Origin of the sequence: Labrys okinawensis, assembly GCF_047345005.1 — a bacterium.
Taxonomy (GTDB): Bacteria; Pseudomonadota; Alphaproteobacteria; order Rhizobiales; family Labraceae; genus Labrys; species Labrys okinawensis.
Genome location: NZ_CP178864.1, coordinates 5,149,734 through 5,207,404 on the forward strand (window position 1 = coordinate 5,149,734; position 57,671 = coordinate 5,207,404).

43 protein-coding genes and 3 pseudogenes (2 of these 46 cut by a window edge) are annotated in these 57,671 nt (G+C 59.1%); 26 read left to right on the forward strand and 20 right to left on the reverse strand.

Annotated features, from left to right (window positions below; all coding sequences use genetic code 11):
* Together ACMDCR_RS24125 and ACMDCR_RS24130 are read right to left on the reverse strand one after the other, a co-directional pair.
* A protein-coding gene (locus ACMDCR_RS24125; RefSeq protein ID WP_413989064.1) for an HAD family hydrolase crosses the window boundary here: on the reverse strand, positions 1 to 280 show its 5' end (the start). Its footprint begins 344 nt before the window's first position; 280 of the gene's 624 nt are visible here — the first part of the coding sequence; the start codon lies at positions 278 to 280; the stop codon falls past the left edge of the window.
* A 440-nt stretch (positions 281 to 720) separates the two neighbouring features.
* A complete protein-coding gene (locus tag ACMDCR_RS24130) occupies positions 721 to 1,608 on the reverse strand; it encodes a toll/interleukin-1 receptor domain-containing protein (protein ID WP_413989065.1) in 888 nt (295 codons plus the stop codon).
* A 315-nt stretch (positions 1,609 to 1,923) separates the two neighbouring features.
* Here ACMDCR_RS24130 and ACMDCR_RS24135 point away from each other — a divergent pair.
* From ACMDCR_RS24135 to ACMDCR_RS24150, 4 genes and pseudogenes are all read left to right on the forward strand, one after another.
* A pseudogene (locus ACMDCR_RS24135) lies at positions 1,924 to 2,340 on the forward strand (hypothetical protein); the annotation flags it as partial.
* Positions 2,341 to 2,447: 107 nt separating this feature from the next.
* Entirely contained in the window at positions 2,448 to 2,720 is a 273-nt protein-coding gene (locus tag ACMDCR_RS24140; RefSeq protein ID WP_413989066.1) for a hypothetical protein, read from the forward strand.
* Positions 2,721 to 2,954: 234 nt separating this feature from the next.
* The gene (locus ACMDCR_RS24145) at positions 2,955 to 3,413 is read left to right on the forward strand and encodes a cupin domain-containing protein (protein WP_413989067.1); all 459 of its coding nucleotides are present in this window, start codon (positions 2,955 to 2,957) and stop codon (positions 3,411 to 3,413) included.
* A 413-nt stretch (positions 3,414 to 3,826) separates the two neighbouring features.
* Positions 3,827 to 5,214, forward strand: a pseudogene (locus ACMDCR_RS24150) (IS5 family transposase).
* Positions 5,215 to 5,630: 416 nt separating this feature from the next.
* On the opposite strand, the pseudogene ACMDCR_RS24155 reads toward ACMDCR_RS24150, so the two are convergent.
* The 3 genes and pseudogenes from ACMDCR_RS24155 to ACMDCR_RS24165 all read right to left on the reverse strand — a co-directional run.
* Positions 5,631 to 5,894, reverse strand: a pseudogene (locus ACMDCR_RS24155) (efflux RND transporter permease subunit); the annotation flags it as partial.
* A 157-nt stretch (positions 5,895 to 6,051) separates the two neighbouring features.
* The gene (locus ACMDCR_RS24160; protein ID WP_413989068.1) at positions 6,052 to 6,684 is read right to left on the reverse strand and encodes a hypothetical protein; all 633 of its coding nucleotides are present in this window, start codon (positions 6,682 to 6,684) and stop codon (positions 6,052 to 6,054) included.
* A gap of 396 nt (positions 6,685 to 7,080) precedes the next feature.
* Entirely contained in the window at positions 7,081 to 8,337 is a 1,257-nt protein-coding gene (locus ACMDCR_RS24165) for a cation:proton antiporter (protein ID WP_413989069.1), read from the reverse strand.
* 24 nt (positions 8,338 to 8,361) lie between these two features.
* Here ACMDCR_RS24165 and ACMDCR_RS24170 point away from each other — a divergent pair, with 24 nt between their 5' ends.
* Positions 8,362 to 10,593, forward strand: a complete 2,232-nt coding sequence (locus ACMDCR_RS24170; RefSeq protein WP_413989070.1) for an ABC transporter substrate-binding protein — start codon at positions 8,362 to 8,364, stop codon at positions 10,591 to 10,593.
* A gap of 297 nt (positions 10,594 to 10,890) precedes the next feature.
* Here the strand turns inward: ACMDCR_RS24170 and ACMDCR_RS24175 are convergent, their stop codons facing one another.
* From ACMDCR_RS24175 to ACMDCR_RS24190, 4 genes are all read right to left on the reverse strand, one after another.
* Positions 10,891 to 11,778 carry an ABC transporter permease gene (locus tag ACMDCR_RS24175; RefSeq protein WP_413989071.1) on the reverse strand — a complete coding sequence of 296 codons (888 nt, stop codon included), beginning with the start codon at positions 11,776 to 11,778 and terminating at the stop codon, positions 10,891 to 10,893.
* A gap of 55 nt (positions 11,779 to 11,833) precedes the next feature.
* A complete protein-coding gene (locus ACMDCR_RS24180; RefSeq protein WP_413989072.1) occupies positions 11,834 to 12,772 on the reverse strand; it encodes an ABC transporter ATP-binding protein in 939 nt (312 codons plus the stop codon).
* On the reverse strand, positions 12,769 to 13,947 hold the full coding sequence (locus ACMDCR_RS24185) for an NEW3 domain-containing protein (RefSeq protein ID WP_413989073.1): 1,179 nt from the start codon (positions 13,945 to 13,947) through the stop codon (positions 12,769 to 12,771). The genes ACMDCR_RS24180 and ACMDCR_RS24185 overlap by 4 nt, the downstream gene beginning before the upstream one ends.
* A 205-nt stretch (positions 13,948 to 14,152) precedes the next feature.
* Positions 14,153 to 16,588 carry a penicillin-binding protein 1A gene (locus ACMDCR_RS24190; RefSeq protein WP_413989074.1) on the reverse strand — a complete coding sequence of 812 codons (2,436 nt, stop codon included), beginning with the start codon at positions 16,586 to 16,588 and terminating at the stop codon, positions 14,153 to 14,155.
* A 1,095-nt stretch (positions 16,589 to 17,683) separates the two neighbouring features.
* Between ACMDCR_RS24190 and ACMDCR_RS24195 the strand changes: the two genes are divergently transcribed.
* From ACMDCR_RS24195 to ACMDCR_RS24215, 5 genes are all read left to right on the forward strand, one after another.
* On the forward strand, positions 17,684 to 18,061 hold the full coding sequence (locus ACMDCR_RS24195) for an SPW repeat protein (protein ID WP_413989075.1): 378 nt from the start codon (positions 17,684 to 17,686) through the stop codon (positions 18,059 to 18,061).
* 1,214 nt (positions 18,062 to 19,275) lie between these two features.
* On the forward strand, positions 19,276 to 20,100 hold the full coding sequence (locus tag ACMDCR_RS24200) for a DUF4336 domain-containing protein (protein ID WP_413989076.1): 825 nt from the start codon (positions 19,276 to 19,278) through the stop codon (positions 20,098 to 20,100).
* A 152-nt stretch (positions 20,101 to 20,252) separates the two neighbouring features.
* Positions 20,253 to 20,918 carry a cytochrome c oxidase assembly protein gene (locus ACMDCR_RS24205; RefSeq protein WP_413989077.1) on the forward strand — a complete coding sequence of 222 codons (666 nt, stop codon included), beginning with the start codon at positions 20,253 to 20,255 and terminating at the stop codon, positions 20,916 to 20,918.
* A 97-nt stretch (positions 20,919 to 21,015) separates the two neighbouring features.
* Entirely contained in the window at positions 21,016 to 21,657 is a 642-nt protein-coding gene (locus tag ACMDCR_RS24210; RefSeq protein ID WP_413989078.1) for a hypothetical protein, read from the forward strand.
* A complete protein-coding gene (locus ACMDCR_RS24215) occupies positions 21,642 to 21,791 on the forward strand; it encodes a hypothetical protein (RefSeq protein ID WP_413989079.1) in 150 nt (49 codons plus the stop codon). Before ACMDCR_RS24210 ends, ACMDCR_RS24215 begins: the two co-directional genes overlap by 16 nt.
* Positions 21,792 to 21,966: 175 nt before the next feature.
* Here ACMDCR_RS24215 and ACMDCR_RS24220 read toward each other — a convergent pair whose 3' ends face one another.
* Together ACMDCR_RS24220 and ACMDCR_RS24225 are read right to left on the reverse strand one after the other, a co-directional pair.
* A complete protein-coding gene (locus ACMDCR_RS24220; protein ID WP_413989080.1) occupies positions 21,967 to 23,085 on the reverse strand; it encodes an alpha/beta hydrolase in 1,119 nt (372 codons plus the stop codon).
* A complete protein-coding gene (locus tag ACMDCR_RS24225) occupies positions 23,066 to 24,445 on the reverse strand; it encodes a chloride channel protein (protein ID WP_413989081.1) in 1,380 nt (459 codons plus the stop codon). Before ACMDCR_RS24225 ends, ACMDCR_RS24220 begins: the two co-directional genes overlap by 20 nt.
* A gap of 126 nt (positions 24,446 to 24,571) precedes the next feature.
* Here ACMDCR_RS24225 and ACMDCR_RS24230 point away from each other — a divergent pair, with 126 nt between their 5' ends.
* From ACMDCR_RS24230 to ACMDCR_RS24245, 4 genes are all read left to right on the forward strand, one after another.
* Complete coding sequence (locus tag ACMDCR_RS24230) at positions 24,572 to 25,033, forward strand: MarR family winged helix-turn-helix transcriptional regulator (protein ID WP_413989082.1); 462 nt, start codon at positions 24,572 to 24,574, stop codon at positions 25,031 to 25,033.
* 88 nt (positions 25,034 to 25,121) lie between these two features.
* Positions 25,122 to 27,677, forward strand: coding sequence for a bifunctional lysylphosphatidylglycerol flippase/synthetase MprF (gene mprF / locus ACMDCR_RS24235; RefSeq protein ID WP_413993706.1), 2,556 nt, complete (start codon positions 25,122 to 25,124; stop codon positions 27,675 to 27,677).
* The gene (locus ACMDCR_RS24240; protein ID WP_413989083.1) at positions 27,674 to 29,032 is read left to right on the forward strand and encodes an AcvB/VirJ family lysyl-phosphatidylglycerol hydrolase; all 1,359 of its coding nucleotides are present in this window, start codon (positions 27,674 to 27,676) and stop codon (positions 29,030 to 29,032) included. The genes mprF and ACMDCR_RS24240 overlap by 4 nt, the downstream gene beginning before the upstream one ends.
* 53 nt (positions 29,033 to 29,085) lie before the next feature.
* Positions 29,086 to 30,273: an FAD-binding domain gene (locus tag ACMDCR_RS24245; RefSeq protein WP_413989084.1), complete on the forward strand. Its 1,188-nt coding sequence runs from the start codon at positions 29,086 to 29,088 to the stop codon at positions 30,271 to 30,273.
* A gap of 192 nt (positions 30,274 to 30,465) precedes the next feature.
* Here ACMDCR_RS24245 and ACMDCR_RS24250 read toward each other — a convergent pair whose 3' ends face one another.
* The gene (locus ACMDCR_RS24250) at positions 30,466 to 30,654 is read right to left on the reverse strand and encodes a chloride channel protein (protein WP_413993707.1); all 189 of its coding nucleotides are present in this window, start codon (positions 30,652 to 30,654) and stop codon (positions 30,466 to 30,468) included.
* 75 nt (positions 30,655 to 30,729) lie between these two features.
* On the opposite strand from ACMDCR_RS24250, the gene ACMDCR_RS24255 reads away from it, so the two are divergent.
* The 3 genes from ACMDCR_RS24255 to ACMDCR_RS24265 all read left to right on the forward strand — a co-directional run bounded on the left by ACMDCR_RS24255 (position 30,730) and on the right by ACMDCR_RS24265 (position 34,189).
* Positions 30,730 to 31,092, forward strand: a complete 363-nt coding sequence (locus ACMDCR_RS24255) for an SPW repeat protein (protein ID WP_413989085.1) — start codon at positions 30,730 to 30,732, stop codon at positions 31,090 to 31,092.
* Between the two features lie 154 nt (positions 31,093 to 31,246).
* The gene (locus tag ACMDCR_RS24260; protein WP_413989086.1) at positions 31,247 to 33,106 is read left to right on the forward strand and encodes a chloride channel protein; all 1,860 of its coding nucleotides are present in this window, start codon (positions 31,247 to 31,249) and stop codon (positions 33,104 to 33,106) included.
* A gap of 822 nt (positions 33,107 to 33,928) precedes the next feature.
* A complete protein-coding gene (locus ACMDCR_RS24265; protein ID WP_413989087.1) occupies positions 33,929 to 34,189 on the forward strand; it encodes a hypothetical protein in 261 nt (86 codons plus the stop codon).
* Positions 34,190 to 34,765: 576 nt separating this feature from the next.
* Here ACMDCR_RS24265 and ACMDCR_RS24270 read toward each other — a convergent pair.
* Complete coding sequence (locus ACMDCR_RS24270) at positions 34,766 to 35,161, reverse strand: hypothetical protein (RefSeq protein ID WP_413989088.1); 396 nt, start codon at positions 35,159 to 35,161, stop codon at positions 34,766 to 34,768.
* 476 nt (positions 35,162 to 35,637) lie between these two features.
* On the reverse strand, positions 35,638 to 35,838 hold the full coding sequence (locus tag ACMDCR_RS24275; RefSeq protein WP_413989089.1) for a hypothetical protein: 201 nt from the start codon (positions 35,836 to 35,838) through the stop codon (positions 35,638 to 35,640).
* Positions 35,839 to 36,555: 717 nt separating this feature from the next.
* On the opposite strand from ACMDCR_RS24275, the gene ACMDCR_RS24280 reads away from it, so the two are divergent.
* From ACMDCR_RS24280 to ACMDCR_RS24305, 6 genes are all read left to right on the forward strand, one after another.
* Positions 36,556 to 37,521, forward strand: a complete 966-nt coding sequence (locus ACMDCR_RS24280; RefSeq protein ID WP_413989090.1) for an RNA polymerase sigma factor — start codon at positions 36,556 to 36,558, stop codon at positions 37,519 to 37,521.
* 116 nt (positions 37,522 to 37,637) lie between these two features.
* Positions 37,638 to 38,132 (forward strand): carboxymuconolactone decarboxylase family protein, encoded by a 495-nt coding sequence (locus ACMDCR_RS24285; protein WP_413989091.1) that lies wholly within the window; start codon positions 37,638 to 37,640, stop codon positions 38,130 to 38,132.
* A 1,351-nt stretch (positions 38,133 to 39,483) separates the two neighbouring features.
* Positions 39,484 to 40,365, forward strand: a complete 882-nt coding sequence (locus ACMDCR_RS24290; protein ID WP_413989092.1) for an NmrA family NAD(P)-binding protein — start codon at positions 39,484 to 39,486, stop codon at positions 40,363 to 40,365.
* A gap of 32 nt (positions 40,366 to 40,397) precedes the next feature.
* Positions 40,398 to 40,772 (forward strand): hypothetical protein, encoded by a 375-nt coding sequence (locus ACMDCR_RS24295; RefSeq protein WP_413989093.1) that lies wholly within the window; start codon positions 40,398 to 40,400, stop codon positions 40,770 to 40,772.
* A 69-nt stretch (positions 40,773 to 40,841) separates the two neighbouring features.
* Positions 40,842 to 41,558 carry an SDR family oxidoreductase gene (locus ACMDCR_RS24300; RefSeq protein ID WP_413989094.1) on the forward strand — a complete coding sequence of 239 codons (717 nt, stop codon included), beginning with the start codon at positions 40,842 to 40,844 and terminating at the stop codon, positions 41,556 to 41,558.
* Positions 41,559 to 41,578: 20 nt separating this feature from the next.
* Positions 41,579 to 42,040, forward strand: a complete 462-nt coding sequence (locus ACMDCR_RS24305; RefSeq protein ID WP_413989095.1) for a MarR family winged helix-turn-helix transcriptional regulator — start codon at positions 41,579 to 41,581, stop codon at positions 42,038 to 42,040.
* A 309-nt stretch (positions 42,041 to 42,349) separates the two neighbouring features.
* Here the strand turns inward: ACMDCR_RS24305 and ACMDCR_RS24310 are convergent, their stop codons facing one another.
* From ACMDCR_RS24310 to ACMDCR_RS24320, 3 genes are all read right to left on the reverse strand, one after another.
* Positions 42,350 to 44,038, reverse strand: a complete 1,689-nt coding sequence (locus ACMDCR_RS24310) for a recombinase family protein (protein WP_413989096.1) — start codon at positions 44,036 to 44,038, stop codon at positions 42,350 to 42,352.
* Entirely contained in the window at positions 44,035 to 44,310 is a 276-nt protein-coding gene (locus ACMDCR_RS24315; protein ID WP_413989097.1) for a hypothetical protein, read from the reverse strand. The genes ACMDCR_RS24310 and ACMDCR_RS24315 overlap by 4 nt, the downstream gene beginning before the upstream one ends.
* A 189-nt stretch (positions 44,311 to 44,499) precedes the next feature.
* Positions 44,500 to 45,276, reverse strand: coding sequence for a methyltransferase (locus ACMDCR_RS24320; protein WP_413989098.1), 777 nt, complete (start codon positions 45,274 to 45,276; stop codon positions 44,500 to 44,502).
* Positions 45,277 to 45,580: 304 nt separating this feature from the next.
* Between ACMDCR_RS24320 and ACMDCR_RS24325 the strand changes: the two genes are divergently transcribed.
* Both ACMDCR_RS24325 and ACMDCR_RS24330 read left to right on the forward strand, forming a co-directional pair.
* The gene (locus ACMDCR_RS24325) at positions 45,581 to 46,849 is read left to right on the forward strand and encodes a hypothetical protein (protein ID WP_413989099.1); all 1,269 of its coding nucleotides are present in this window, start codon (positions 45,581 to 45,583) and stop codon (positions 46,847 to 46,849) included.
* A gap of 727 nt (positions 46,850 to 47,576) precedes the next feature.
* A complete protein-coding gene (locus ACMDCR_RS24330) occupies positions 47,577 to 50,921 on the forward strand; it encodes a tetratricopeptide repeat protein (protein ID WP_413989100.1) in 3,345 nt (1,114 codons plus the stop codon).
* An 820-nt stretch (positions 50,922 to 51,741) separates the two neighbouring features.
* Here ACMDCR_RS24330 and ACMDCR_RS24335 read toward each other — a convergent pair.
* The gene (locus ACMDCR_RS24335; protein ID WP_413989101.1) at positions 51,742 to 51,978 is read right to left on the reverse strand and encodes a helix-turn-helix domain-containing protein; all 237 of its coding nucleotides are present in this window, start codon (positions 51,976 to 51,978) and stop codon (positions 51,742 to 51,744) included.
* Positions 51,979 to 52,245: 267 nt separating this feature from the next.
* On the opposite strand from ACMDCR_RS24335, the gene ACMDCR_RS24340 reads away from it, so the two are divergent.
* Positions 52,246 to 52,767, forward strand: coding sequence for a hypothetical protein (locus tag ACMDCR_RS24340; protein ID WP_413989102.1), 522 nt, complete (start codon positions 52,246 to 52,248; stop codon positions 52,765 to 52,767).
* Positions 52,768 to 52,861: 94 nt separating this feature from the next.
* Here the strand turns inward: ACMDCR_RS24340 and ACMDCR_RS24345 are convergent, their stop codons facing one another.
* Positions 52,862 to 54,058, reverse strand: coding sequence for a restriction endonuclease (locus tag ACMDCR_RS24345; protein WP_413989103.1), 1,197 nt, complete (start codon positions 54,056 to 54,058; stop codon positions 52,862 to 52,864).
* Positions 54,059 to 54,137: 79 nt separating this feature from the next.
* A protein-coding gene (locus tag ACMDCR_RS24350; protein WP_413989104.1) for a hypothetical protein crosses the window boundary here: on the reverse strand, positions 54,138 to 57,671 show its 3' portion. It continues 333 nt past the right edge of the window; 3,534 of the gene's 3,867 nt are visible here — the last part of the coding sequence; the start codon falls outside the window, past its right edge; it ends in the stop codon at positions 54,138 to 54,140.

Genomic DNA, 57,671 nt, shown 5'->3' on the forward strand with positions numbered 1-57,671 from the left:
GTGCAATCGCCTCCAGCAGCGGAGTGATCGAGCCCCGGAGTGTCCCCACCCAATCGCCGAGCGTCAGGCGATAGCCGATGCGCTCACCGAAACCGCGGAGATAGTCGTCCGCTCCCATTGCACCGATGTCAGCACTGTCCTCGTATCCTGAGGCCCAGATCGCCTCTTCAATGGCCTCAGGCTCCCGCCCCGCAATCGCTGCAAGCCCCGCGATGCGTGCGGCTCTGTCATAGTGGCAAAGCACGTCATTCATATCAAATAGGATGAGGGAAATTGACATGTGTGTGGCTAGATCGGGCTCCTTTGGATTCTACTTCGCTTTCGCCATTTGTAGCTACCGGCCCTTCATCTTTTAAATCAAGTCATATCGGTGCCCATCGGTGTTCGGGGCTTACGCGGTCTCTGAGATTTTGCATGGTTTTCGCGTCGGCGGCCGGGAGAGAGGGCAATGCAGGATTGGCAGTGGGTTGGGAGTCGCAGTATAGGCGCCTCCTCGACAAGGGAGCTGTCATAAACTTCGTTATGCGAATCCGGCGTGCCGGTCGTACCGGGAGGTCCGGCGAAAACTGACATTGTCATTTTCCGGCGCTATCGCCTTGGCGGGGCCTCGACATGTCACGTAACCTCATCGGCACGCTTGGGTCTCGGCGCATTTTCGCGTTTCTTATTTTCTACCCTCATTTGCGCCAACAACGTACAGGCAAAGCGCTGAGCGCGAGCTTATCTCTGTTGCAAGGTAAAGGCACCTACCGAGCGGCTGCCACTAAACCATGCCCCAGACATAACACCGTTCGTAACAATAGCTCGATATTCTCCTTTGAAATTAATCGGGCTGCTTCCTTGGTGTTCATAGGCGTTTTCTTTGAAACGGATCGCGATGCTATTGGAACTCTTACTACCATCATAAATCTGCGACCAGATGCTGTCATCAGGCGTCCAATCCTCGTGAATTGTGCCGGCAATCACTGTGATCGTTCCTTCTTCTGGATACGCCATCTTCCCTTCAAAGCGGGCGTCGCCTCTTTCGTGGATTATAAGTTTTATAGGGCGTGCCCCGTCGTAATTCCCGTGCCATTCTCCTATCAAGTTTACGATTTCACGGGTCGGGAGGGAGTGGGCAAGCGGCAGCGTCTCGCTACGAGCAGGCGGTAAAAAGATTGGGGCGCTACCCACACGTGCAGCAAGTTCGTAAGCGAAGGTGCTCAAATCGGAGTCGATCTGACTTTCATTGCCCTGGGATAACGCCCTGTCATCAGTGGGGCGCGACTGCAATTGCGCCAAAGCGTTTTCGAGCCGCCATGCGCACGGGCGAGCAATCAAGGGTAGTAGATCCATCCCGGCAGCGGCGTGCGCAATAATCTGCGGCATCTCCCTGGTCCATATCCATTTCGATGCCAGAAAAGCGGGACTTACAATGAGGACAGCCACCCTTGCCTCAGCCAAAGCTTCGTCGATTTCATTTTCCCATTTCACGCCAGCTTCAAGTCGAGCGTCTGACCATAATTCCACCAGGCCACGTCGCTCCAGCACCGCGACGTGCTGAGAAAATCTTTTCAGCCATTCACGATCTTCACGGCTGTAACTCACAAAGAGCTTCGTACGTTTCACGAACGCCTCCTTGACCGCAATCTTTCGAACAACCGCTATAGCAGCCGAGACCTTCAATTGCCTAAATCAAGCGGGACGACGCCATATATGGGAGTTGAAGAAACGCTCCGAGATATAATGCGACTTATGGTCCCTCCAAAGAGACATTGCTTGGTGAAGCAAACTGCCTGGCGGCGACAATCGCAGTCGCGGTTACACAGCCCGAATTGCAACCGGATTGCGACTGGTTCATCCACTCCGACTTGAGAGCTGAGGCGATTCTGGGCAAAGCTCAAGGTGGTTGTTCAGCATCGTCCAACGAACCGCGGAATGCTCCTGCACTACATACACGAAGAGCGGCCCGTTCCGATTGCGCTCTATAGCCGTGACGGCTGGTGCCGCGACTTTGCCATCAAATCCCTGCATCGTTGCGTTCTCGAATACCGTGTCGCCTATACCAGCGACACCGCTGGCGGCCTGGAACTGGCCGTCACCTCCGGCTTGGCAATCGCGCCGATCTCACGCAGCAACATCCCCATCGACTGCCGTGAGCTGACGGCTGCGGACGGCTGCGGCGACATCGATTCTTCGAACGTCGTCCTCCATCGCAATCCGCTGTCGACCGGAGAGGCAATCGACGGCATGGAGAAGACCATCCGCGCAGCCTTGGCGCCGAGCGACGGTGGACGAAACCCGAACAGTCAGCTTATTGATGCGGAAGATAGCAAGAGTCTTCGGGCCGAGCGAACTTGAGCGCCTTAAACTCCAGTCTTCGGTACCGTACTGCGATGGGGTCCTCTCAACCGCTCATTAAGCGCCGACGCCTTAGTTGGGTTTGAATGCGACCATCGAGGCCTTGTATGCCTGGTTCATTGAATTTTCCCTTTCCCAACCCTCCAAAGAACGCGAGCCGGGAGTATCTGGCTGCCTTTGTGTGTGGTGTCCTGAGAAAATACGAGCCCGTCTTTACTGGCTGGTACAGCGAACATGAAGGCGAGCATCTTCAACTAAGGCTCGAATTTGCCGATCTTGAGCTCGGTCAAAAGGCGCTCGAAGCTTGGATGAAGGGAACATATCTCACCCTCCTTAAGACTTCTGCCGACGCGAAACTTCCGGTTTGTCTTCGGCATTGACCACGACAACAGAGTTAATTCGTTTGTCGTGCCGGCTTCGCTGGTTTCCCTTCGCGGTCTGGCGGACGCGTTTGCCGACGCAGCAACAATGCGCGATCTTGACCTAGCCACCATCAATGGCTGGGGTTCGTGAAGGAGGATCCCGCAGAGCTTGGCGGCGCGAACGACAGCTTATTTGGTCTCAAACTGTTTTGAAACAGCTCGTGCCACCCGAGTTCGTTAGGATTGTTATAGATGCCCAAAATCAATGCCGCAGCTCTGCCTTTCGTCGCGCGCGGCGGTTATCCGCCGCCGTATGATAAGGCCGTCGCCGGTCGCTCGCGGAAGCGTCTTGGCGATGAGGTAGGGCTCACACAATTCGGGGTGAATCTGACGAAGCTTCCGCCCGGCGTTGCTTCATCGGTTCGCCACTGGCATGAAAACCAGGACGAGTTTGTCTTTGTAATCGAAGGCGAACTGACGCTGCTCGAAGACGATAGTGAAACCCTGCTGCGGCCAGGCGATGCGGCCGGCTTCAAGGCCGGCGTCGCCAATGGTCACCAATTGGTCAATCGGACCAGCAGCGACACCATCTATCTCGAAATCGGGGCGCGCACGCCGCGCGAACGTGTACACTTCTCCGACGTTGATCTTGTCGCGACCGCCGATGAGGGCGTTGTCCACTACAGCCGCAGGGATGGAAATCCACTGTGAGGTTCGTCCGAGCCGCGCGATATCGAGACGCGACCACATGGTCGTCTGCGTGACAACGGCGAGCTCATCTGATGACTGAATCTCCAGACTGAGCGCCGCGACGGAACGCTGCGCCTCTACCCTGGACCAAGCGACATGTCGTTTTCCAGTTCCGCGGCCATGAAGTCGGTGAAGGCGCGTGCCGCCATATGGGTAGTTCGCCCCATTGGGAAGTAGGCGTGAACCGGAAGCTCCGCAACCGCCAGTCGTGAAGAACCCGCACGAGCTCGCCGTTCTGCAACTCCCAGTGACAGTCGACAGTGAACTAATCCCAACTCATTGATATTTATTGATGAAATCAAGGTTTGAAGTATAGTGATTTGCAAGATTCTGGCCGTTTCGTGCGGCATTTCTTGCAAATTGCGAGGGGATTGATGCGTCCGATCGAGCGCGAGGACGGCGGGCAGAAGGACATGTTTCGCTCCCGCCTTGATCAGATCGTCAATCTCAACCACGAACTGGCCAAGCTGGGCCGGGCGATCGACTGGCGCTTTCTGGAGAAGAAGCTCGGTTCGGTTTACAAGGATGGTCCGGGCCAACCGCCGCTGCCGACGCGCCTGATGGCGGGGCTGGCGATCCTGAAGGCGACCTACAATCTGTCAGATGAGGTGCTGTGCGAGCGCTGGGCGGAGAACCCTTATTATCAATTGTTCTGCGGGGAGGAGTTCTTCCAGCACACATTGCCCTTCGATCGCACCTCGATCACGCGTTGGCGCCAGCGCATGGGGGAGGAGCATCTGAAGGCCCTGGTCGAGGAGAGCCTGGCCACGGCCATTCGCACCAAGGCAGCCAAGCCGGCCGACTTCAGGGCTGCCATCGTCGACACCACGGTGCAGGAAAAGGCGATCACCTTCCCGACCGACGCCAAGCTCTTGCATCGGGCGCGTGAACGCCTGGTCAGGCTGGCCAAGAGCGAGGGCCTGGAGTTGCGCCAATCCTATGAGCGGGTCGGCAAGCGAGCCCTGATCAGATATCAGCGTTATCACACAAGCAAGCTTGTGTGGACCATGCCAAACAGTTCAAACGCGCCAGTCGGGAACTGCGCCGCCTGCGCACCATACTGGGCCGTGTCCGGCGCGACATCACCCGCAAGATCGCTGGCAAGGACGATCTCCAACAGGCCCTGCAGGCCGCCTTTGCCCATCCGCTTTCCCTAGCCCGGCGCGTGATGGAGCAGCGCCGAGGTGAGCGGGGCCCGAAGATTTACTCCTTGCATGCTCCGGAGGTCGAATGCATCGGCAAGGGCAAGCCTCACAAGCCCTATGAGTTCGGCGTCAAGGTCTCCATCGCGACACCGCTCAAGCGATGCAAGGGTGGCCAGTTTGTCCTCCATGCCAAGGCCATGCCAGGCAATCCCTATGACGGGCATACCCTGGCCACCGTGATCCCCGAGATCGAGAAGAGTGTGGGGGCTCCTCTCGACAAGATCGTCACCGATGCCGGCTATCGCGGGCACAACGCGCCAAGGGACAGCCACTTCAAGGTCTATGTCGCCGGCATGAAGCGCGGCCTTACCAAGGCCATCAAGGGCTTCTTCAAACGAAGAGCCGCCGTCGAGCCCGTCATCGGCCATACGAAGAATGAGCATCGCATGGGCCGAAACTATCTGGCCCACGCTTCGGGCGACGCCAACAACGCTGTCCTTGCCGCAGCAGGATACAACTTCTCCCTCTTGCTCAACTGGCTCAGGATTCTGTGCGCCTGGATATTGGCGTGGTCTACCCCTCGCTTCACGCCTCAAACTCGCTCAGCCTCCGCCTAAACCAAACTTCACGGACGACAGTGACAGGCCCGTGAGGTGGTGGGCGTACCTCTCGGCGGCGGGGGCTATGGTGCCTCAGTCCGATTTTCTGTCGAAGACCCCCCGGACCGACCCAAAACTTCATGGGACAGGTGGCGAGACAGTCGTAGCACAGCGCATTGTGGAGTGGTTGCGGGGGCCTGCAACCACCTCAAATTGCGCTCCTACTCTTGTTATGGAGGGGCTCTAGAAAAGGCCGCAATAGCGTGCGGAAGTGGATTGTTTAGGACCGCCGCGTAGCTGTCGTTCCCGTTAGCCTCCGAAGCCCAGCATCGTTATGCCAACTTATCTGGGACAGCAGGTATTGGCTTCCAGAGTGACCTCTCTTCACTCGGCAACCTTACGCCGCGCTACTAGGTCGATTTCCTCACCGGCTCTTACTGCATTCTCGGGCAGCCCCCGTCCCATACGAGGCCATAAATCGCAGGGATGACGATGAGCGTCAGCAAGGTCGAGGAGATCATGCCGCCGATCATCGGCACGGCGATGTGCTGCATGATCTCCGAGCCAGTTCCGGTGCTCCACAGCATCGGCACTAGGCCGGCAATGATGGCGACAACCGTCGTCATATTCGGCCCCGCGCGCTCGACGGCGCCCAGCATGATCGCCTCGTTGAGATCGGTGCGCGTGATGGCGCGGCCGGCGCCCCATCGATCATCGAGAAAATCCTACGGGGGTCGAATCCCAGCAATGTCGGACCTGGCACGCGCCAAACCCGACATTGCTAAAATGCGTCATTCAAAAGCAGCGCGACGACGATTGAACAAACTGCCGCCGCTCTGTTGGCGGCAGGGTTCCTTACATGGGTGGAACAAGACCATCCTTGCCGACGGCCACCCGCGTTGCGACCAGGCTTCCATCCGCTTGTTTCTGCGCCGCGAGGAAGACATTCGCGCCAGGTTTGATATCCGATTTATCCGCGGCACCGAAGGTCACGATCGGCGTGTTGGCGCCAATCACCACTGACTTCGTCCCACCCTTATAGGCGAGTGTCACGGTACGGCCGTCCACGTTGTCGACGGCGTTGGTGATGTTGGCATTCGTCATCGAGCTCTCGGGCTTGAGATCCCATGCATAGCTGCCCTCGCCGGTGCCGCGCATCGCGTTGGGGAAGACCACCACCTCGAGCGCGCGCAGCGAGGTGCCGGGCTGCGGCACCGCTGCCGTGCCGATGAACGTACCGGGCTTGATGTCGGCCATCGACGCTTTGACGACGCCACCAACAGCCCATTTGTCTGCGAGCTGAACCGTTACATCCTCACCTGCTCGCGACTTGATGGTCAGCGTCGGGCCGTTGAGGCTGACGACCTGACCGCGTACCCGGACAACTTCGGTTGCCTGTGCAGAGCTGGTCTGCTGGCCCAATATCAGGCCAGCAAGCATCGCTGGCACCAAAAAGGCCAGTTTCGGAAAGTGAGAATATCTGATCACGTTCGGTTCCTTCGGAGGCTGAAAGGTATGCGAACAGGCGCCCGCCCGGCGGAAGACTCAAGACACATGACCAGGAGCTGTTCACACGTTCGCGTGACGCAGACCGTCTCCCTCCGATCCAGTTGCCACGGAGAGACCATACGGCCCGCTATCGCTCACATGTTCGCACCCTGGCGCGACATTGATCGGTTCCATACACTTCGTTACGCGAATCTGGAGAGATTGGGCGAACGGGTGATCATCTACCGATGAGGCGGAGCAGCCTCGCCATGGTTTAATCGCTGAGTACCTCAGCCAGAACCCCTCTTCTTCCAATTTCAGACTGAGCTTGCCAAGGCCAACCGCGGGAAACGGATCTTTTCCATGTCAGGTCCATGGTTTCGGAGCGATCCCACTCTACGGTGGCAGGACCCGTCGTGCGAAGCGTTCCAACGTCAGGCCTTGCACCACGATCGAGAAGACAACGATGCCATAGGTAATCGTGAGGATGGCGGCCTTGCTGGGATTTGTGGGTAGGGACAGAGCCATCGCTACGGACAGCCCGCCGCGCAGGCCGCCCCAGGTGAGAATGAGAAGCGAGCCGTAGCGACGGGCGCGCGGCAGGCGCAAGTTCAGTGGCAAAGCCGAGGCGGTCACGCTCAGCCAGCGTATGACAAGCACAGCCGGGATCATAAGCGTGAGGGCCGCGATGGTCCTGATGTCGAGATCGATGGCGGCAATCTCCAGCCCGATCATCACAAACAGCACCGCGTTGAGGATGCCCTCGATGAGATGCCAAAAGGTGGTGAGATGCTGCCGCGTATTCTGGCTCATGGCCTTGTCCACACCGTGCTTGCCAATAAGGATGCCGGCGACCACCACTGCGATCGGGCCCGAAACGCCCAGAAGGCCCGCCGCGCTGTAGGTACCGGAGGCGAGCGCCAGAGAGAAGATCAGCTCGACATTATAATCGTCCACCTGCCGCATCAGCAGGAAGGCAGCGTAACCCAGCGCCAGCCCGAGAAGGCCGCCCCCTACCGCCTCGATCAGGAAGAGGGCGCCCACTCGGCCAGCGCCGAAATCGACAAGTTGCTGGCTCGTCGCGAGTGACAGCATGAGGGTGAACAGCACGACGCCGACCCCATCATTGAACAGGCTCTCTCCTGCGACCGTTGCCTGCAAGTGGCGCGAAATGCCCACGCGCGTCAAAGCATCGAGCACCGACACGGGATCGGTGGGCGAGATCAGGGCGCCGAAGACCAGGCACCAGGCGAGCGGGATGGCGAGGCCGAAAAGCATGGAGACACCAAGCAGCGCGGCGCCGATCAGCCCGGCGGAAAGCACGGTGGCGAGCGTCGCCAACGCGAGAATCGTCCACTTCCGGGCGAACATGTCGGCTGAATTGACCTGGAGCGCCCCAGCGAAAAGCAGGAAGGCCAGGAAACCATTGAGAAGGGTGGCTGGGAAATCGACGGCCTCGACCAGGCTTCGGATCTGCAGCTTGAGCCCGAGCTGCGGCAGGATGGCGTCAATCGCGATGAGGGCAAGTGTGCCAGCTGCCGCGCCCACGAGCAGGCCTACCGTGAGCGGAAGCTTCAGGAGCCGATAGTTGAGATAGGCGAGAGCGGCCGAAAGAGTGAGCAGCAAGGAGAGCAAATCAAAGGGAGACGGCACCGGCGAACTCGAAGAAGTGTTTCAATGGTGAAGGCGCTCACCTCAGAGAGACCCTTGGCGCCGGCGAGCCGCATCTTGGTCGCTTCCCGGAAGATTGGCCAGTACCGCGTCGGCCAAGCTTCAGCAAGATTGAGGTTGACTGGCGTCGGCGCCAGTCGAGCCGCCGATCGAACAGCCTGTCGCGCAGCTACCTGGAAAGTCTGGTACGGCAAGTACAATAGTTATCCGACTATTTCTCGTCCCCACGCCTTTGCCATGCTCCTTCCTCCTTTGCCCTTCATGTTGTCAGCAGGCATGGCGTCGCGATGTCTGGCAGGGCGGAAAGCACTTGTGAAAGATACGACAATCTCTCGCCGAACAGTGCTTGTCGCCGCCGCAGGACTCTTCAGTCCGCGAGCCCAGGCAAAGGAATCCTCCCTGCTCGAACCGCTGGTCGCGGGCGGTGCGTTGCCGCCCATGCCGGAGAGGTTGCCCAAGCAACCCCTGATCGCCGACCTCCCCGCTCGCAAGCGGAGCCTTGGCCAATATGGCGGTGACATCCGCACGCTCGTCGCCGAACCCCGCGATCTGCGCCACATCACTGTATCGGGCTATACTCGTTTGATCGGCTACGATGAAGCCATCAATCTGGTGCCGGACATCCTTTTCGATGTCATCAACCAAGCCGATCATATCTTTACATTCATCCTTCGTGACGGCCATCGCTGGTCTGACGGCCATCCCTTCACGACGGAGGATTTCCGCTTCTATTGGGAGGACGTCGCCCTGAATCCGGAGCTGCGGCCAACCGGAGCACCTGCCTTCATGCTCATCGATGGAAAAGGCCCGCAGGTCGACATCCTCGATGCCGTCCGAATTCGCTACAGTTGGACCAAGCCTAATCCTAGGTTTCTGCCTTCGCTTGCCGAACCCCGACCGACCTGGATCTATTCTCCAGCGCACTACCTGAAAGCATTTCACAAGAAGTATGCGGACCTTGCCAGGCTGAAGGGGATGGCCCATGACCGGCAGATGATTTCGTGGGCTGCTCTGTATAACCTGCTGGACGATCCGTATGAGGCCAGCAATCCTGACATGCCGACGCTTGATCCATGGCGAGTCGTGACCCGAGCGCCTGCCCAGCAGTTCATCTTCGAGCGAAATCCCTATTTCCACCGCGTTGATCCGGAAGGAAAGCAGCTGCCCTATATCGATCGCATCGTCGCCAATGTCTCATCGACCGGCCTTTTTGCCGCAAAGGCCAATGCCGGCGAGGTGGATCTGCTTTTCCGTGGCATCGTCACTGGCGATATCCCGATGTTGAAAGGGGGAGAGTCCTGGCATCGTTATCGGACGCTCGCCTGGCCGATTGCCAAAGGCTCGGCCGTTGCGCTCTACCCCAACCTCACATGCAATGACCCGGTCTGGCGTGCCCTCAATCGAGATGTACGCTTCCGCCGGGCGCTTTCCCTCAGCATTGATCGACACACCCTCAACAACACTCTTTATTTTCGTCGAGGCGTTGAAGGTAACAATACCGTTGTACCGGCCAGTCCTCTCTACTCGGAGGAGAATTGCAAAGCCTGGGCCACCTTTGATCCGAAGCTGGCGAGACAGCTTCTCGACGAAGCGGGACTCGCTCGGCATGAGGGTTCAGGGATTCGTCTCCTATCAGATGGGCGTGCCGCTGAGCTCATCGTCGAAACTGTGGGCGAAAATAGCGATCTCCTCGATGCATTACAGATAGTCAGCGAGTTCTGGACTGACATCGGGATCAAGATGGTGATCAAGGCGCAGGATCACACGGTTCTCAACGAACGCGCTTTTGCCGGCGAAACGATCATGGTCGCGGGAACGGGCTTTGACTTGGCCCTTGCAGCCGCCGTAATGCCGCCGAGCGAGTTAGCCCCCATTCGCCAGGACAACATGGCCTGGCCCAAATGGGGCCAGTTTGCCGAAACGGCAGGTGCTGCGGGGGAAAAAGTTGACATGATCGAAGCCCAGCAACTGCTTGGGCTTTATGGCCGCTGGATGAACGCTACGACGCTGGAGGAAAAAACGCAGATCTGGCGTTCAATGCTCAGCATTCACGCGGAACAGCAATTCACTATCGGCACGGTTCAAGGAGCTTTACAGCCGATCGTGGTGACCAAGACCATCCAAAATATCCCAAAGACCGCTATTTTCTCCTGGGAGCCGACGGCCTTGCTTGGCGTATATCGGATTGACGAATTCTATTATGGACAATTTCTGGCGCAGAAGGGGAATAACGGATAGCCCTTCCTGCCTTTTCTTGAACGAGCAGAAGCCACGCTGGAGAAAAGCTCCTCGTCCATTCACTGCGCGGGTGGATATCTACCCCGTCTTGTTGGTGCACGCCTTAGCCGGGATGTGGCGCTTCATTCCGACCAAGACACGATGACATCTGGGTCCTTTTGTAGATTTTGCCATCTGGGCACAATGGAGGCTCACTCGCATTGGGCCCGCCAGTGAGCACTGAGATGAGCCGGCCGCCAGTCCTCTCCTGCGGCATGCGCTCGAGAGGGCAGGCGACCTGCACTCGAGGTCAGGTTCTCACGCCCTGATCTCTTGGCGTTGGAAAATCACATACGCGATCGTGTAAACCAGGATCATCGCCGCGATCAGGCCGGAGAGCTGCGGCCAGATCAGCAACAGGCTCTGGCCGAAGGGGAGTGGAGCGCCGATCACCGCGCCTTCCAGCTGGCTCACGAAGACCAGGCCGAGCGTTCGCGTGGCGGGGTTCAGCAGCGCCAGCATGGTCTCGCCATAGAGCGTATTCGGCGACAAGCGGGCGATGGCGTGCGCCACTTCGACCTGGTGCACTGCCGTCATCGGGTCATACGGGTTTACCGGTGCGAACAGGCTCGCCAACAAAGGTGCGATCATGCCCCAGAACAGTGTGAGCACAAGCCAGAGGGTCAGGGCTGCCAGCGCCGAAGTCGCCGGCGAGCGGAAGATGGTGGAGAATAGCAGCGCCACTGCCAGCCAGACGCCAGCGTAGGCGAGAGACGTGATCAAGAAGGCGATGCCGCGAAGGATCTCTTCGCCCGAGGGTGGCAGGCCCAGCGTGAGGATGCCCATGCCTGTGATCAGCAGCCACAGCGTCACCAGGCAGATGCCGATCACCGTCAGGCCGCCGAGGAACTTTCCGGCCAGCAGCGCGTCCCGATATATCGGCTGCGAGAGAATGCGGCTCATGGTGCGGCGGTTGTATTCGCCGTTCACAGCATCGAAACCGAGTGCGATGCCCACAAGAGGCAAGAGGAAGCCGAGAAAGGCGACAAAGGACGGCAGCGGTTGCTGGGAGGTCGTCAGCAGGCGCAGGAACAGGAAGGGATCCTGTCCGACGCTCGACTTGATCTGACCGATGGCACCGTAGATGGCACCAGCCGCCGTGAGGATGATGAGGAGAGTGACGAGATGCATCCGCGCGCTCGTCATGTGATCGGCCGCTTCCTTGAGAGCAACAGTGGAAGCGCCAGTAAATGGGGAACCTTCACGCCGCATGGGCCACCTGTTCGAAATAGCGCACATAGACTTCGTCAAGGCTCGAGCGGTCCATGGTGAGGCGCTTGAGCACACCGTCGGCCGCAACGATCCTCCTGGCGATATCACCGCGGACATCCCGGTCGGCATCAATGCGGGTGAGACCGGAGCGCGTCACCGACGTCGCGGTAACCCCCTTGAGATCCCTTACCGCTTCGGCTACGTCGCAGCCATAAGCCTCAACCTCGATGACGAAGGCGCCGCCGAGCACTTGGCTTGCCAAGTCGCCGACATGGCCGACCAAACCGACCTTGCCGCGATGAAAAAGCGCCACACGCGTGCAGATCATCTGGACCATGCCGAGCAGATGGGAGGACAGGACAATCGTCATGCCTTCGCGCGCCAACCGGCCGATCAGCTCCAGCAATTCCTGCGTTGATTGCGGATCCAGACCCGAGGTGGGTTCGTCGAGGATTGCCACATCACAGGCCTTGACCAGCAGATCGGCGATGCCGAGGCGCTGACGCATACCGCGGGAGAAGGTCGCCACCCGCTTATCCGCTACCTCCCCGAGCCGCACGCGATCGAACGCTTCACCAATCCGCTTTCGCGCTTCTGTGGAGGGAATGCCGCCAAGTCGCGCGGTATAAGTGAGGTTCTCCCGGGCCGTCATATTGTCGTAGAAGCCGACGGCATCGGGCAGATAGCCAACATGGCGCTTGACTTTCAATGGCTCGCGCAAGGGATCGAATCCGAGGACGCGGACCTGTCCGGCGCTCGGCTCGGTCAGGCCGAGGAAGAGCAGGATCGTGGTGGTCTTGCCGGCGCCATTGGGTCCGAGCAGACCGAAGACCTCGCCTCGCTCGATGGTGAGATCAAGCGCGTCGACCGCTATCGCCTGGCCGTAGCGCTTCGTGAGGCCCCTGGCCTCGATGACCGGCGTGCTCATCGACGGCCATACCGGGTGACGGCAAAGCCGAGCACGACAACTGCGGCGCCAATGACACCGAGTCCCGCCGCACCCCAAAGCGTCGATGTGGTGACAGTGACGCGGTAATCGGTGCTGTCGGAGGCCCCATCCCCGTTGGCGCTGACATTAACCATGTAGTCGCCGGCAATCGCCTTGTCGCCAGGCGTCATGTGCATAGCCACCTGCAGTTGATCCTTCGGCGCGAGCGCGTCGAGCGACTTCGGATCGAACTCGACTTTCCATCCGCTTGGCGCGCTGGCCGAGAGCGCGACATTCTTAGCCGGCGCACTGCCCGTGTTGTTCAGGGTGAAGTTGACCGTGGTTTCCTTACCCGCGACGGCCTGGCCCGAAAGGCGTCCGTCCGGGCCGGACAGGCCTATGTGGGGTTGGCCAGTGATGTCGAGGGCAAGTTGTGTCTGGCCCTTGGCCTTGGCGCTTGAGGCGCCGACTTGCACTGCATATTGACCGGCAGCGGTGGTCTTGGGCGGCGCGACCGACACTTTCAGGGTCTTGGATTCGCCGGCCTTCAGCGGAAGGCTGGTCAGTTCCTGTGTGCCGTACTGCTCCTTGAAGGTCGCCACGAAACCGGGCGGGGCGGCGGCAACGAGATTGAAAGTTGCGGGATCCGGGCTGTCATTCTTGATCGCAACGTTGAAGTCGAAGCTTGATTGCGGCGTGCCGCGCAAGGCTGGCAGATCCGGCTGCAGCGTCACCTTAGCCGGGTCCTGTGTGGTCAGGGTGATGGAGATCGGCAGGGTGAGCGTCTGTCCATCCGTGGCCTTCCCCTGCACCGAGAAGCTGTAGACACCGGGTTTGGCGTCTTTTGGCGGGGTCAGCTTGAGATTGAGATGCTGGTTCTGGTCGGGCGTCACCATGGCGGCGGAGACTGGCTTGCTGTCGCCGGAAAGTTGCCAATTCCACCCCTTCGGCAACCCATCGACGGAAAAAGCTACCGTGGCCGCAGGGCGGCTGACATTCGAAAGCGTGATGCCGAGTGTTGCGTCATCACCGATATGTTCGGTTAGATCGGGAAAGTCGGTCGCGAGCCACAGGCCGGACGGCTTGGGCGCCGCATCCTGGGCGAAGGCCGGAACGCTTGCAAATGCAAGTGCTCCGGCAAGGATGACAACCGAAGTGAGAAGCTGGGTGCGCATGATTCAGTCCACTCCCTTGTGCAACTTTCGCGGAGGCCTCCCCATCCCCTCAACTCCGGCTTTAAGTTATATACTCTCCAAAATTAGGTAAAAATCGGGCAATCTAGGTTTAAACTCTGACATTAAAAATATATAATGTTCACGAATATTCGATGCATTTAAAAAAGGCAATAGAATACCCTTTGCAACCTGAATTTGCAGCGAACTAATACAATCTTCCGGTGCCAAAGGCTATCCCATGCCCTTCAGTCGCGTAGTTCTTGCTATTGTCAGTATTATCTGGTGGGGAAGTTCCGACCTTGAATGCCTCAAACAGAGCCGCGTCTGAATTTGAGGTTCGCCGTCCACTTCGCTGGTCCACCACAACCAGCTTGATGCCCAACGGGATGCGGAACTGTTGCGACGGGGTGCCTGCGAGGGCGGCTTGCATGAACTGCCCAAAGATGGGGGCAGCCACCCGTCCGCCGGTCGCCGATTTGCCCAATGATCGCGGTGCGTCGTAGCCGAGATAGACACCCGCGACCAGAGAAGGCGAGTAGCCGATGAACCACACATCCTTTGAGTCGTTGGTCGTGCCGGTCTTGCCCGCGATCGGCCGATCCAGAAATTTTAATACCGTCGCCGTACCGCGCTGAACCACGCCTTCCAGCATCGACGTCACCTGATAGGCCGTCGAAGGATCCAGAATTTGCTCACTATTGTCGATCAACGGTGGCTCAGGCTGTCCTGCCCACACCGATGAATTGCAGGTCGGGCATAAGCGCTCGTCGTGCCTGTAGATCGTTTGGCCGTTGCGATCCTTGATATCTTCGACTTCAGTGGGTTTGATGCGAATACCCCCGTTCGCCAGCATCGCGTAGGCCGTTACCATGCGCATCAGCGTCGTCGTGCCAGATCCAAGGGACATAGCGATATAAGGCGGCAAGCTGTCGTATATCCCGAAGCGTTGGGCATAGCGGCTGATCAGCGGCATGCCGATGTCCTGTGCGATCCGCACCGTCATGACATTCCGCGATCGTTCCAATCCAAAGCGCAGTGGTCGCGGCCCGTAGTATTTGTCTCCATCATTGGCAGGGTTCCAGATCGGCTGACCGTCGCCCGGATCGATACTGATCGGGTCGTCCGAGACGATGGTGGAAGGTGTATAGCCATCGTCCAACGCCGCTGCGTAGATAAAGGGCTTGAAAGACGAGCCTGGCTGGCGAAAGGCCTGCGTAGCCCGGTTGAAGCTACTGTATTGGAAGGAAAAGCCGCCATCCATGGCGAGCACTCGTCCGGTGGCCGGATCCATGGCGAGGACTGCGCCAGATATGTCTGGAATCTGGCGAAGATCGAAAGTGCCATCGTCGTCTGTCGAAGGCTCCACGTAGATGATGTCCCCAGTCTTGAGTACGTTGCTGACTTGCGTGACGCGCCGTCCCTTCAGGGGGCCTATGGCCCAGTGAGCCCAGGCAACGCCCTTTAGCTTGACGATCCCCGTATCCACCCTATTGGAATGGTGTGACGCACCCGTTCGGGGCGTTTGCTGAAGTCCAATGAGGGCCCGGTCCGGTCGCACATCCAGGACGATGGCAAGGCGCCAGGGTGCGACGTCATCCGGGCGTTGCTGTGCCGCGAGGCTCTTGTGCCAATCGGGGCCTGGCGTGACATTGTCGAGTGGGCCGCGATAACCTTCCCGCTCGTCCCATTTGACCAATCCATCGACGAGGGCTTGATGCGCCAGAGCCTGCAGATGCCTGTTCAGGGTCGACAGGACAGCCATGCCGCCTTGATAAAGTTGCGTACTGCCATAGCGCTCATTGAGCTGCTGACGGACATCCTCGGCGAAATAGGCAGCGCCGTTGCCATCATCCGGCCAAGAGCGATGGGTTGAAGCGCCCAATGGCGCATCGACAGCCTCTGCGGCCTGGTCGGTGGTAATGAACCCTTCATGCTCCATGCGCCCGATGACCCAGTTGCGCCTGGCGAGAGCCGCATCATGGTTTCGCAGCGGATCGAAATTATTGGGGGCCTTTGGTAGGGCCGCCAAATAGGCCATTTGCGCAATCGACAGATCTCGCACCGGCCGGCCAAAATAGCCGAGAGATGCGGCCGCGACTCCGTAATTTCCGGAGCCCAGGTAGATCTGGTTCAAATAAAGTTCGAGAATCTTGTCCTTCGAATAGGTCTGGTTCAGTCGCAGCGCGAGGATTGCTTCCTCCAGTTTCCGTCGATAGGAAACCTCATTGTTCAGGAAGAAGTTTTTTACGACCTGTTGAGTGATCGTCGATGCACCCATGGGTCTTCGATTATGGCCCCAGTTGCGCAGATTTGTGATCGCTGCCCGCACCACTCCCCAAGGGTCAACGCCGGGATTAGAGTAGAAATCGCCATCCTCCGCCGCTAGGAAGGCGTTGATCAGCGTCTTGGGGATCAGCTGGAAGGGCAAGAACAGTCGGCGCTGTTTTGCGTATTCCGCAAGGATCGATCCATCGGCTGCGTAGACGCGCGTCATGATCGGTGGTTCGTAGTCCGCCAGCTGGCGATAGTCAGGCAAGTCCCTGGTAATGTCGGAAATCTCTATGCCGAGGACTCCTGCCGATGCCAGGATCAGGATGGCGAGGGCGGAGAAGGCAAATCCCAGGAACCGCAGCCAGATCATCGCCCGCTCCAGCAGTAAACTCGGGTGCCATACGCTCGGCCCCCCGCCATCCGTCGACTTTCGGCCCGACGAGGCCGCACATGAGCCTTGGTGCCACTGAAGGCAGTCGGAATTTGTGCGTCGGCGGGCATCACACAGATCTCGACGGGCGAGCGGCCTTTTGAGCCAGAAGCTTGGCGCGATGGCAAAAAGGCAACCTGCTTTTTCAGAACAAAGGTGCCTTGCGACGATATTACAACAACGTTTTCAGCTTTCTGCAGCACTTGGCAATCCCGTCTCGCCGCTCCGGCGCGCCGTGTAATTCGCCGGCTAAATAAGAGGAGAAGAAGAGCGGAGCGACGTGACCATCTCCGCCGCTCCGCCCCATCCTCCCAGACTACGCAGCCCTGTTGCCAAACCTCCGCTCGGGGTCAATGTTTGGATCCGGCGAGCCCCGCAACGGATCTGCCTCTCCCACGAAAGTCTCGCGTCGCTGCCCATACATTATATCGAAGATCGATACACTTTGGCAATGTTCAATTCCTTGAAAAGATCGGGAAGAGCGCGATTCCTGGGAACGGCGCGTGCTGGAGCGAGGAGCAACGACATCGTGATCGAGCCCTGACGTCGCCGCGATTCAATGAAGCAAGAATATCGTATCTCGATATTTATGCGCCCTCACCTGACGACATAGCTGGACCGAGGCGAAATGATTGGCCCGTTCCGGGCTCTTCACCTGTAGGGCCCCAGATCGGGGCCCGGTCGGTGTGCACTTGTCCTTTTCGGCTGGCCCCGGCTGGTTTATTTCGCGGGAACCTGGCGGCGTGGTGCGCTTGGTTCATCGCTTTTTATCGCCTCTCTCAGAGTTGCAGCCCAGGGCGATCCCCGCGAGGAATGGCTGACGGCAGCCCTGGGGCTGGTGCTGCTGGTCCTTCCCTGGCTCCTCGATAGCCTGACACTCCCTATCTCCGCGAGGGCCCAATGTCTGTGCCGGTGGCTTCGCTCACCCGATGGAGCCAACGATCTATAGCGATAATTAACTTTATATTTATATCGAAATTCGATATAAAATTGCTTATGAGCCTAGTTTGGGAGACCCCTGAAATGCAGAATACAATGGCCAATTCGATCGTGCACAGTCAGAAGGTACAGGACTGGATACTGGGCGTGCTCGCGATCGCCCTCTTCTCATCGCCATGGCTGCTCGGCTTCGGCGACCACCACGCCGAGTGGAGCGCTTGGCTAGGTGCTGTCGCCCTCGCCTATCTCGCATCCGCTTCCCTGTTCGATGCTTCCCTCTTGAAGGTGACTCAATGGGAGGAATGGGCAACGGCGGCCGTCGGTCTTTGGCTAATCATTGCGCCGGAACTCCTCCATTTCGGCCAGAACCACCCGGCTCAATGGACGCATTGGCTGGTGGGTGGCATCACCTTGATTGTCTCGCTTTGGGCGGAATGGTCATACCGGCATCCGATGGCTGCGCCCAAGCGATAACGCGCTTGTCGTCGCCAGCAGGGTCACGCGCGCCAGTGTAGCCGCGTTTTGAGCAACGGCACCGAGCAGGGTTCACCCCTCTGCAGCCAACCCCGGACGACGTCTTGGAAGAAGGCACGGACGGGGAATATTCCTTAACAGGCTGCCCGCCGACGGTCGACGACGCAGTCATATCGGCCAGGCCGGCAAGGGAATCCGAACCGAGCCTGGATGCCAGGAGGCGCTTGTCGGTGACGCCCGCGTTGCCGCTGATGGCGATGCCACTGGATTGCGTATCGCGATGCAGAGTGTCCTGCTCCGCGTCATGTACGATTTGAAATTTTACGCTCCAATCGTTCGCATTTCATTTGCCTCGGATCCGAACCCAAGCTGCACAACATAGCGCACTCCTTGTCCCCAATAGGAAGCAATGCGGATTACTGCCGTGCCCGTTGGTGCAAGAAAGTCGACACGCGCCGGGATGGCCGTCCCGTAAGGGATGAGACCATTTTCGAGCCGGCGTCAATTTCGATCCACGTCGACGGCAATGCCACCGCAAAAGCCGTCATTATCCTGTGCAGGTCCGCCCCCTCGGCCGTTATGGAACCTGACCCGGGCGCCCAGCACGGCAAAGGGCTCCCTACGACCCAATGCCGCCGCAGGAAGAGGGTAACGAAACCAACACCGTTTGAACGGTGTCAGCGCGGCCCGCACAGCTGACCCTCGTCTCTACGCGTGGAGCCGGTGTCAGGTCGTCAGCCGGCAGGGCCTGCGGCAAAAAGTTTCCAGAAGTTCACTTGCATAATTATATCGATCTTCGATACATAATTGGAGCGCGGCGATACCGAAGTGTCAAGGGGCCAGGCTTCCTCGCAATGGCGGGCCTTTTGATACCGAGACGGGAAGTGGCGCCTCGCGCTGTGGAGATCGAACCCATGAAGAAGACCGGCATATCCTGCCGCCAAGACCGTGTTCGGTCTCCGCTCGAGATCTTCACCCGTGTCGACCGTTCAACTCCCGCTAATACAATCCGAGCCAATTGAAGAACAGGAGCTGCCAGTGACTGAAACAGCCAGCCGCTTCACTTCGTCCACTTTTAACGAACTCGCCAAGTTACGGAACTCTCGAGCAGGAGCTCCGCCTGGCCTTGGCTTGATACTTTGTTATCGCACTTGCCCCGCGCTGGCGTCCGCGCCGCAACTGGCGGGGAGTTCGGGATTAACGACGAACCGCCGATGACAGCAGAGAACCGTTCCATTTCGACCAACAGGAGGAAAGCGGGGTGGCCCTCACCACTGGTTGATGAGAGGATACTTATGTCTCCTGACTCATATGCACCTTATGTGCCGCTGAACACGCTCAAGCCCGTCGCGGAGAGTATCTGGATCGCTGATGGGCCCGAAATCAGCATGCGGTATCTGGGAATGACGATGCCATTCCCAACCCGGATGACGGTGGTTCGACTGGCTTCTGGCGAAATCTGGATACATTCGCCCATTGAATGGAGCGATGATCTGGCATCGGCCGTTATGGCGCTGGGCCCGGTATCCTATCTCGTCGCACCGAACACCTTGCATTATTGGCATCTGCCGAGCTGGCAGTCCCACTTCCCCGCGGCGCGCAGCTATGGTCCGCCTGGCCTTGTTGCAAAGGCGCGCCGGCCTCTGATGATTGATGAAAGCCTCAGCGAAACGGTGCCAGATGCCTGGAAGGAAACATTTCATCAGTGGCTCATCGCCGGCAGCGTACTCACTGAAGTCGATTTCTTCCATCGGCCGAGCCGCACACTGATCCTCACCGATCTCATTGAGAACTTCGAGACTTGCCGAGTCCACAAGCCGTGGCTGCGTTGGGCAATAAGACTCGGTGGCGCGGCAGATCCCGACGGCAAGGCACCCTTCGACATGCAGGTAAATTTCCTAGGTCGCCGGGCCCTGGTTCGGGCGGCAATCGAGCACATGATCGTCTTGATGCCCAAACGTATCATCATCGCCCATGGTCGGTGCTACGACCACAATGCGATTGCCGAGCTGAGAAGGGCATTCCGATGGGTTCTTTAGCGCGCTGCGACCGGGCGTCGAAGGGCGGGTTTGGTCTGAGGCCCCGCGTGATCGTGACAGTGAATGCAAAAACCGTCGCACTTCATCTTGATCAACCACGTGCCGCCATCGCCAGCAACTGGGCGTGCATTTCCTATGGAATGGGGAACTGAATGGCTTCGAGGACTGCAGGCATCCGCTTTACCGTACTGATGGCCTGTGCCTTCGTCGGCAGCATGCTCGTCACGGTATCCTACGCACCGACACTCTACCGTCTCTTCTGCGGCGCCACCGGCTTCGGCGGAACAACTCGGCGAGCCACCGGGCCTGTGGCCGCGAGTAATGCTGCCGGATCCAACCCCAAGCTCAAGGTGTTATTTGACACCAATATCGCCCCTGGCCTCGATTGGAGCTTCAAGCCGGAGCAGCGCTCAATCGACGTGGATGTGAACTCGCCCACGACCGTCTATTTCGACGCAACAAACAATACAGATCAGGTCAACGTTGCTCGCGCTGTCTATAACGTCACGCCGCCCGCGATCGCGCCCTACTTCTACAAGATCCAGTGTTTTTGTTTCACAGAAGAGCGGCTGGAGGCGAGGCAGACGGCCAGAATGCCCGTGGTGTTCTATATCGACGACAACATGTTGAAGGACGCAAGCGCAAGAGGCGTCCAGGAACTCACGCTTTCCTACACTTTCTACAACCAAAAGAACCTATTGCCCGGCAAGGTCGCGGGAGCGAGAGATCTGAAAGCCGGATCCGTCGCGGAGGTCCAGCAGAAGACGGCCGGCGATACCTTGTTCGAGAATGATGCCCAGCGCCGACAGGAGCCATAGGGCCTTGATTGAAGCGCCGCTTAGGACGCGATCCTAAGCGCGGACAAGCGGCTCATTCATTGTTCAGCGCCTTCATTGGTCTTCCGGGGTTGAAAAAATGGATAAATCTAACGTTGCGGGCGAAGATATCCAGGCCGCCCTGAGCGCTCACCGCCAAGCAGCGGCCTTGGATCTGCTATCGCGCATTCCCGATCGAATACTCGGGCGCATCGCGGTCGTCCGCAATGGTCACAGGCCCCCAGCGGAACTGCTACGCCATCGCTTTCCAGGTGCGGAACTTACCATGGTCGATCTACCCAAGCATGGGCATCTGACTGAAAGTTCTCCACCAAACGGTTCCTTCCCCGAAAGTACCGGTATGAACATACCTCAACCACCGCCCTTCGACCTGATTTTCTCGAACGGCCTTCCCAACGTCTCGCCCGATTTCAGGCAGCTCATTCTAAGCCTCCTCGATTGGGTTGGCTTGGGAGGCTTCTTGGCCATTCAAACGCCGAATAATCTCTATGAGCCCTATCGCATCGTCATGCGCATGATTGCGATTGATGGTCCCTGGGCACCCCAGCTTCTCTCGGTGGCCAAGACCCGTCCTTTCAACGAGACGGCTGAAGGCCTTTACGATCTTCTGGCTTCGGAATGCTCGCTCGTCAAAGTTTGGGAAACGACGATCGTTCATGTCACGACGGTTTCCCGGCGATTGCCGCTTGGATGCAGGAGAGCCTCATGGCCCCGTTCCTAAAGCGCATCGACAAAGAGTCCCGCCACGCATTCATCGAACGATACATCAGCGAGCTCGCGCGGACCTATCCGCTGCAGCCCGACGGCAAGGTGCTGCTGCGTTTTCCACGCTTGTCCCTATTGGTGCAACGATAGCGACCTTGAAACGAAATCAAATACTGCGCAGGGCACTGAATACGACTGGCCCAATGCCGCCTCAAATCGAAAGAACAGGTTCCTGAGAGCCACCCATGATGCTTCTGCGAAGTAAGTCGGCACCAACAGGACAAAGGGCCTGAATCTCAATTCGCTTCTTGCGCAATGCGCCTTTTCATTTGGCTGAGACAGCAGTTCCCACGATCGGTGGCGCCTCGACAGGTCTGCTTGCAACCAGCGAGCCCGCTGGTCGGGTGACAAATGACGCGTCCACAAATTCCAGCATATCTTCGATCCTTGGCTTCCAAAACGACCAGCTGTGATCCCCATCAAAGATGCGGAGCTCAACCTTCAAATGATCAGCTTTCAGCGTATCGTAGAGGGCAATTGAGCCTCGCCATAGATTGTCGCTATCGTGATCTCCTACAGCAAGATAGATCGCTGGCAGGGTCGTACCTGCCGATATCTGTTGGCCTAGAACCGTGAAGACATTCGCTCTGTTGAAGCTTGCGGCTTTGAAAGGGGATCCGAAGGCGCCGGCAAAGTAGGTTCCGGGAGGCGGTAGATCCAAGCCGCTTACAACGGTCGCGGCATCGATACGCTGGAAATATAAAGCGCTTGCGCCCTTCCACCCCCCGTCAAGCATGCTGCTTTCAGGGATGTTTTGCCAAAGCGCACCGGAGAGGCTGGCGACCGCCACATAGCGATCAGGCCTCTTGAATGCCAGGCGGAGGGCACCAAAGCCGCCCATGGAAATGCCGGCGATGGCGCGCGTCTCGCGTCGACAATTTGGCGCAAACCGGCCTTCAATGGCTCTCGGAAGATCCAGGAGGATCGCATCCTCGTAATTTCCGGGACCGCCAACCTTCGCCGAGTTGACGTACCAGCTGTTGCCTGTGTCCGGCATGACCACGAGTATGGGACGGATGCGGCCTGTTTGGACAAGGCGATCCAGTGTCGATTGGATATCACCCAAGGTCGACCAGTCACGGGCGCTGCCATCAACCCCGTGGAGCAGGTAGAGCACCGGCCAACCATCCGTCGGTACCGGGCCATTCGGAACGTAGATCGAGACCTCGAGCGGATGGCCGAGCGCGGGACTCGGAACCGACAATTGCTGCATGGTGCCGGCCTGGGCGTGGAGAAGGAGCGACGAAAGCGACAGGGCAAGCGCAAGGGTAAGGGATAAAAGCCGCGCGCAGCAATAGAGCATCCGAGCGAGCGTTGGCCAAACAGATCCGAGACGCCCATCCACCGAGAGACTTCGCCAGGGGTCAGACTTTGACCACTGCATGACCAATCTCCCTGGGCTCGTCTCGTCGGGGTCGCAATGCAAAAGTTTTGGACAGGCAGTGATAGAGACGCTCCGGACAAATGAAGGCAGAAACGCCATCAGCGATGATTGCCGTTGCCAGAAGGGGCAGGATCATCGCCCGGCTGTCGGTCATTTCGGCGATAATCAGAACCGCCGTCAGCGGCGCCCTGACGACGCCCACGAAATACCCAGTCATACCCAGGATCACGACCGCACCTAGGGGCTCGCTGGGAAACAAGACGGCCAGAAGATTGCCGACGCCGGCGCCGGTCGCCAAAGAGGGAGCAAAGATACCTCCCGGCGTGCCGCTGAACATCGTCACCAGGGTCGCAAGGAACTTTGCGGGTCCGAACCAAAGAGGCTGAGCGTGGGATTCAACGAGCATCTTTGCCCAATCGTACCCTGCCCCCCACGTCGCGCCACCCGTTGCCATGCCAAGGAGCGCGACCACCAGACCGCATCCACCAGCGAACCATACAGGATGGGAGCGCAAATATACAAAGAGGCTCCACGAGGAGCGGCCAAAGCCGACCACCATGAGTGAGAAGAGACCGCCACAAAGACCACCCAAGACCCCTGCCATCAACGAAATGACAAGAGAATGCCCCATTGGCATCGTTTGGTGGATGGCGCCGAAATAGACATAGTCTCCGGCAAGGCCAAGACTGACCAGACCTGAGATCATGACCGCCGCCATCGCCAGCAGGGCAAGGCGTTGCTGATAGGAGGCAGCGAGTTCCTCGATAGCAAAGGCAACGCCGGCGAGCGGCGTGTTAAATGCCGCGGAGACCCCCGCTGCCCCGCCCGCGATAACAACGGCGGAGGAAAGCTCGATCCTCAAGGTTCGATGTGCGAAAGCCATGATCGCGGCGCTGACCTGCACCGTTGGACCTTCGCGTCCCACGGAAGCCCCGACAAGAAGGGCTGCGACGGTACCGGCACATTTAACAAGGGCAGTGTCGAGCGAGATCAGCCTGGCCGAGACCGCGCGCTTGGGATCCACCGCCCCCGCAATGACCTGGGGTATGCCGGATCCTCGCGCCGCTGGCGCGAAACGCAGCGTTAGCGCAACGATCGCTGCGAGCCCAACAGGGGTCACGATCACAGGCAGGTAGGGATATCTTTCGAACATCAGCTCGAAAAGGCGCGAGCCCTGGTCAGCGAGCCATGCAAAGCACAGCGCGACGAGACCCAGGGCGATCGCACCGGCCGTTGTTGCCGTCCGCCTCCGCAGCAGCACCGGCAAACCCTTCGCCTTCGTGCGAAGTACCTTCTTTACAGATCGTCTGCCGTCGTCAGTGCCGGAGGATGAACGGTTTTCGTGCAGCTCGGCCGTCACAGCTTGACCTTCTCAAACACAAGAGCGACGACAGTTGCATCGCCATTGAAAATGCATCGAAGTTCGATATACTCTGCCTCTGAGAATATCTCAAGCGACGATGCAAGCGGCCTTTCGGAGTCGATCATGCTCAAGGAAAAGCACGCTTCCCCAGCCGTCGCGAAAGACGACTTGGGAAAAGAAGCAGACGTGAATTACCAGGCCCTCGCCCAATTCAGATTCGAGATCAGGAAGTATCTGGCATTCTCTGAAGCGGCGGCGGCGGAGGCCGGCGTCACGCCTCACCAATACCAGGCGTTGGTTGCAATCAAGGGCTTCTCGCGCAACGAACCGCTGTCGGTTGGAGATCTCGCTGCCCTGATGTTCATCCGGCATCACACGGCGGTGTCGCTGGTCGATCGCATGGCCAAGCTTGGTCTCCTTACACGTGTTCCCGACCCGAGCGACAAGCGGCGTGTCTTTGTCACCCTGACCAATCTCGGTGAAGAATACCTACGTTCGCTCGCTTCTGTGCATGTGGAGGAGTTGCGTCGCGAAGGGACAACGTTCGCCGCAACACTTCAGGCCGTCATGAGGCAGCCAAAATAAACTTTGGCGATCAGAACATGCGGTACCGGGAGATTCAGGCAGTGTTTTTGCAACAAGCGACGACGACAAGAAGAACCGGTTGTACGGCATGGAAAAGAGATTGGATGTCGGGTGGAAACCTCCCGCCCTGCGGCAGTGGCTATCGCTTGCCACGACGGTATCGATATGGCTCACCGCCCTCCTGATATTTATCAAGCTCGGCGCACAGGTCACGGACTACCACTCCATCACCAAAGCCTTATGCCACCTGCCGCCAGCACTATTGGCTGGCTCCCTGTCCCTGGCCGCCCTGAGCTTTCTTCCCGTTATCGCGCGGGATGTCGCAGCGTCTAGGCTGCGCCAGCTTCGTCCCTCGGTCCATGCTCTCTTGCTGGCCAGCCTATGCGGCGCGGCACTCGATAATGCCGTGGGGCTGGGGAGCCTGACCGGCAAAGTGGTACGCCGCCGCCTGTACAGGTCCGTCGGACTCGAACAGGAGAAAATCGAACGTACACTGTCCCTGATCGGCCAACCTTTTCTGGTTCCGCTCTACACCTTGTTTGGCTCCGCATGCCTTTTCGATCGTGCGAGCCTGGCGCATACCGTGCAACTGGGGGGCGGTTGGTTCGTTGCCATTGGTCTGAGCTTGCTCGCTGCAGGAGGTATCGCAGTTGCGCTGGATTTTAAGCGCGGAGACCAAGCGGCAGGTGTCTATGCAGTCAGGAATGTGCCGGAGATCCTGCGTTTGTGCTTGGCCGCCGGTGCCCTCTGGTCCCTGCTGCCCGGACTGAAGATCGATTTCTTGACCTTTGCTACCATCTTTGCTGCAGCAGGCTCTATCGGCGCTGCCAGCCGCCTCCCCGGTGGCATTGCTGTGTTTGAGGCGGTGGTCCTGCTTGTGCTTTGGCCACAACTCGCCCCCAGCGATTTAATAGCCGCACTCATCGCCTTTCGTGGGATCTATTTCCTGACGCCTCTTCTTATGGCTTCGACGGCTCTCGGCGTTTACGCCCTGGGGGCCCGACTGGACGGGCCAATCAACCCAATGCACTCACCATTGGCCGAGAGCGCAGCCCGACTGACCCCGCGCTTTCTGGGCATTGAGGCTTTTATTGCCGGTTGCCTGCTGGTGGTCTCCGGCGCTACTCCGACATTCGGTGGGCGACTGGCCACTCTTTCCCTGCATGTGCCGCTCTGGATCGTTGAGGGCTCGCATTTTCTCGGAAGCCTGATTGGAGTCCTGTTCCTTTTCATCTCGCATGGCCTCTTCTGCCGACATAGATCAGCATGGTGGGTTGCTTTGGCGTTATCAGCGGCCAGCTTGGTCTTCTCGCTTGGAAAGGGTTTGGCCTATGGCGAGGTGATCTTCGTGGTTCCCTTGGTCGCCACACTGTTCGCGGCGCGCAGCCAGTTTCGCAGCGATTCATCCTTTCAAGCGCAACGTGCCTCAGCGAGTTTGCTGTTCGCGATCGCCGTGGTCATCGCCGCTTCCTTTGCGATCCTGACCTTTGCATTTCATGACATGGATTTTGCCGGGCGCGATTTTTGGTGGCAGTTCGAGTTCGATGCGCAAGCTCCGCGGGCGTTGCGCGCGATGATAGGCGTTTCAGTGGTCGCACTCGTGCTTGCCACCTGGGAACTCTCGCGTGCGCCACGAGGATTCGCACCCCGGCCGGCTCCTGAGACACTCGCCAAAGTGGCCGAAATCATCCGCCGGCATGATCGCAGCGATGCCTCACTCGCCCTGATGGGCGACAAGAGCATCATCTTCTCGGCAACGGGCAATGCTTTTCTGATGTACGGCAAGCGTGGTCGCAGCTGGATTGCGCTTTATGATCCCATTGGCCCTCGGGCGGAGTGGCCCTCGCTGATTGATGCCTTTCAGCGGCTTGCAGCCAGGCATGGCGGGCGCGTGGCCTTCTACCAGGTTCGTCCAACCAATCTGCCGATCTATCTCGAGGCGGGACTTTCGATCATCAAGTTGGGAGAAGAAGCCAGGGTCGATCTCGTCAATTTCACTCTGGAGGGTGGCTCGCGATCCAATCTGCGCTATGCCCTCAAACGAGGTGCGAAAGAGGAATTCACCTTTTCAATCACGGGCGTCGATCAGGAGGCCTGCCTGGTAGCGGAACTGGACGCCGTCTCGAGAGACTGGCTGACCTCCCGCCGAACCACTGAAAAGAGCTTCTCCGTCGCCGCGTTTCACCGCCCCTTTGTGAAGCGTCAGTCCATCGCCCTGGTCCGCCAGCACGGCCGGACCATAGCTTTCGTGACCTTCATGCCGACCTCCAACAAACAGGAGGCGACCGTGGGGTTGATGCGTCACATCGGTGGAGCACCTGGCTACACGATGGAATACCTGTTCACGCAACTGATCCTCGCTCTCAAAGACCGCGGATACCACACGCTGGATCTTGGTATGGCGCCCTTCAGCGGTTTTCGGGCGCTCCCCCTCACCTCCCCCTGGCACCGGATGGGATCCTTGATCTGGCAGCACGCCAATCCTCTCTACAACTTCCAGGGACTGCGCCTGTTCAAGGGCAAGTTCGGACCAAGCTGGGAGCCACGCTACCTGGCTGCTTCGGGGCTGGTCGGCCCCTTCGTTGCCCTGGCCGATGCCGCTGCCTTGATCGGCAAGCACTTCAAGGAAATAGGTGAAGCATGAAAAGTCTCCTTATGGCTGGTATCGCGCTGGTGGGTCTGGCGACGACGACTCCGGCACTTGCTGTTGATGGGGGCCGCCTTGGCGACGTCCGAGTGGCCCAGCCGGATGGTCCAACCAAAGGTTATGTCGTTCTGTTCTCGGACCGCGGCGGGTGGAAGGACCGTGACGAGGCGGCCTTAGACGCGATGGCCAAGCAAGGTTCCGTGGTCGTCGGGGTCGACCTCGATACCTATCTCGCCAACCTGCTTCCAATGCCCAGGCCGGGCGTCCATCCGTGCAGCGAGCTTGTCGGAGACGTTGAGGGACTAAGCCAAAAGCTTCAGCGTAGCCGCATTGGCGACAAGTACCATTTCCCGATCCTCGCGGGAGTCGGTGCGGGCGGTGCACTTGCCCAGCTCATTCTTGCCGGTTCTCCGCCCAATACGATTGCCGGAGCAGCGACGGTGGATCCGGACGTCCTGACACCCAACGGGCTGACATGCTCGGTATCATCGACAGTCATCTCGTCCGGAACCCTTTTTGGAAGTCCTCCTCTCAAATCCAACGGGTTTTGGACAATTGGTCTGACGGCGAGCGCCTCCCCTCTTCAGCGTGCCGCCGTCGAGGTCGACCGCAAGGACGCCTTGCCGATTGATGTCCACCTAGATGCGCCGAGCGATCTCGCTGCTGCCTTGACCCAACTCATCGCTCCCCATCTCGATCGACTGGATTTGCAAGGGCTCGCGGCACTTCCACTTGTCCCCCTCCCGGTTCAGCACCCATCCCGTCTGATGGCGGTCATGCTTTCAGGCGACGGCGGATGGCGCGACATCGACAAAACCATCAGCGAGCAGTTGCAACGCGACGGCATACCGGTCGTCGGTTTCGATAGCTTGCGTTACTTCTGGCATCAGAAGACGCCAGAGCAAACCGCCCATGACCTGGCAACCGCGATCCGCGGCTACCAGGCAAAGTGGCACGCAGAAAAAGTGGCTTTGATCGGTTACTCTTTTGGTGCAAACGTCCTGCCCGCGACTTACAACGCGCTTCCCAACGACGTAAAGACCGACGTCGATCTCGTGTCTCTTCTTGGCCCTGAACCAAAGGCCGACTGGGAGATTAAAATTGCTGGCTGGTTTGGCGCAGGGCCAAGCGATGCAGCCGCTCCGATCGCCCCCGAGCTTATCAAGATCCCTAGCCCCTTGGTGCAGTGCTTCTATGGCGAAGACGAAGGGGATACGAGCTGTCCATCGTTGAGCTCCACCAAAGCCGAGGTCATCAAAACCAGAGGCGGCCACCACTTCAACGGGGAATATCCCGCGATCGCTCAGGATATCGTCAACGGTTTCCAGAAGCGGGCTGGCTCTGCGGGTTAGTCAATTCGATCGAGCGAACGAACCAATTCCTCTCTACGCCAGAACAAAGAGCGATGAAAATTGCAATCAGTGGCTGCGGCGTTGCCGGTCCGACGCTCGCCTATTGGCTGACGAGGGCCGGTCACGATCCGGTGCTCATCGAGGAGGCGCCGCAGTTGCGGACCGGCGGCTATATCATCGATTTCTGGGGCATCGGCTACGATATTGTGGACAAAATGGGCCTCGTCCCTCGGTTGAAGGACTGCGGTTATCAGGTCGGCGAAGTGCGTTTCGTCGACGAGCATGGGCGCAGGTCGTCCGGATTTTCCACGGATGTCTTCCGGCGACTGACGAAAGATCGCTTCACGAGCCTGCGGCGCAGCGATCTTTCCGCCACTCTTTGCTCGACGGTTGAAAACAAGGTCGAGACGATCTTCGGTGACTCGATCGTCGCAATTGAGGACAATGGCGAGGCCGTGCACGTCTCGTTCCAACACGCAGCGTCCCGCAAATTCGACCTCGTGATCGGCGCCGACGGTCTACATTCGCGCGTCCGCCGTTTGGCCTTCGGCCCGCAGGAGCGGTTCGAGGTGCAATTCGGCTATCGTGTTGCCGCCTTCGAGGCAAAAGGTTACAGGCCACGCGACGAACTGATCTATCTGAGCCATTCCCGGCCAGGGCGGCAGATCTCGCGCTTCTCTATGCGCGATGACCGCACGCTGTTCCTGTTCCTTTTTCGGGATGAGCAGCTCAAGGAGCCCGTCCCTCTTACCGATGCCGGGTACAAGACCGCGCTCCGTCAAGTTTTCGCGGATGACAGGTGGGAATGTCCGGATATCCTTGCCGCCATGGAAGGAACCGAAGGCCTTTATTTCGATCGGGTAAGCCAGATCCGAATGCAGGCCTGGGCGAAAGGGCGCTCAGCTCTTGTCGGCGACGCGGCCGCTTGCGTTTCGTTGCTTGCCGGAGAAGGAACCGGGCTTGCGATAGTCGAGGCCTACGTACTTGCTGGGGAACTCCGTCGGGCCGAAGGTGATTACAAAGCGGCCTTTACCGCCTATCAGAAGCGCTTGATGCCGTTTCTGCTGCGAAAGCAGGAGGTCGCGAAGAAATTCGCCTCGATCTTTGCACCCCGCACCAGCATCGGCATCGCATTTCGTAACCTTGTCATGCACCTCATGGCGATCCCTTTCGTCGCCGACGGAGTGGTTGCCCGAGACCTTCGTGATGATATCGAACTTCCAGACTATGATTGGCGCTAAAGCGCCACCGCTTGCGAATTTCGGGTTAGCTCCCCGAACAGCGAGGCACAAGGCGGCGATCGCCGGCTAGTTCGTGCCGCCGAATGCAAGTACCGTCCTGCCACCGCACAGACCGCCCAGAATGCCGGCCAGCCGTGCCGCGAACAAGGAGGTCTTACGTGGCTGCATTACATGCAGAGCACCAAGATAGACCTAATCACCGGCATCGCCGAAGTCGACCAGCCCAGGGATCATCACAGCCACCGTGGTGAGTGAGGCCAGCCGTTGCTGCCAGGACGAGGCGGACTCCTCGATGGCGAAAGCAATCGCGGCTAGCGGCGTATTGGAGGCTGCGGTGACGCCCGATCGCAGATCGCTCTCTTTATCGTTACTTCTGGCAATCTATATCGAAAATCGATATATTAAAGATCTTACGTCTTGGCACGAAGCTGGGCTTTCGAGTTGATGGAGAGACCAATGACAGAGCTATTTTTTCAGGGAAAGAAACCGCAGGACTGGCTCTTGGCGATATCTGCGTTGATCCTGTTTACCTCGCCCTGGACGCTAGGTTTCACCAGCGACGTACGGCCCGCCTGGAATGCATGGATCTCGGCCATCGTGCTCGCTTATCTAGCCTTTGCCTCCCTGTCCGAGTCCAAGCAATGGGAAGAGTGGGTGACGCTTGCGCTGGGTGCTTGGCTCATTGGTGCAGCGTGGGTGCTTGGCTTCTCGGCTGATGTTGTTGCAACGCGAATACATTGGCTCATCGGCGCAATGACTGTCGTGTTCTCCCTATGGGCCGAATGGTCATTCCGGCATCCTCCGCGTCCGATGGCATAGCTGCACTTCAATGTCGATCCAGCGCTGGGATAGTCTTCAAGTAAAGGCCGTCGGTGTGCCTGCGATCACATCGAGGGGATCGAGCGAGACCGACAAGAGCTGGTGACCGCTATCGATTCCCATCCATTCTCCTCGCGCCCCAGGTATGCTCCGGATGGCTAAAGGCAATTCTTCGCGTTTAAATTCTCCTACGATAGCCGGAAGACCGCCGGCGCAGGATGCCGCGCATCGCGGCACGATCGGCGACGAGGAAAGCCATCGGCTTAGCCTGCTCTATCTCTCGTTTCTCGCCCTCAGTCTCGGCATTGTGACTGGTGTCGGTGCGGTGGTCTTCCGCGATTTGATCGGGTTGCTCCACAATCTTTTCTTCAACGGCACATTCTCGATAGCTTACGACGCGAACACGTTCACATCACCCAGCCGTTGGGGTGCGTTCATTATTCTGGCACCGGTGGTCGGCGCGATTATCGTCACGTTTCTGGTCGTCAACTTTGCACCTGAAGCGAAGGGCCATGGCGTGCCCGAGGTCATGGATGCCATCTACTACAGAGAGGGCAAGATCCGGCCGATCGTGGCTTTGGTAAAATCACTGGCTTCCGCGGTGGCGATCGGCAGCGGCTCTTCGGTTGGGCGTGAGGGGCCCATTATTCAGATCGGCTCAGCCCTCGGCTCGACCCTGGGACAAATCATCCACATGCCTGTTGGCCAGCGGATAGCAATGGTCGCCTCTGGCGCGGGTGCTGGAATCGCTGCCACATTCAACACGCCGATTGGCGGCGTGATGTTTGCCATCGAGTTGATGATGCCGGAGGTAAGCGCAAGCACATTTCTGCCGGTCGCCATTGCGACCGGTGCGGCAACGTTTGTCGGCCGCTGGTTTCTCGGACAGCAGCCGGCCTTCCTCGTTCCTCCCATGCAAGCGCTGACGACAGACAGCAGCGCCGTGATATCGCTCATTCTTTATGCCGCACTTGGAGCAATCACCGGCGTGGCAGCGGCTGGGTTCATCCGAAGCCTGCATCTGGCGGAAGATTGGTTTGACAAAATTCCGGGCCGCTACACCCGGCATATCCTCGGAATGCTGTTTCTGGGCGTGCTGATGTATGTCCTCTCCATCACCCTTGGACAGTATTATGTCGACGGCGTTGGCTATGCGACAATCGAGAGCATCTTGGTCGGGCACACCTCGCTGGCCTGGTTGCTGGGGTTCTTGTTCGTCTGCAAGGTCGTCGCGACGTCGATGAGCCTGGGTTCGGGCTCCTCCGGCGGTATCTTCTCGCCGTCGCTATTCATGGGCGCCACCCTGGGAGGTGGCTTTGCCTCGCTTCTGCAAGGCATCGGCATTCCGATTCCGGTCAGTATCCCTGCATTCGCCATGGTGGGCATGGGCGCGATGGTCGGCGGTGGCACGGGTGCCGTCATGACTGCCGTCACCATGACCTTCGAAATGACTCGCGAATACGACATCGTCATGCCGATGATTCTAGCGGTTGCGGCGAGCGTTGGGGTTCGCCGGCTGCTCTCACGCGAAAACATCTATACGCTCAAACTGGTTCGCCGCGGGCGCGCCATCCCCAAGGCGCTGCACGCCAACATGTTTCTCGTCCGCCATGCCCGCGAAGTGATGGACACCGATATTATGGTGTTGCCGGCGGAGCACAGTTTCGACAGCTTCCTGCGAGAGCACGAAGCCGAGGGGCGGCTTCGTCATGTCGTGGTGGTTCGAGGCAGCCAGATATTTGGCGTCATTCGCGTCAACACCGGACTTCGGCGCGGGCTCGAGGGCACCAGTACCGGCGTCACGCTGGGTGACATCGCCAGCCGCGATTTTACGATCGTCGGCGAGGACTTGGTCGCATCCGACGTCATCGAACGGATATGGCGGAAGAATGCATTCATGGCTGTTGTCGTTCGCGGCCATGGTATCCCCCGTGGCGACGACGTCGTTGGCATCATCACGAAGGAACATGTGGCGAATTCCGTGGCCGAAGGGCTCAAGATCTATCCGCGATAACCGGCGGCTGGAATGAGATGACGATCAGTGTGGACATCGCGCGAGTTAGCGTCCTGCCGCTGGACCTCGCGTTGCGCTGCCGCAAGGAACTCGGCAGTCCCCCAAGGTGTTCACCCAAGCCTAAGTCAACCCCAGGGAGGGAGTTTCTCACGTTCCGCCGCACTCTGCCTGCAGCTCTAGTCATCGCTTGCCCCGCGTGTCTGGCCGCAGCAGAGGACACCACGAAGGCCCCAGCCGATACAGCGTTTATGAGGTCAATGCACAGCATGCAGCCGGGCATGAAGGCCGCTACTTCCACTGGCGATGTGGATAAAGACTTCGTGGCGATGATGATCCCTTATCATCGTGGCGTGGTCGACATGGCATAGGTTGAGCTACGATACGGCAGGCAAGCGACTTCGAAAGCTCGCCAGAGATATCGTCAGGGCTCGGGAACGGGAAATAGCCTTCATGAAGGAATGGCAGGATCAGCAAGGAAACTGAAGGCGCAGCCGATTGTCGTCATATTTGTGGCTCGACGTCATGACGTGGCCTCCGTCGTCCGAACACGATTGAGGACATAGGGTGCTGGTCGGCATCCAGACCCCATGCCGATTTACAGCAGGCAACATTGCTAATTGTTCTTGTTCCGACCCCAACGACGGCAATGCTGACATCCAAGTGTTGAGCGTCATTGGCGAGATAGCGCGGATCATTTGGGAGGTCGATAGGAAGACGTGGGGGCTGCCGGACGTCGCAGTTGCAACGTTTCAGGGTAGAATGGCACATTCAAGCAATGCTTATGGCCACTCTCGCGACGGCTCACCTTGAGAGCGACTTCCTATGTCCAGGATTACATACTACGCCGCTATCCCGTTCATCCGTACGCCCAATGGCGAGTTGCTGGGGTTGGCGGCCGAGAAAGCACCGTCGCGGGCGCATGCGGAATTGCGGGCGTTTAATCGAGTCGGTGCGTTAGGAGGTGTCGATACCATAATCGGTGCTATCGCCTTCTCGATATCAGGCAATCCTGGGACCGGTCGTTTCGTGATCCTGACGCGCTATGGCGAGACACCAGAGGATATTGAGGACCACACTCTGTAGAGGCAGTAGGTCAACTCGACCCGCGACCGAAATCCTCGGTCGTTCTATGCTGGCACTCACCGGGATCAGTAGCTAGGGGGGGCCCCGGTGGGGCTGGGGGACTTCAGTAACTCGGGCCTCCTTGCTCCAATTGCAGAAGACGTCGGCGACTTTTAGAGGCCCTGGTGACTTTCTCAAATATCTACAAGTATCGCGTCTATATGGGGGCGGCTCAAGAGCAGTTCGAAGTCATGGGCCAAGTGAGCCGACTTAAGGCAAATATTACCAAATTCAGCGGAAAGATAGCCTGACTTTTCCAATATTCCGTTTCTAGATCAAGGCGGCAAAGGCAGGCATCCACGGCGATGCCAACAGATATCGCTGCGGTTGAATTCTAAGAGAAAACAGCACTTCATCCAACGAATTCGATGCAAAATGAGAAATTTGTACTTGCAGCGACCCCTGTATTAAAGTGAGTACCACTGAATACGAGCATGCGCTCGCGCGCGCAATTTGGAGGCCGCGCGGAGGGGCTCTGCCCGTAGGCCAGTGAGGCCGCGCCAAACGACAATAAGGTCGGCGCGATAGCTGCCGGCCCTAAAGGCCGTCGTGATAGAAATTTCGATTGGATGGCCGGAGCGGATCGTATCCCGGCGGGGGATACTGATCATAAGGCGAAGGCGCCGCTTCGAGCGGACCGGGCATTTCCTGGAACCATTCGCAGACACCACGCCTGATTGGCATATACCCTGGCGGGCAGACCTCAACGCCCGGTTTAGGTGCACCACTGCGCAGTTGACCTGACGATGACAAACCGTTGTCCGGCATTGAGTAGAAGGCAGCCCAAGCGAGAGCGGTCAGAAAAATGATTGCCTGCATTGAAACCTCGATCGTTTCTCCGCTGCCAATCCGCGTCGAGAGGTTATGGCTTGGCTCCCGAACATGGAACCTCAAAAATCTGTCGAAGGTTCCGGAAACGGCGATTGTCCCCATTGATTGGGCCCACTCCGCCGTCGCCGGTGGTTGGGGCGGAATGGGGCCCACGCATCTTACCGGGATGCACGATGGCTCCTGGCCAAGCAGCGTTGCCCGCGCCGTCTCAACAGAGCGTTGAGGCGCGGCCTAGTCAGCCTATATCCGTGCCTGAGGCCGTGCCTTGTCCGTCGGCTGGATTCTGCGGCCTACAAATTGCTCATGAACTTCGTTATGCGAATTCCCTCTGCCCGGCTGGCCCCGTGGAACGTTGCCGTACACGGAAACACGTCGAATTGAGCCGCGCGGTGATCCGCCGGATCATTGTGCTCAGCTGCTAAAAAAGGTGGGCGCCAAAGCGGCCCAGTTCATGACTAACACACGACTGGCAGCGGCTCCGATCGTGCTTAGGCGGCGTGGCGTGCCTCGAGTTCCTTTGTAAGGCGCGCCGGTGACCTCCTAGGTCGGGTTCTGGTGGCTGCCCTTGATGCTTCCAGTCAGTAAGCGAGCGGGTCTGGCTCGGCATACTCGCGATCGAGGAGGCCGCCGGTTGCCTTGAACCAGCAGATGGAGTCGTGAGCGGAAACGACCGCCAGCTTTGCCTGCTCGGAGGCGCCTGGGTCGGCCAACGCCGCCCACTTGGCGCTATCGGCCGCTTGCTCCAATTCGATTACAGCCTCGCGTTCGCCGGGGGCCATATCGCCTTCCATCGCAGGCCGTGTCTTCACAAATTTTCGCCGAAACTCGGCTACGACCGCTGCGAGGACCGGAGATGCAGTCCTATCGGCCGCCAGCGCCGCTTCAGCCGCAGTCAGTCGGCTGTCAAGTTGAGAGCAGACCTGTCTCACAATGCTCGTCATGATACCCTCGCCGTCGAACCTTTGTTTCGTTTCGCGCTCCGGGCGGAGCCATTGAACCGGTCAAAATATTTTATCATGAATAAGTGTGGGGTGGCAGAAATCGAAATCAGTCGGTGACGCCGGCGTGTGGCTGCTGAAGCACGGATCTTGCCGATCGCCGCGCCATGCTCGAGAACCTCGCCTGCGACGGTACGCATAGGCTGAGCGAGGAGATCGGTGTCTCAGGAAAAGTCGGCTTTACCGGGCCTGTGAGCTGGGCCTCGAGTGTATCATCGCCAGCGGATTGACTACCCCTATCGCTCGGGGCGCAACAAGGACTGGCTCAAAAACAAGTTCGTGCAGCCCGAGATCTTCATGCCCCACCCTCAATGATGGTAACTCTGGGTTGAAAAACAGTAACAGAGGGGAGTCAATATTCGTACAGCTGGCAGGGGCGGTGGCAGCAGTTATCATTTTTTAGTCAGGCACCGCGAAGCAGGTCTTCAAACAGCTGCCTGGTCGTATTTCTCGGACGTCCCAGGCACTGGGCATGATCGGGACACTCGGGGTGGCGCCATGGATCACGGTGATCCAGCTCCAACAAAAGAGGCCAAAGAAGCGGAGATCGTCTTCGCGGCGATAAACGGCTGCACCACCAGCCTTTCTCTGTTATTTGAACGATATCGCCCACGGCTTTACGCGGCCGCCGTCGCGTTACTCGGGTACACCAGTGACGCAGAAGATGTCGTGCACGATACTTTTCTCATTGTGCTGAGGCGACTTCACCAACTGAGAGAGCCTGCGGCAATCGGGGGCTGGTTGCATGCAATTTTGAAGAACCAATGCCTGATGCATCGCCGACGCGCTTGGCCCCAGGCACGCCTTGACGAAGCCGCCCGCTTTTTGGGGCAAATGTCGGAAGCGGAGAGCATAGAGAGCACAATACAGAATCAAGAATTGCGAGATTGGGTCTGGACGGCCTTGCAGGACTTGCCAGAGCTGCAGCGCGCTACCGTGATCTTGCGCTACTTCAGCTGCTGTAACTCCTACGATGAAATGTCTGCGATCCTTGGCGTGCCGATAGGGACTATTCGAAGCAGACTGTTCGAGGCCAAGACCCGGCTTTCGAAAGTCCTCTTGGCTTTGGCAGACAAGCACGACGATGAGCACGAGATTTGCCTATCCAATCGGCAGGCATTCTACCAGGAGGCCTTCAAGGAGCTCTATCGCGGGCGTCGGGACGATTTTCTTGCGCATTACGCAGACGATTTGCAGCTCATATGGTCGACCGGAACGCGGTCAGTCGGTCGCGCGCATTTGGAGGTCGAAGTGGATGACGACTTGCACACCGGCGTGCGTATCGCTCCTCTCCGGATCATGGCCAGCGGCAATCTGACGGTCATCGAAGGTGCGTTTATCAATCCGCCAGAAACACCCGATCATTGTCCGCCTGGCTGCGTCCTTGTCATGCGAGAAGGCGCGTTCCAGGTATCGCGCCTGCACATTCACCTCGCTCCACGCCAGATGCGCTTTGAGGATTAGATTCCCCGTAAACTCGCATCGAAAATGTCGATGAGGTGAACTTTTCCAAAGGCGGCAGCATCTCCTCAGTTCCAGGAATGGCCAATGCCAGTTCCACGAGGAGGAGGAGTTTAAAAATGACCGCAGTTGTCCCAAAGGCCACAAATTCGCCAATCTCTCTTACAGCTATGGCAGCCGCCGCCGTGCTATTCGTTGTGGCGCCATGGGCCTCGGCACGAGCCGACGACATGTCTGGTTCGCTTGCTCAGACCCATAAGGAAATTGAACAGGTTTTCGGCAAGGTGCCTGAGTTCATAAAGGCATTTCCGGAGGCCGCTCTACCGGGCGCTTGGAATGAGGCAAAAGCCCTGGAATTCAGCGACGACACAGCCCTGTCCGCAAAGACGAAGGCGCTCATCGGGCTTGCGGTAGCGGCTCAGATACCTTGTCAGTATTGCATCTGGTCGGACACCCAAAGCGCCAAAAAGGCCGGTGCGAGCGACCAGGAAATTAAGGAGGCTGTTGCGGTGTCGGCATTGGAACGGCACTGGAGCACGGTGTTCAACGGCATGCAGGTTGACTTGGCACAGTTCAAAAAAGATCTCGGTGGCGACACTGCAGCCAAGCCTTAGGCGCTCGGTGTCCTGCAAAATTTACAAGGCGGCCCTGCCGTGCGGGGCCGCCATCCAGACAGATCCTCCAATGGAGGCAACCCCATGACACTTCCAGCAACGGTCCTTGGCGCCACAGGAAGCGGCCAGCAAAACGCACATCTCAGCGTACGGTCAGTATTCGCAAAATAGTACACTGGCTCCACGAGAGCAGACCCCGTCATGCCGATTTCGCATGAGTATCCTAAACAACACCGATCGTTTGTAGGCGCGCTGGAAAGTACGTCGTCACTTAAAGGCCGGTCACGACTTCGCATTCGTCTCGAGTTGCATCGATTGGCCGTATGAAAACTGGTGGCGGCGTCGATTTCAGATCACGAAGGCGGCCCGAAGACACTCAGCGTGACGTTCACCATGGCCAGGAACGCAGCATCGGGAGCGGGTGCCGTGTGGGAAGTGCCAGTGCGCCGTGGCCTTCTCTTTCCTTGACCCCACGGGGCCGCATTGCGACCGAGAAGCGTCCTTGGCTGTCGCGGGGACACCGGCTACCGTCCGGTAATCCAACGCAGCGCCGCATGAATCTGTCGTGGCGTTCCCCTGGACTAATCTCCGGGGACAGGCCAAAGGCCCGGCGTAGCACCTTCCTCATCCAACTCAGCATTTTCGTGACCCTCGGACCACATGGTAGCAGCCATCCGGCAGGCGGACGAAGACAGCCAATAGTAGGAGGTCACTGATACCCCTCAGGGTCCGCATCGGTAGGAGGCGGCAGTCTGATAGCATGTACCGCCGCATGTGCCCGGGCCTAATAGGAACGGGCGAGCGTCTGCCGGCCATAAACGGCGTTATGCAAAATCCGATTTCTCTGGCGGTTATCGTTCGGGACGGCCATTTGATCCGTAGTGCGCGCTCCCTACCTCGGGTTCGGCGCAACCTGGCGGAAAGGATCGTAGGCCAAGTCATTGTAGCGCGCTGCAGAGTGGTTGCGGGGGCTGGCAACACCCATTCTTGCGATTGGTCGAGAGCGCCATACCAAAGCTAGCAGCGTAGACGCCCGGCGACATTGTCGTCATGGACATTTTCGGCGGCATCAACGGCAATGCGGTGCGCACCGCAAATCGCGCTGGCCACGCGAAGCTGCTCTTCCAGCCGCCATACAGCGCTGACCTCAATTCCATCGCGTAGGTGTTTGCCAAGCCGAAAACCTGGCCCGAGAAGCCGCCGAGCGGACCATGGCCCCCTCAAACGCGCACGGGGAAGCGAGCTTGACGATCGTCGAGCATGGCATGATCGCGGCCCCTTGACAATAAGAGCATATGCTCCTATTTGACAGTTACGAGCATATGCTCTCATATGGAAAAGGACCAAGGCCGTGAGCGAAGCAGACATTCTGATCAGTGGCGCGACCGGGCGGACCGGGGGTGGAGCGATCGACGAGTTGCTCAAGATCGGCAAGCGCGTGCGGGCTTATGTCCGCACCGATGATGAGCGGGCGGCGGCCCTGAGACAGCGCGGGGTCGATGTCGCCATCGGCGATTTCACCGACATCGATGATATTCGCGCTGCCATGGATGGCACCAAAGCCGCTTATTTCCTGCATCCGATCGCGCCCGGGATCATCGGCGCTGCGGCCTACTTCGCTCAGGCAGCAAAGGAAGCCGGTGTCACCACGATCGTCAACATGTCGCAGATCTCGGCGCGGCGAGAATCAGCGAGCCATGCTGCACAGGATCACTGGGTCTCGGAACGAGTCTTCGACTGGTCAGATGTTCCGACAACACATCTCCGCCCGACCTTCTTTGCTGACTGGCTCGTCTACCCGCATTTCGCGAAGGAGATCTGGGCAAGGAAGACGATCGAATTTCCGTTCGAGAATGGCCGCCACGCGCCCATCGCGAGCGACGACCAGGGGCGCGTCATCGCCCATATCCTGGCCAATCCGGAAGGCCATGAGGGCAAGACCTACACTCTCACCGGCCCGGTCGAAATGAACCACACCGAGATCGCGGCTGCCATGAGCGAGGTTCTTGGCGCAAAGATCGAATACGCGCCGATCTCCATCGAAGAATTCCGGAGCAAGATGGAGACTCTCTACAAATTCTCGCCGTTCCTGATCCAGCACCTTGTCGAGGTCGCCCAGAATTACCGCGACGGTATTTTCTCGGGAGCCAATGACACAGTCGAGAGGATCAGCGGAACGCCGGCCCTCTCTGTCCAGCAATTTATCGCTCACAATCGAGCCGCATTTGCCTGAGCACGGGCTTGGAGAGGCAAGGGAGCTGTACAATGTCAAACGATCAGGGCGGACGCCACCCATTCTTGGACGATCTCACTGTTGACGCGGAGCTGATCAGCTCGGTGCTGCGAGGGCCTGTGATCGGACGCGATCAGATCCGGCGCGCCGTCGACGCCGTGGGAACCTTCTACGCCTCACAGACCCCTACGTTTCTCCAGACGGTCGGTTCGCGCCTTTTTCTGGAGTACGAGGCCGTTCTGGCGAACGGAGAACGCCTGAACGCCGTCGTTGTCGTCGATCACAACCCGGACGGCTCCGTGCCACGGGTGAGCGTTCGCATGAGCCCGCTCGGCTCGGTTCTCTCGCTTGCTGCGTCTCTGCGGGGGGCGCTTTCCCAGCAACTACCCGAGAGCCTTTTTCTTTGAACCACGCACGCTCGGGCTGACGACAGCAGTTGGATGCCCGTAGCCAAGATTTTGGAAAGGCAACTCGTCATGGATCTCACCAACGCCACAGTCTTCATTACCGGCGCCAATCGCGGCCTGGGTTTGGCCTTCGCACGAGAGGCCCGTCGCCGCGGTGCTGCGAAGGTCTACGCTGGCATGCGCAACACAAGTGGTTTTGAAGAGCCCGGCATTGTTCCGGTCAGGATCGATGTCACGGATAAGGCCTCGATCGCCGCAGCCGCTGAATTGGCGGCGGATACGACTCTACTCATCAACAATGCGGGCATCGCTGCTCTGATCGACGGGCCCTTGGCGGCCGACGTCGAAGTGCAGTCGGCCCGCATGTTCGATACCAACTACTATGGCGTGGTGCGCGTCACGCAGGCCTTTGAGCAAGTTCTGTCGGCCAAGCCGCAGGCGGCCATCATCAACGTGCTTTCCGACATCGTTTGGCTTCCGCGGCCCTATTTGACACCCTATGCCGCGTCGAAGACGGCTGCCTGGAGCTTCACGAACCAGCTTCGCTTTCACCTCCGCGAGCGTGGCATCCAGGTTCTTGGCCTGCATGTCGGGTTCGTGGATACCGACCTCACCAACGGCATCGATGTGCCGAAAGCCAGCCCCGAGGACGTGGTGCGCCAGGCCTATGACGCCCTCATTGCCGGCAAGAGCGAGATCATGGCCGACAAAGGGACGGAGGATTTGAAGAGGACGCTTGCCGCTGAGGTGCCCGGCTACATCAGACCGCCGGCGGGGCTTCAATAGAAATCGAAAGGGCAAGAAAGATGCAGTCGGTCAGCCAACCGCTTGGAATCGATCAATGCAACTGCTTCGCCATGAGGAAGGCGAACCGGCAGATCTCGCGCTTTTACGACGCACACCTTGAACCTGCGGGCCTACGCCTTACGCAGTTCCTCACCTTGGCAGCCCTGAACGAAGTGGGGCGCACCCCTGTCAACGCCCTTGCCGAGCGGCTCGACATCGAACGGACGGCGATGGGCAAGATGGTTGGCTTTCTGGAACGTGACGGCTTGGTCAGAATCCAACCCTCGCCCACCGATGGCCGAAGCCGCGTGATCGAACTCACCCGAGCGGGGCGCCGTCTTCACGACGAAGCGGCCCCTCTTTGGAATGAAGCTCAACGACAGTTCGCGCAATTGAATGGTGCAGATAATGTCGCTGCGCTGCGAGGAGCCTTGAGCAACATGGTCGTCGGCGTGACAAGGGCGAACTCATCTGATGACTGAATCGCCAGACTGAGCGCCGCGACGGAACTCAGCGCCTCTACCCTGGACCAAGCGACATGGCGCTGCGCAGTTCCGCGGCGATGAAGTCGGTGAAAGCGCGTGCCGCCATACGGGTAGTTCGCCCCATTGGGAAGTAGGCGTGAACCGGAAGCTCCCCCAACCGCCAGTCGGCAAGAACCCGCACGAGCTCGCCGTTCTGCAACTCCCTGCGACACGCCCATGAGGTAGTGGACGTACCTCTCGCCCCGCGGGCGCTATGGCGCCGGAGTCCGACTTTCTGTCGAAGCGCACTCGAACCTACCCAAAACTTCATGGGACAGGGGACGAGGCAGTCGTAGCACTGCGCATTGTGGAGTGGTTGCGGGGGCCCGCAACCCCTTTTGTCATAACTTCTCCAATCCTTTGATTTCGTTCAGGATCGACGAATTCGAGGATGCCGAACAGCTCGCCGCGTAGCTCGGCATGCACCTCGCCGCGCTTGTCGCCGGTCGTGAGGATGATCTCCCCGATCAGCGAGCGCAACGCCTCGGCGGCCTGGCGGCCATCTTCGTGGTCGGCAAGCGTCTGGGTGAACTGCTCCACGCGCTTGCGGTAGAGAGTGGAGATTTTGGGGTGCAGGTCGGGAACATCGCTGGGAGCCTGTGCCAGGCGTTCGGTGATCTCGGCCTTCTGCCGCTCCAGGTCCTCCATCCTTGCCTTCATGGTCGGCTGATAGAGGCCATCCTCGATCGCCGCTATCATGCCGGCGATGGCGCGCTCAATCTTGTCGAGCGCCTTGCGGTCCTGTTCGCTCTGAGCGCGGCGCTCCTGGTTGAGTCGGTTGGTTTCCTGGGCATACGCTCGCACCGCCTCGGCCACGGAATCGGCCGAGACCAACCTTTCCTTCAAGCCCGACAGGACACGCTGCTCGATCTTGTCGCGGGTGATGGTGCGGCCGTTGTCGCAGGTGCCCCGGCGTTGGTGGTTGAGGCAGGCATAGCGGTCACGCTGGGAGAGGCCGTAGCGCCCGCCGCAGCAGCCGCAGGTCAAGAGGCCGGAAAGCAGGGAGACCGGCCGCTTCATGGTGTGCAGCTTCCTCGCTCTCGCCGTGCGCGTGCCTATGGCTGCCGCCTCGAACTGGCTGGCGATGGCCTTCTGCCTTTCCTTCACGGCCTGCCACAGTTCGTCCTCGACGATCCGAAGATGCGGCACCTCGGTGCGGATCCATTTGCTCGGCGGATTGGCTCGTGAGACGCGCTTGCCGGTGGCAGGATCCTTGACGAAGCGCTGACGGTTCCACACCAGCACACCCGTATAAAGTTCATTGTTGATGATGCCGTTGCCGCGGATCACATGTCCCCGCACGCTGGTATCGCCCCAGTGCCGGCCGAGCGGACCGGGGATGCTGTCCGTGTTGAGACCAACGGCGATGGCCTTCGGGCTCTTGCCCGCAGCGAATTCGCGGAAGATACGGCGCACGATGGTCGCTTCTTCCGGCACGATCTCGCGATCTCCGCGGATCGGGTCGCCTTCAGCGTCGAGCTTCTTCATTACCCGGTAGCCGTAGCATAGGCCTCCCCCGGCCTTGCCCTTCTCCACCCTGCCCCGCAGACCGCGATGGGTTTTCAGGGCAAGGTCTTTCAGGAACAGGGCATTCATGGTGCCCTTAAGGCCGACATGCAGTTCGCTGATTTCGCCCTCGGCCAGGGTGACGATGGTGACGCCGGTGAATTTGAGATGCTTGAACAGGGTGGCGACATCGGCCTGGTCGCGGCTGATGCGGTCGAGCGCCTCGGCCAGCACCACTTCGAACAGGCCGCGCTGGGCATCGCGCACCAATTGCTGGAAACCCGGCCGCAACACGGTGCTGGCGCCGGAGATCGCCGCATCCTGATAGCTTCCCGCCACGCTCCAGCCTTCGAGGCTCGCGTGCTCGCGGCACAGCCGGAACTGATCCTCGATGGAGGCATCCCGCTGGCTGTCGGAGGAATAGCGGGCATAGAGTGCGGCACGAGTCATGGCGGATCATCCTCTCTCTGGTCTCCAGGGGGCTTCACCCTCTTCCCCCTGCCCTCTTCCTCTCGGCGACTCGGCCGATTGTCATTGGCCGGCCGCTGCTTCTCGAACGCTTCCCGTGCCAACTGCCGACCGATCAGCCGAGCGATATCGAGCACGGTGCGATCCAGCTTTGCCCGGGCCGTATTGTCGGTATCACGCTCGGGCTCGACAGGATCGATGTTGCCATTGGCCGGGGCCGACACGATCGGCCCCATCTTGGTTTCCTCTACCATCAGGTCGCTCCAAAAGATGGATCGACCTGTCATCAGATGCCTTCGAAGAGCGAAGGAAAGCGCGAAGTTCATGGCATGGGGCTGCAGCGTGCAATGACTTGCGCGCTGCGGTTTCGTCCCAGGCGTCAAATCTGAATCGTAGGCGACAACCAGCGTTCCTTCGCTCCTATGCCACCTGCAGCGTACCATTCAGAGCAAGACGAGTTGCCGAGGTCTGTCTTCAAGGGCCTGTGCTCGGCGACGTTCCCGCCATTCCGCGAATTCCACGGTGACGATCTCACATAGGGGTGCCACCCCACGCCATTGATCGCGGTAGATGCTGGTATCGATGCCGATGCCGCAGTCCATGAACAATCCGGTCTGTTGCTCGAACGCGGCGCCCGGCCCTGATGTCAGCCGCTCGAAGCGTTGCCGGCCCGAATAGCGGAACGATGCCGAGCTTTGCGGCAGGATGAATACGCCGTTGTCCGCGATCTCAGAGGCGATATCGATCACGGCGAACTCGAACGATCTGAAGCCGCGACGAGCGCCCGGTGCCGCCAGCTTGCCAAAGGGCGGGTTGGCAATGGCCCAATCGAACATGGCTCCCTCAAGCTCGCCATGCCACCATTCCCGCCAGTCGAGCACGTCCACACAGATCCATCGCGCCTCCGGCAGCAGTTTGCGTCCGATCTCGACAAAGCGTGGGTTGATCTCGACGGAGGTCAAGTCCACAGCACCTCGCCATTTCGAGCGCTGCTGGACCCAATAGGCGAGACCGCCGATCCCGGCGCACAGGTCGATCACCCGGCCGCACCCCGGTTCAAGGGCGAAATCGGCCGCCAGACCCATCGGCGTGAAGAACACGCCTGCAGCGGCGACATTGTGTTCCGCATCCGGATGCCAATTCGCAAGGACGAAATCCTTGTCGTCCTCGCTCAGCGTATCCTTCCTCAACAAGGCTTCGGCCTCAGCGTGCGCCTTCATCTCAGCTTTGCTCAACTTGCCCATCTTGCTGCTCTTTCCCTAGATCGGCGAAGCAGGCCTCCGCCTGCTTCCCGAGTTCGCGCGGAGCAGCGTGTGGGTGGGGGGCAAGCATGAACTGGGGAGGGGTATCGCCCGCCCCTTGGGGCGCCGCCGCTCGCGGCGGCGAGATTGTCTGAGCGCAGCGAAGAGAATCTCGGGGAGCCCCCAGTTCATGCTTGCTGGGGAGGGAGAGCAGAGCTCTCCCTCCCCTTGGTCTACCCCTGCAATCCGACGCGGGAGTTCATAAACACAACAGGAGATTTTGGTGGTCGGGCGCGAAGAACTTTATGAATTAGTCTGGTCCAAGCCCATGCTGAGGGTTGCGGAGCAATTCCAAGTGTCCAGCAGCTACATGGCTCGCGTTTGCACGGCATTGAACGTGCCGCGCCCCGCGGCTGGCTATTGGGCAAAAGCGGCTGTCGGAAAGGCACCACCGCGAGATCCATTCCCCGAGGCGCGCCCTGGGGACTTGGTGTCTTGGACAAGGGACGGTGAACTTCCATCCCCAACGAAGCCTGTCTATCTGCCGGCGTCTCGGGAAAAGAGGCAACGTCTGCGCGTCTCGAAGGAAGCCGTTCATGGATTGATCAGGGGTGCTCGTCACCATTTCCAGAGCGGGCGGGAGGTGAAGGACGAAACTTACCTGAAACCATACAAGAAGTTGCTCGTCGACGTAGTCACGTCAAAGGCGTGTCTCGAAAAGAGCCTCGCCCTCGCTAACGACCTTTTCAATCGGCTGGAGGCGTCAGGTCATCGCGTGATGATCGCCTCTTCCAATGAAGAAGTCGCTCGGGTGGGAATTGATGAGCGCGAAGAGCCGGAGAAGAAGCGAGAATACCACCACACGGGTTTATGGTCGCCTTATCGCCCCACCGTCGCCTACATCGGCACTGTAGCCATCGGTCTCTCTATCATTGAGATGTCAGAGAAGGTCCTGATGCGCTACGCCGGAAATGGAAAGTACATCCGAGAGTCGGACTATGTTCTGCAAAAGCGATCGAGATATGACAACACCTATACTTGGACAACCACCAATGAGATCCCTTCGGGTCGTCTGAAGGTCGTAACCTATTGTCCGTACCGCAAGGTTTCCTGGCTTCAGGAATGGAATGAGACTTCAAGAGCTTTACTGGATAGACGCATCCCCGAAATCGTCAAAGCTATCGAGAATGCTGCTGTGGAACTGGTGCCGAAACTCAAGGAGGCGGATCGTCAAGCAGAGATCCGCCATCAGGAGTGGCTTGCCTCCATGGAGCGCTCTCGACGCGAGGAGGACAGGCGAAAAGTCGAGCAGTCGATTAAGGAAAGCCGCGAGGATCTCGCACAGATAATCCAACGTTGGTCCCAGGTCACAGCCGTGGAGCAGTTCTTACGGGGTGTGGAAGAGCGGACGAATAACCTCCCTCAAGAGGAACGTGCACAAATTCTTGACCGACTGAACATGGTTCGGGAGTTCCTCGGTTCACAGAACCCATTGGAGTTTGTCATGGCATGGAGAACGCCGGACGAACGCTACCAATCAAAATATCCTTAAATGCGAGCGGATTCATGATCGCGAATGACATCTGTGTCGTGCTGCTTCCGCTGAGACCCCAGTGATCAAAACCCGACCTATCACCTTTTAGACATAGTCAAGCTACGATTTTGTCGTCGGGCCAGCGCTGGAATTGGGTTGGACGACCCTGACCTTCGAATGCCGACGATGCGACCACAAGGGCCGCATCGACCTCAAGCACTTGGACCATCCGAGATGGCGCAGCGCATCGTTGGCTAGCGCCTTCTCCAAATATCTCCGCGGTCGCTGCGGCGCCCGGCGAACGACCACAAGGCGAGAAGCGTATCGATTTCTTCGAGGGCCGCGTCATTCGGCCAACAAGGGAGTGAATTGTGGTCTACCGAATGGGCGAGCTTCAACCCAATATGGTCGACATCGGCTGGCCGCGTCAGGTCGCCGTCCTTAAGCTATCCCACTTGCTTTCTCCAAAAGGTGGATCGCCAGCATTGGCGTTACCCGTCACGACAAGACGCCGAGCAACAGATACACAGCACCATGCACCAGGTTCTCGCGCGCCTCGTCCGATTTATGTTCCGACTGATAGAGGGCGGCACGAAGCATTAATGTGAACCCGTATGGTCCATAAACGCAGAAGTGCAGATTGCAGCTCGCGACGGCGATAATTACGGTCTGAAGGTGAGACATTGAGGCAGCTCCCGTTGAAGATCAACGGCTCCTCACAAATACGCTTTGGTCGGAAATCGCGATGTCGTCGTCGGAAAAGTTCGGAAAACTTGAGCCTTATCCAGATGGTGGCGGGTTCACGGAGCTACTGAAATGGCATCTTGAAAACGGGACAAGGCCAGATGGCAGTCCAAAGCGGCGAGGAAAGCCATGGACACCGAAGGATCTGGCGCTTGAAATTTACGATGAGCTCGACATTGAAAACCGGACCCGAACGGTTAACTATTGGTGTACGGGCACACGGCCAAACGACATTGAGGCTATTCTACGAGCAATATTTGGCACAGCTCGCGCCGATGATCCCTGGTGCATTGAGCTTCGGCAGGCCCACGGGAAGCTTCGGCAGAAAGGCGAGAAATTCGCCCAAGGCGCTCCTAAGTTTCCTCAGCTTACCGCCGATTTCCTTGGCCGCGAAGAAGACGTTGCGTCCATCTTAGATGGACTGCTCGCCCAGACCTCCGCCCGGGCGGTCCTCGTTCAAGGGTCGCCAGGCATCGGCAAATCCGCTCTGACGGTGGCGATTGGGGCTCATTTCGATGTCATTGCGCGCTTCGGCCAAGCTAATAGGTGGTTCGTGGAACTTGAGACCGCCGGGACGGCAGCGCTTTTGCAAGACGCCATTCTCCAGGCCGTGGGCATCGACAAGCAAAAGGGCTTCAAGGCCGCGTTAGCCTATCTCGCTGAAAATCCCGGCCTCCTCGTCCTTGATAATCTGGAAACCCCGTGGGACTCGATTTCGGAGCGCCGCGCGACCGAGGCCACTTTGGCTGCGTTGGCCGACGTTCCCGGCCTTGCGCTTCTCGCATCGTTTCGCGGTCAAGATCTCGTGCGTGGGCCATCCTGGGCCTTGATACATCTGGTAAGTCGGCTTGAGCCGCCCTTCGACGGGGCCCTGTTTCGAAGGATTGCGCACGAAAACTTTGCGGCAGATCCTGATTTTCCGCGTTTCCTTACCGCGCTCGAAGGTCTTCCGCTAGCGATCGAGCTCGTCGCGCATCTCGCCTTTGGCGAGACGTCGCTCGCAGAGCTTTGGCAGCGATGGGTCGAAAAAGGTACGGAGCTGGCCACTCATCCTGACTATGAGCCGAGTCGCTTAACGTCGCTGGAACGCTCAATCGCACTATCACTTGAATCCAGTCGCATGACACCACTGGCATTGCGCCTGTTCCAGGTCCTCGGGCAATCGCCTGCCGGAGTCGTCTCCGAAGATCGGGACGCAATTCTCGGCATTGATGGGTTTGATGCCGAGAAGAGACTGCGACGCATCGGACTGGCGGTAAAGCGCGGAAGCCGCTTGGATTTGCTTTCACCTATTCGTGAATACGCACGCATCAAGCAAATGACCGAGCCAGCCGACAGCGAAGCTGTGTCAACGAGGTTTCTCAATCTAACGCAAACCTTGGGGGGGAAAATCGGCACCCAAGACGGCGAAGGTGTCATGGCCCGGCTTGTGCCGGAGTACCCCAACATCGTCGCTGCAATGCGTCGGGTCATATTGGCCAATCAACCGGCGCGAGCCATGGCAGCGTTATACGGCTTCTCCCGACTTACTTATATTGGTTTGTTGCCGGCACCGATACTGACGGATTTGTCGAAAGTCTGCCAATCAAATGGCGATTTGCTCGGCGAGGCCAGCTGCTTAAAGCACCTCGGCAATATCGAACTGGCCCGGTCCGACTACGACGCCGCGCGGACCGCTCATGAGCAGGCTCTGCGGCTCTACCGTAAGGTCGGCGACCCACTCGGCGAGGCCAGCTGCATCCAGAGCCTCGGCGATATCGCCCGGGTCCACTCCGACCACGACGCCGCGCGCACCGCCTACGAGCAGGCCCTTCCGCTCTACCGTAAGGTCGGCAGTCCACTCGGCGAGGCTAACTGCATCCGGAGCCTCGGCGACATGGCCGAGGCTCTGTCCGACCACGACGCCGCACGCACCGCCTATGAGCAGGCCTTGCCGCTCTACCGCAAGATCGGTGACCTGCTCGGCGAGGCCAACTGCATCAAGGGCCTGGGCGATATTGCCCGGGATCTCTCCGGCCACGCCGCCGCGCGCACCGCCTATGAGGAGGCCCTGCCACTCTACCGCAAGGTCGGAAGCCTAGTCGGCGAGACCAACTGCATCCGGAGCCTCGGCGATGCCGCCCTGGCTCGCTCCGACCACGATGCCGCGCGCACCGCCTATGAGCAGGCTCTGCCCCTCTACCGCAAGTTTGGCGACCTGCTCGGTGAGGCCGGCTGCATTCTGGGCCTCGGCGTTATCGCCCTGGACCGCTCCGACCATGACGTCGCGCAAATCGCCTATAAGCAGGCTCTACCGCTCTACCGCAAGGTCGGAAGTCTTCTCGGCGAGGCCAACTGCATAAAGCACTTCGGCAACATCGCCCTGGACCGCTCCGACCACGCCGCCGCGCGCACTGCCTATGAGCAGGCACTGCCGCTCTTCCGCAAGGCCGGAAGCCTGGCCGGAGAGGCTGACTGCACCCGGTGCCTCGGTGACGTCGCGCTGGCTCGCTCCGACCATGCCGCCGCGCGCACCGCCTTTGAGCAAGCCCTGTTGCTTTACCGCAAGGTCCGCGACCTGCTCGGCGAGGCCGACTGCTTTAAGAGCCTTGGCGATATCGCCCTGACCCTCTTCGACCATGACGCCGCCTGCACCGCCTTTGAGCGGGCCCAGCGGCTTTACCGGATGGTCGGCAGCGTGATAGCCGAGGCTGACTGCATCAAGTGCCTCGGCGATATCGCCATGGCCCGCTCAGACAACGACGCTGCGCTTACCGCCTATAAGCAGGCCCTGGCACTTTACCACGAGGTCGGTGACCTTTTCGGCAAGGCCAACTGTATCAAGCGCGGCGGCGATATTGCCATGGCCTGCTCCGACCACGACGCCGCGCGCACTGCCTATGAGCAGGCTCTACCACTCTATCGCGAGGTCGGCGAGCTGCTCGGCGAGGCCAACTGTATCCGGAGCCTCGGCGATATCGCCATGGCCCGCTCAGACGACGACGCTGCGCGCACCGCCTATGAGCAGGCCCAACCGCTCTACCGTAAGCTCGGCAGGCTCCTCGGCGAGGCCACCTGCATCAGGAGCCTCGGCGATATCGCCATGGCTCGGTCGGACCACGACGCCGCGCGCACCGCCTATGAGCAGGCCCTACCGCTCTACCGCAAGGTCGGCAGCCTGCTCGGCGAGGCCAACTGCATCAAGGGCCTCGGCGATATCGCCCTGGCCAGCGCGGACCACAATACCGCGCGCATAGCCTATGAGCAGGCACTGCCGCTCTACCACAAGGTTGGCAGCCTGCGAGGCGAGGCCGACTGCATCAAGAGCCTCAGCCGCACCAACGACGACGGTGCTCGCGAAGGCTGAATTCTCCTACCCATTCACTTCAAATTCAAGAACCGCTGTTCCGAAATTCGTGCGGCTCAAGGGGTCAGCTTCGAGGCCTGAATGTTCATGGGTCGGCCTGCTCCGCAGGGTTTCCACACGGCCGGTAGGCTTTGTACTCAGTCAACCCTCAGATGTTGCTGATGCCGCCGCCGGCGAGCATGTCAGAGCCCGTCATCTATGCGCTCTCATCTGAGGCAAGGACGACGGCCGCCACCTGCTCCTCAGACGGCAGCGAGCGCCTGCGCGACGACGGGCTTGGCCCGCTGACTGCGCGAAGATCGAGCGCGGCCGGGTCCCGGCCGAAATTCGTTCTCCTCAGCCATCGCTGGTGCCTGCAATGTTCGGAAAAACGAGGATAAACAAGATAGTGGCACGCAAGAACACATTGTACAGCAAGGCCGCACATTGCGCGATCAGCGAAAAATATGAGAAAAAACAATCGGCCGACCGAGCCGCACATTGCGGCCTTTTATCTGGCCATCACGGTCGTACTGCTTCCCGCGCCTGGGCCTATAACCTCAAACACGCGACGTAGTACGATATAACACTACAGACCCCAATCACGATATTCCGCACTGACTTCTGTATCCCGCCGGTGAACGGCATGCAAAATCGCCGCCAGTCAAATGGCCACTGGCTTGCACTCTTGCTGTTGTTGAGATGCATTCTGCAACACTATCATCTGCCATTCGATTGGCCCGAAGCCACCGAAATACAGCGGTCGTCAGTCAGGCTCTTGCATAGTGCAGCCACCACGAAGGGCATCGAAGGCTCGGCCGAAATACACATTGCTGGCTGTCTAGTCGCCTGACGAAGGCTTTTTCAAGCGCACTCCGACACCGCCTCCATTCTCCGGAATAAACTGAATGCCGGCATTTTCCATGGCGCTTTGCAGATTGTCCACGGTGTGATTTTTGAGCTGGTCCCCACGTTCGAAACGCACAACTGTCTGCGTCGAAACATGCGCTTCACGTGCCAGATCTATCACACCCCACCCAAGCGCCGTTCGGGCCATCTTGCACTGAAGCGGGGTCATGTAATCACTATATTATGGTGATTTATGTTGAGCATCGTTATCGCGCGGTGTAAGGTTTTTGTCGCAAAGCGGCTGAATGCGTGCGGACACACGCATCCAGCCTGACCGCAACCCAAGCTGTATGGAGCTCGGATCATGGCTGATTCTGAGACTAGCACGACTCTGTCTGGACTCTCACGAAGGGATGTTCTCTCGGCCCTTCTGACTACAGCCGGTGGCACAGCTTTCGTTCACACGGGAGCGTTGAGGCCGACGACCCAGCGACGAATGGACCCCGCCCTCGTTGCGTGGAAATCCTGGCGTTCAGCTCACCGCAAAGCACTCAACTCGTGCCGAAAACAACAACGTTTAGAGACCGAACTGGCGCGCACGGTTGGTTTTCCTTGTGTCACTTTCAACGCTCCCGAGCTACCGCAGCCGGTGCGAATTGCATCGCTGCAGGCACTCGATGAACTTGCGATGAAGGTGCCGTCCATTCGCCAGTCGCAGACCTTTCTGGCCGCTGAACTTCATGCTCATAGCGCGCGCTGGGAGGAGGCCGACCAAAGGCTCGGCTATTCCGCCGCTCTGCAGCAGGAAGTGGCTACTTATGCCGAAGAGGCACGGTTCGCCGAGCGTTTGTTCTCGGTCGAGGCGATTTCAATTCTCGGCATCGCCGCGAAGATCGATGCACTGATCGAGACGGAAGCACCAAGCGAAACATGCGATGAATTCCCGTGGCCGGCGCTTCGCAAGATCCGCGGCGACCTCACCCGAATAATGCATCAGCCGCTCGGTCTCACGGTTTGAGACACTGGGCCACTAGCGGAAAGCGTACGTTGCTGTCTCACGAGAGATGGAGCTTCGTGAAGATGTATTACGCGATTTCCTCCGCAGGAAACCTTCAGTCGCAATGATCGAAATAGGCTGGCGTCCCATCCCACGCACAGTAAAGGTTGCGGCCATCCCAATAGCGTACCACACCGGACGGGTCGACCTTCCGCTTCGCGCGCCACACGCAGGCGGCGTTGAGCATCGGCAGGGCGGTCTCGTCCAGGCTAGGAATCTCGATTCCGCGCTGACCATAGCCGTCGTCGGAAACAATAGTACGAGGTAAGGCCATCAGTAGCGCTGCATGCTTGGTCTCTCTCAGCACAAGCGCGAAGCTGTTGAGAACCATGTTATAGCCGGCATGGGCGTGAACGACGCGAGGATCGGTATGCTGACCTATTGTGCGGATCAACTGCTCGACAGCCCCCGGCGAGACGAGCGATGACTTGTCTTCGATTATCCCATTGCAGGCTGCCTGACACCACTGTGCGACATCGGCCGACGTGTAGAGCTTGAGAGCGCCGGAAGTACGCGCGGCGAAGCGCTTGGCCACGGGCAAGTAAGAAGATGTGGTGACGAAGAGGCTTCGCTGCGCCCCCTCAACGCCGGCGATTCCAGATAGTGCAGCGACCGCCTCGAGCCCGATTTTGTTCCTCGCTGCGTATTTCTTAACCTGTACCAGGGTCAGCACATCGCCGATCGGGTCACGCTGCAACAGCTTTATGTCGATACCGCCATCGCCGCGACCCGGCCCCAGCTCCGTTGTGAAGCCTTGGGTCTGGAAAATCCGGGCGAGGAGAATCTCAAACTCGCGCCATCCCAGCCGCTGCAGGTCGACTGGCCGCCGAGCAAAGTGCGCGTATAGTTCCTCATAGACGTCAGCCAAGTCAGGCTGAACAAGGTGGCAGATCCACTCCCAATGAAAGTAGTTGGCATAGGCGGCGCGGCGCGGGCCATCGGCCGGATAGAAGTACAGGTTGGTCCCATCGGCGTTCTCGTACCAGAAGCCGTGGGTGTCGAGCAGGTCCGTAAATTCCCCTTCCAGTTCGCCATAGATGACGTTCTCAAACGTCGAACTGAAGTACATGATGAAGGCCACGGGGGCTTTCCCGTTCGGCTCAGCGTCCACGTGGTCTAAGTAGGATTTGAACCCACAATCAAACCAAAGGTCATGTTTGATGGCCCAGGCTTCGATTGAAGCCTGGGCACTTTTGATTTCGAGCTGCAGTGATAGATCGTCATAGCGGCGATCTGCCAGCATCTCAGGCATCTAATTGCCCCATGTAATGAGAGGTCGATGGAGGTCTGCTGCTGCGATTACACATGATGAACAATAATGAAAATACGTGTTAGCGCTCGTCTTTTTCGGCAGACAGGGCTGGGGCTCTTGTCAAAGAGAGCAGCGGATTGCCGAAAACGGTCATTGCGAGCCCGCGTGCCGGGTCTTGCGCGAAATGTCGATCGACAACCTGGTTCGCATGGAAGTTTGCGGAGATAAGTGTCTCGCCTTGTGTCCAACATTCGAGAAACGTCGGCAGCCAGTGGGATGGAACGCGGGCGTCTAGCGGCCACGGCGACGCCACCACCGCCGAACAGCCCCGATCGACGATCTGCTTCGCCAAACCAAGCGTTGTGTTCGCGGCCGGATGTTTGTCCGCCCGGCCACCACTGCACACGAATAATACCACGACGCCAATATTCCGAAGGGCATTAGCGAGGTCGGTCGCGGTGACCCGGAGGACACCTTCGTCCGACACGACTTGGAAGTATCGTCCCTCGGGGTGCACACCGCCGTGTGCGGTCACGACCGCGAGCGTCGCTCCGGCAAAAGCGCCAGGCAGCACTGGTCCGTTATCGACCGCGAACCCATGGTGCTCTAACGTCGGCTGCAGTCTTTCTGCGATCATCGGCAGTGTCTGACTTTCGGCGCCGGCGGCGGTCGAGATCCACACGCACATCCGTCCGTCGCCGATGAAGGCACCTTCGCGGGCACGACCCAACCAAGCCAGCGAGGGCGTCGCCGCCATCGGCCTTGTCCGCCCCGCGAACTCACCATCAACGAAGAGCAAGTTCGGCGGAAAGGCCTGGAAACTCGCGTCGGCGGCAATCACGACAGGCCCCTCTGGCAAGTGCGAGAGCCGAAGGTCGGCAGTGGTTGTATAGAACAGATTCGCGGTGTCCTCAGCGATTCCATAGGCATAGGGAAAGTCAGTCTCCCATTGCCTCATTCGCTCTTCGAGGATGACATCGGCCGTCTCCCTGACCGGCTGACCAAGCGTCCCCCCGGTCGTCGCCAAACGTATAAGCCGGCCATCCTCGTCAAAGCCCACCTGCACCACGCTGAGGCCAGCCAGAGAGACGGCACGAGCGATTTCCGCCGTCTCGCCGATAGTTGCCGGTGCCTGGGCCGGCACGGCTGCCTCGTCCCAACCCGGCAGCGCGACGCCTCGATCTGCGAGCAAGTCCAGGACAAATGCCGTGCCTTCGGGGTTCTGGAGGAGGTCGTCGTCTGCGAGTGCACGGCCGGCGGCGATTGCGATATTTCGCATGTCGAAACCAACATCATCGGAGTAGCGAGTTAGCCCAAGCCCGCGCATTGCCGCGAGGAGACTCTCGGCCGTTGGTCTCGACGCAGACATCGTCTCGACCAACTCGGCAAGCAAGCCCTTGCCATTCCGTTGCAGCGCATGAAACGTTTCGGCGACATCTGGCGAAACATTGAGGCCTTTCAAATGCGCCATGCGGAGCAACTGCCCAAGAAGTGCCGCGACAGGCGCCGTCAGTCCGTCATGATGAAGAACGTCGCGTCCATTCGCGACGACATCAGCCAGCAGCGACATCAACGCCGCGTTGTCGTCCTCAACGGTTCGCAAGCTCATCTGACGAAGCTGTAGCTCAAGGGTGTCAAGCTGATGCCCGTACCGCTCCTGCAGCCCCATACGATTTAGTAGGCTCCGGGCTTTGTCGATGACCACCCGCGCTTGGTCATGAAAGCCGCAGTCGCGGAGAAGCCGCGCGACACCAGTGATCTCCTGATAGATCTCTTCTTCTTCCCCGCCATTGTGCGCCGCCAGCGTGCAGGCCATCGCCAACATTCCTTCGATAGAATTCCCCCCTCGTGCGTAGATGTCGGCTATCGCGAACCAGCCGAGGCGTCGGCGCTGAGCGCTTTCGGCACTCGTGATCAACGCCTGTTCAGCCAGATCCCGCGCCTGTTGAATGTCGCCCGCGCTCGCTAGTTTGCCCGCGACTAGACGAATGAGACGCAGATCGTAGTCAGGGTCGCTGGAGTGCTGCGCGACCGAAGCTCCGAGGGCCAGCCAGCTCAACATTGCGATGGTGTCTTCGGTCCCGCCCATCGGTGCGAAAATGAGGTAATCCGTAATGGCCGAGACCACCTCGTCCGCTGGTTCGGTGACAAGGCTCGCCGGCAACACGAAGCGGCCTATCACGACCGGTTCTTCGGCCTTCATCCAGGCGAAAGCGGCCTTCAAGAACGGCTTGCGTTCCATTAGCCAGCTCATGCCGGATCCTCCCAGCGCTTTACCCTTCCGCAGCTCGATTGGCCGGGAAGCGAGCTGAAGCACCAGCGCCGCCATCAAGGCTAATCCGACTGTTCCAGCGATGGCGGGCTGCATGAGTTCTACAAGTCCGATTCGGAGCGCATGATTATTGGGATTCGCCGCTAACCGCTCGATTAGCATGAGAACCGCTGTCTGAAAGCGACCACGCGAGACTGGCCACCCTCCGTCTCTACTCGAAACTAACAACAGAGCCTCAAGCGTCTGCAGAAGCAATCGCTCCCCGCGGAGCGACTGTTTAGGCGTCGAGGGTAGCGGTATAACTAGCTCGAGGGCGTGGACCAAAAGTTTTCGAGAGAGGGCGTCGCTGACGCACGCCATGCGATAGGCGTCGGCCAGAACCCCGTCGCTCCCGGCCTCGGCGATTAACGTGTGATAGTCCGGCACCTCATCTGAGATCAGGCGACGGGCCAGGACTTCGTAGAATGCGGCGCCCGCTTCGTCTCTCAACTTCTCCCGTTCGAAAATCGCCGCCCCGGCGTAATCTCGGTTCTCGACTAGTTGCCTTAACTGTCGATGCTGCAAGCTGACGCTGCCCGGAAAGAGCGCTTCAAGCCGCCTGGCACTCCTCTCTTCAATGTCGATCAAGTCTCCATCCTGCGCTGTGGCCAGAGCGCTTTCCAAATCCTCTCGGCCGTCCAGCTCATCAATAGCGGGAGCCAGAAGCTGGGACGCAAGGCCAGAGGCGTTTGCGTCCTGCGCCACACGGGCGAGCTTGACGCGCGAGCTTGGATCCAGCTTAGCGTCTAGCTCCATCCGCTCTCGGACGGCCTGAAGCGCCTGCTCAATGTGACCGGCGCGATAGAGCAGTTGGATACGCAAATAAGCTTTTTGCCGGTCGAGCGAAGGCGGCAGAGCTCCGACGCCCTGAAGCGCCTGGCCCAGTCTACCTTCCTGGATCCACGCGTCCCATTGGTCTACGTGCGCAGCTAGGATCGTTTCGGGATCCTCGTCGCTGTTCGACCCCATGACGCCGCAGCCCTCGACTGTCAGAAGCAAATCTGAAAGCGCCTGACGACGCGGGCTGAGTTTGTCGGCATCGAGAGCCACATAGAGCGCTCTCTCTCCGGCCAGTCTGGTCGCGGCGGCGGCGAGCGCGTGCAATTGTGGAGCCCAAACGTCTTCAGCCTGGAGCGGCGTTTTAGCGCCGGGCGGGACGTAAGGCTCGATCGAATCATCCCGATAGCCCGCGGCCTCGGTGACAATAACGCCTACTCGTTCGTTCTGCGCAGCGATGATGTCGAGCACTGAACTATGGCGCCGGTCGGCCGCGACCATGAGGTCCAAGCGGGGTTTGAGGGC

What these genes read in the sequence shown, in the direction of transcription:
- ACMDCR_RS24140 (WP_413989066.1), top strand. Translation starts at nt 2,448, where the DNA reads ATGCCTGGTTCATTGAATTTTCCCTTTCCCAACCCTCCAAAGAACGCG.
- ACMDCR_RS24145 (WP_413989067.1), top strand. Translation starts at nt 2,955, where the DNA reads ATGCCCAAAATCAATGCCGCAGCTCTGCCTTTCGTCGCGCGCGGCGGT.
- ACMDCR_RS24170 (WP_413989070.1), top strand. Translation starts at nt 8,362, where the DNA reads ATGGTGAAGGCGCTCACCTCAGAGAGACCCTTGGCGCCGGCGAGCCGC.
- ACMDCR_RS24175 (WP_413989071.1), bottom strand. Translation starts at nt 11,778, where the DNA reads ATGACGAGCGCGCGGATGCATCTCGTCACTCTCCTCATCATCCTCACG.
- ACMDCR_RS24180 (WP_413989072.1), bottom strand. Translation starts at nt 12,772, where the DNA reads ATGAGCACGCCGGTCATCGAGGCCAGGGGCCTCACGAAGCGCTACGGC.
- ACMDCR_RS24185 (WP_413989073.1), bottom strand. Translation starts at nt 13,947, where the DNA reads ATGCGCACCCAGCTTCTCACTTCGGTTGTCATCCTTGCCGGAGCACTT.
- ACMDCR_RS24190 (WP_413989074.1), bottom strand. Translation starts at nt 16,588, where the DNA reads ATGATCTGGCTGCGGTTCCTGGGATTTGCCTTCTCCGCCCTCGCCATC.
- ACMDCR_RS24195 (WP_413989075.1), top strand. Translation starts at nt 17,684, where the DNA reads ATGGCCAATTCGATCGTGCACAGTCAGAAGGTACAGGACTGGATACTG.
- ACMDCR_RS24200 (WP_413989076.1), top strand. Translation starts at nt 19,276, where the DNA reads ATGACAGCAGAGAACCGTTCCATTTCGACCAACAGGAGGAAAGCGGGG.
- ACMDCR_RS24205 (WP_413989077.1), top strand. Translation starts at nt 20,253, where the DNA reads ATGGCTTCGAGGACTGCAGGCATCCGCTTTACCGTACTGATGGCCTGT.
- ACMDCR_RS24210 (WP_413989078.1), top strand. Translation starts at nt 21,016, where the DNA reads ATGGATAAATCTAACGTTGCGGGCGAAGATATCCAGGCCGCCCTGAGC.
- ACMDCR_RS24215 (WP_413989079.1), top strand. Translation starts at nt 21,642, where the DNA reads ATGGCCCCGTTCCTAAAGCGCATCGACAAAGAGTCCCGCCACGCATTC.
- ACMDCR_RS24220 (WP_413989080.1), bottom strand. Translation starts at nt 23,085, where the DNA reads ATGCAGTGGTCAAAGTCTGACCCCTGGCGAAGTCTCTCGGTGGATGGG.
- ACMDCR_RS24230 (WP_413989082.1), top strand. Translation starts at nt 24,572, where the DNA reads ATGCTCAAGGAAAAGCACGCTTCCCCAGCCGTCGCGAAAGACGACTTG.
- mprF (WP_413993706.1), top strand. Translation starts at nt 25,122, where the DNA reads ATGGAAAAGAGATTGGATGTCGGGTGGAAACCTCCCGCCCTGCGGCAG.
- ACMDCR_RS24240 (WP_413989083.1), top strand. Translation starts at nt 27,674, where the DNA reads ATGAAAAGTCTCCTTATGGCTGGTATCGCGCTGGTGGGTCTGGCGACG.
- ACMDCR_RS24245 (WP_413989084.1), top strand. Translation starts at nt 29,086, where the DNA reads ATGAAAATTGCAATCAGTGGCTGCGGCGTTGCCGGTCCGACGCTCGCC.
- ACMDCR_RS24255 (WP_413989085.1), top strand. Translation starts at nt 30,730, where the DNA reads ATGACAGAGCTATTTTTTCAGGGAAAGAAACCGCAGGACTGGCTCTTG.
- ACMDCR_RS24260 (WP_413989086.1), top strand. Translation starts at nt 31,247, where the DNA reads ATGGCTAAAGGCAATTCTTCGCGTTTAAATTCTCCTACGATAGCCGGA.
- ACMDCR_RS24265 (WP_413989087.1), top strand. Translation starts at nt 33,929, where the DNA reads ATGTCCAGGATTACATACTACGCCGCTATCCCGTTCATCCGTACGCCC.
- ACMDCR_RS24270 (WP_413989088.1), bottom strand. Translation starts at nt 35,161, where the DNA reads ATGGGGACAATCGCCGTTTCCGGAACCTTCGACAGATTTTTGAGGTTC.
- ACMDCR_RS24275 (WP_413989089.1), bottom strand. Translation starts at nt 35,838, where the DNA reads ATGGCCCCCGGCGAACGCGAGGCTGTAATCGAATTGGAGCAAGCGGCC.
- ACMDCR_RS24280 (WP_413989090.1), top strand. Translation starts at nt 36,556, where the DNA reads ATGGATCACGGTGATCCAGCTCCAACAAAAGAGGCCAAAGAAGCGGAG.
- ACMDCR_RS24285 (WP_413989091.1), top strand. Translation starts at nt 37,638, where the DNA reads ATGACCGCAGTTGTCCCAAAGGCCACAAATTCGCCAATCTCTCTTACA.
- ACMDCR_RS24295 (WP_413989093.1), top strand. Translation starts at nt 40,398, where the DNA reads ATGTCAAACGATCAGGGCGGACGCCACCCATTCTTGGACGATCTCACT.
- ACMDCR_RS24300 (WP_413989094.1), top strand. Translation starts at nt 40,842, where the DNA reads ATGGATCTCACCAACGCCACAGTCTTCATTACCGGCGCCAATCGCGGC.
- ACMDCR_RS24305 (WP_413989095.1), top strand. Translation starts at nt 41,579, where the DNA reads ATGCAGTCGGTCAGCCAACCGCTTGGAATCGATCAATGCAACTGCTTC.
- ACMDCR_RS24310 (WP_413989096.1), bottom strand. Translation starts at nt 44,038, where the DNA reads ATGACTCGTGCCGCACTCTATGCCCGCTATTCCTCCGACAGCCAGCGG.
- ACMDCR_RS24315 (WP_413989097.1), bottom strand. Translation starts at nt 44,310, where the DNA reads ATGGTAGAGGAAACCAAGATGGGGCCGATCGTGTCGGCCCCGGCCAAT.
- ACMDCR_RS24320 (WP_413989098.1), bottom strand. Translation starts at nt 45,276, where the DNA reads ATGAAGGCGCACGCTGAGGCCGAAGCCTTGTTGAGGAAGGATACGCTG.
- ACMDCR_RS24330 (WP_413989100.1), top strand. Translation starts at nt 47,577, where the DNA reads ATGTCGTCGTCGGAAAAGTTCGGAAAACTTGAGCCTTATCCAGATGGT.
- ACMDCR_RS24335 (WP_413989101.1), bottom strand. Translation starts at nt 51,978, where the DNA reads ATGACCCCGCTTCAGTGCAAGATGGCCCGAACGGCGCTTGGGTGGGGT.
- ACMDCR_RS24340 (WP_413989102.1), top strand. Translation starts at nt 52,246, where the DNA reads ATGGACCCCGCCCTCGTTGCGTGGAAATCCTGGCGTTCAGCTCACCGC.
- ACMDCR_RS24345 (WP_413989103.1), bottom strand. Translation starts at nt 54,058, where the DNA reads ATGCCTGAGATGCTGGCAGATCGCCGCTATGACGATCTATCACTGCAG.